This window comes from Bradyrhizobium sp. IAR9, from assembly GCF_013408065.1.
Taxonomy (GTDB): domain Bacteria; phylum Pseudomonadota; class Alphaproteobacteria; order Rhizobiales; family Xanthobacteraceae; genus Bradyrhizobium.
On the sequence record NZ_JACBZW010000003.1, the window covers coordinates 620,125 to 677,795 of the forward strand.

Below are 57,671 nucleotides of genomic sequence, written 5' to 3' on the forward strand. Positions count from 1 at the left end.
CGGCCATGGCATCGAGGTCGACGGTGTGAACTACGTCATTCCCGTCGACGCGAAGCTGTCCCGTGATTTCGACATCGAGGACGAGGCCATTTCTCTTGATCGCATTCTGAAATCGATAGAGCCGACCAGGCGACTTCGCCTCGTCATCCTCGATGCGTGCCGGGATAATCCGTTCCTGAAGACCATGAAGCGAACCATAGCCTCCCGATCGATCGGTCGCGGTCTGGCGAAGGTCGAGCCCGCGGTGTCCGATACGCTGATTGCCTTCGCGGCCAAGGCCGGATCGGTCGCGCTGGACGGCGATGCGAAAAACAGTCCCTTCACGTCCGCGCTTCTGCACAACATTGCTTCTCCCGGCTTGGACTTGCGGATTGCGTTCGGTCGGGTTCGTGACGAAGTGCTGAAGGTCACCAATCGTCACCAGGAGCCGTTCGTCTACGGATCATTGGGCGGCTCCATTGTCTCGATCGTCGATGCACCGAAACTGCCGCCTCCGCCGACGACGGATGATATCGTCTGGAATGCCGTGAGGGATTCGACCTATCCAGGCGTGTTCGAGGAGTTTATCGCGAAGTTTCCGACCACCCCGCATCTGAAGGCGGCCGAGGCGCGGCGCGACGAACTGAGGCAGGCGCAAGCTGCTGCAGCCGCGCGCATACCCCCGCCGCCGACCGCCGACGAAATTGTCTGGGCGGCGATCAGGGATTCAACCTATCCCGCGATCTTCGATGATTTCCTCAGCAAGTTCCCCGCTAGCAAGCATCGAGCCGAAGCGCAATCGCGTGCCAACGAACTGCAAAAGCAGATTACGGCCGCCGCCGCCCGCATTCCGCCGCCGCCGACGGCCGATGAGGTTGTCTGGGATGCCATCAAGGGCTCGACATATCCGGCAATCTTCGATGATTTCGCCAGCAAGTTTCCCGCAAGCCCGCATCTGGCGGACGCACGGACGCGCCGGGATGAGCTTAAAAAGCAGATTGCCGCCTCGCAGGCTCCGCCGCCTCCTGCCGCAGAGGACATCGTCTGGGCCGCAATCAGGGGCTCGCGTGATCCCGCGATCTTCGATGAGTTCGTGAGCAAATATGCGGCGAGCTCGCACGTCGCGGACGCACGACAGCGCAGGGATGACCTCAGGAAGGAGATCGCTGCCGCTCAAGCGCCGCCTCCACCGCCTGCGCACGAGATCGTCTGGAACGCGATAAAGGAGTCGCACGACCCCGCGATCTTCGAGGAGTTTGCCGCAAAATATTCGAACAGTTCGCACCTCTCTGCCGCGTTGTCACGTCGCGACGAATTGAAGAAAGAAAGAGTAGCGGCGGCAGTACCACCGCCCCCGCCCGCGACCGATGAAATCGTCTGGAACGCGATCAAGGACGGCCGTTCGCCGGCCATGTTCGAAGAGTTCCTCAGCAAATTTCCGGAAAGCTCGCGATCGGCGGAGGTGCGCGAACGTCTCAGGGCACTACAAGGGACGCAGTTGGCCTCCACCAACGCGACGCTCCCCGCCGACACCGCCCCGCCGCGCGAGGGATTGAGTGCGCTCGGCATCAAGGCGCTGTCCGATTCGGAAGAGGGCGCCCTGAAGCAGAAGGCCAGCTTCAAGGAATGCGAGAAGTGCCCGGAGATGGTCGTGGTCGCGCCGGGTACCTTCATGATGGGTTCGTCGGACAGCGTATCCAAACGCTCCACGGAATCGTCTCGCCACAAGGTCACGTTCGCGCGTTCGTTCGCAGTTGGGCGCTACGCTGTCACATTCGACGAATGGGATGCCTGCGTCGCGGATGGTGGATGCAACGGATATAAGCCCTGGGACAACGGCTGGGGCCGCGGAAGGCGGCCGGCGATCAACATTTCCTGGTCGGATGCCAAGAGCTACGTGGCCTGGCTGTCGGCTCGCACCGGCAAGGCCTATCGCCTGTTGAGCGAAGCCGAGCGAGAATATGTGACGCGGGCGGGGACGACGACGTCGTTCTGGTGGGGCGCCTCGGTCTCTCGGGGGCGGGCTAACTACGATGACAAGACCGGACAGGACAAAAACGCAAAAGGGGGCTCTGGGCAAAAGACGGCCCCGGTCGATTCCTTTCAGCCGAATCCGTGGGGCCTTTATCAGGTGCACGGCAATATCTGGGAATGGGTCGAGGATTGCGTCAACGACACTTATGAGGGCGCGCCTACTGACGGCAGCCCCTGGACGAAAGGCCGCTGTGAGCAGCGTGTCCTGAGGGGAGGCTCCTGGGTCAGCAAGGCGGATGCAGTCGAAGCGGGGAGCCGATATGGCGTGCAGTCCGAAGGACGCGTCAGCAACGTTGGATTTCGTGTCGCGAGGACATTGAGATAGCCAGGTCCGAATGCATCGGCCTCGCCAGCCGGAACGACCTCAAACAATAGCACTAGTATTTTCATTGGAGACATATGACATGACAACTTACCCGGTACGCCTGCCGACGGCTCTTTTGATCAAAATCACGGCGGGGCTCGTCCTGTTCTTCGGAATCCTCTGTGGCGCCCATGCGGGCGGGTCGAACATGTCGCTCGTCGTAAAATCGGGCGAGGCAAAGGAAGTCTGCAAATGCGGGGGACACTGGCGAGTCGACAGCAGTGGCAAGGTCTGGCCCGTGAGCATTGAAGTCGTGTCTCCGCCGAAGAGTGGCGCCGTGACGACGCGAGTGAGCACCGGGCAACGCAAATTGAGAAACGGAGAGGCCAAGACCGTGCGGCTGACCAGCGTGGTGTACCAATCCAAGAAGGGCTACGTCGGTGAAGACTCCTTCACCTATCGGCGCGTGACGGCGGATCCCACCGACCCGGATAATGGCAAGGTATACACAGTCGCCGTCACGGTCAGGTAATTGCGACGGGGCGGACCGAAGCTAATGACTCGCCTCGTCGGTCCGCGAGAAGGACGGCGGGTCAGGCTTCGCTGACCCGTCCTCGTACCGCCCCGTTGTTCTTGCGTTGACGTTCTCTCACTCTCGCGCCAATCTTCCCGAAAATATTCGGGAGGATCAGCCATGCTCCGCGCCGAGGACAACAAATTCCTGACCGAGTCGGGTGCAGGTACCGGCATGGGCGAATTGCTGCGCCGGTTCTGGATTCCCGTCCTGCTGTCCGAAGAACTCCCCGAACCGGACGGCGAGCCGAAGAAGATCACCGTGCTCGGCGAGGAACTGCTTGCCTTCCGCGACACGCGCGGCGTCGTCGGCGTCATCGACCAATATTGCCCGCATCGCGGCGCCAATCTCTGGCTGGGGCGAAACGAGGAATGCGGCATCCGCTGCGTCTATCACGGCTGGAAGTTCAACACCGACGGCCGCTGCGTCGACATGCCGACCTCCTATCCCGATCTCAACGCCAAGGATCTGATCCGCATCAAGTCCTATCCAGTGCGCGAATGGGGCGAGATGATCTGGGCCTATATGGGTCCGATCGAGGCCATGCCCGAGCTGCCCGATCTCGAAATGGCGCTGCTGCCGGCCTCGCACCGCTACGTCAGCAAGAAATGGCAGGACTGCAACTGGGTGCAGGCGCTGGAAGGCTCGATCGACACCGCACATTTCACCTTTGCCCATCTCTCCTTCGACAAGGAGGAGAACGAGATCCTGGACATCAAGAAGCATTTCGTGAATCCGATCGCGCGGATGTCGAGCGATCACATGCGCTGGATCGCGGAAGACCCGCGGCCGGTGATCAAGATCAGCTCGCACGAGGCCGGACTGACCATTGCCGGTGGCCGGCTCACCGGCGGCGACAGCATCTACTGGCGCATCGCGCAATTCCTGATGCCATTCCACGCCTACGCGCCGAGCGCGATGCCGGGCGAGAGCATTTTTGGCCAGACCTTCGTGCCTGTGACCGACACCAATTGCTGGATCTACACCTATGCCTGGAATCCGGAACGGCCGTTGTCGCAAGCGGAGCGCGATGCCTACGACCGCGGCAACGGCGTGATCGCGGAGGTCGACGACAATTACGTGCCGCTGCGCCATAAGGGCAACGACTATCTGATCGATCGCAAGCTGCAGAAGACCAGGAGCTACACCGGCATCAAGGGTGTCTCCGAGCAGGACGCCGCCGTGCAGGACAGCCAGGGGCCGATCGCCGACCGCACCCGCGAGCATCTCGGGCCGACCGATCTCGGCATCATGCATTTTCGTAAAGTGGTGATGGATCTGGCGCGGGCGCTGCAGCAGGGTGAGCCGCCCCCGCAGGCGGCGCATCAGGATCGCTATGCGGTGCGCTCCGGCGCCTGCGTCACCAGCAAGTCGAAGGATCTACCCGCGGTCATGCTCGAACGATTCGGCGATGTCGCGGGCTTCGTCGGCCGGCCACGCATCGCGGCAGCGGAGTAGGATTTGTCGTCAGGGCGGGACATCGTCGCAATTCTCCTGGTGTCGCTGGTCGCGTTATTGCTTCCGTCCATCGATGCGGGGCAGGCTGCCCCGGCCCGAAAGGTCGCGAAAGCAAGGCTCAAGCCTTCGCCCGCGCCGGCCAAATGTGAGATGCCGAAATTCCGGATCGTCGTGGATGTCGGGCATACGCCGGACTCCTACGGCGCGTTGAGCGCGCGCAACGATCCGGAGTTCGGCTTCAACTTCCGTCTCGCAAGACTCATCACGGCGAAACTCAAGTCCGAAGGCTTTGCCGCAACACGCCTGCTCGTCACGGACGGCAAGGCTAGGCCCAGCCTGTTTAAACGTGTCGGCAGCGCCAATGGGTCGCACGCCGATCTCTTCCTGTCGATCCATCATGATTCGGTGCCGGACAAGCTGCTCGAGACCTGGGAATTCGATGGTGCGAAGAGCTATTTCAGCGATCGCTTTTCGGGCCACTCGCTGTTCGTGTCGCAGCGGAATTCGCACTTCGCCACCAGCCTGATGCTGGCCCGGATGATCGGCAGGCAGTTGAAGGAGCAAGGCCTGCACTATGCCAGCCAATACACTTTGCCGCTGATGGGCCGTTACCGGCGCCAGTTGCTCGACAAGGACGTCGGCGTCTACCGCTATGACGGGCTCGTCGTCCTGTCGCGGACCAGCAGTGCCGCAGTGCTGCTCGAGGCCGGCTCCATCATCAACCGCGACGAGGAAATGGCGATGAACGCACCCGAGCGGCATGAAACGATTGCGGCGGCCGTGGCGTCCGCCATAGCGGAGTTTTGCGCAAGGCGGTAATTGCTCCCGCCGTCATTGCGAGCCAACGGGTCCGCGCCTAGCGCGGCCCGAGGACAGGCTCCGCGAAGCAATCCAGAGTCTTTCCGTGGAGGCGGTCTGGATTGCTTCGTCGCAACGGCTCCTCGCAATGACGGGAGGCTACAGCGGCGTCCGCCGATACTCCCGGTTCGCCAGGCTCGCTTCCTCCAGATCCAGGTCGCGCTCGATTCGCCGCCGCGTCTCGTCGGTGATCTGGCCGTCGCGCAGCAGGTTGTGAATGAATTTGCGTTCGGCGGCGATCAGGTCGCGGGTCAGCGCGGTACCGGCGGCGGAGACATCGTGGTGGGTGGGATCGAGTGAATCAGGCAGCTGGTTGACGCGGATGTCGTGGCGGGCACGCAGGAGCCGCATCACTTCGTCGGACACCTCCTTCTCCTCGGTCAGCGCGTCGAGCGATTTCAGCGCTGCATCCAGCGCCTGGCGGCGCGCGGCGATCTCGGCTTCGTGCTCGGCGGCATGCTCGTTACGGCCGGCCTCGGCGACGCCGAGCCATCTCACCACCGGCGGCAGCGTCAGCCCGACGCCGATCAGCGTGACGAAGATGACGCCGAAGGCCACGAACAGGATCAGGTCGCGATACGGAAATGCATCGCCATCCGGCAGCGTGAACGGCAGTGCCAGCGCGGCCGCCAGCGACACCGCGCCGCGCACGCCGGTGAAGGCGAGCACGAACGGCCATTGCCAGGGTGGCGACGGATCGCGCTGGCGCAGCGATTTGCTGAGCATGCGCGGCAGATAGGTTGCAGGATAGAGCCAGGCGAAGCGCGCGACCACGACGATCACCAGGACCACGGCAGTTGCGATCAGGATGTCGTCGAGCGGGAACGCCTTCGATTTCTCGTAGAGCGCGCGCATCTGGAATCCGGTGAGCAGGAACAGCACGCCCTCGATCAGGTAGATCACGAGGTCCCAGAAGAAGATGCCCTGCAGGCGCGTTGCCGACGAGATCAGCAGCGGGCCGTTCCAGCTCACATAGAGGCCGCAGGCCACCGTCGCGATCACCCCGGAGCCACCGATATGCTCGGGCAGCCAGTAGGAGACGTAGGGGGTGATCAGCGACAGCGTCAGCTCGACCTGCGGATCTCCGGACCATTTGCGGAAGCGAAGGGAGAGCCAACCGACGCCGATGCCGAAGGCGATCTCGCTGGCGACAATGAGGAGGAATTCGCCGGCGGCGAGCGGCAGCGAGAAATGTCCGACCATGATGGCGGCCAGCGCGAAGCGGTAGAGGATCAGCGCGGTGGCATCATTGGCGAGCCCTTCACCCTCGAGGATGACGAGGAGCCGCCGCGGCATGTTGAGCCGGCGCGCGATCGCGAGCGGTGCCACCACGTCGGGCGGCGCGACGATGGCGCCGAGCAGGAAGCCGATGGTCCAGGGCAGGCCGATCATGTAGTGCGTGGCGGCCGCCACCATCGCTGCGGTGAAGATCACCGCGCCAACCGCGAGCAGCACGATCGGGCGCAAATTGTTCTTGAACTCACGCCAGCTCATGGCGACGCTCGCCGAGTAGATCAGCGGCGGCAGCACCATCAGCAGCACCAGCTCGGGAGGCAATTCCACCGGGGGCATGCCAGGCACGAAGGCGAGGCCGACGCCGGCCAGCATCAGCAGGATGGCGGGGGCGACGTTGAAGCGGCGTGCGGCCAGCGCCACGCCTGCCAGCACGGCGAGCAGGATGAGAAAGGTCTGAAACTTCGCTTCCATGATAGTCTGTCTTGACCCGGAAGCGACGGCTACGTCAATGTGCGCGGCTTACGCCAGCCGCTCGGCCACCATCCGCCCGATGCGTGCAAAGGCGGCTTCGATCTGCGTCGGATTCGGCGTGCCGCCCTGGGTATAGACCGCGATCAGGATCGGCGTCCCGGGCTTGGGCCAGGCGACCGCGATATCACCCGAAGCGTCCTTGCCGTTGTTGCCGGTCTTGTCGCCGATGGTCCAGCTTGCGGGCAGGCCGCCGCGCAGCCGGTTCGCGCCAGTCTTGCAGTTCACCATCCAGTCGGTGAGCAGGGCCCGCGAGGCTGGCGACAGCGCTTCGCCCACCACCAGGCGCTGCAAATTTCCCGCCATTGCTGACGGCGTCGTGGTGTCGTGGGGATTGCCCGGCGGCGAGCGGTTGAGTTCTGGCTCGTTGTGGTCGAGCCGGGAGGTGGTGTCGCCGAGCGATCGCCAGAAGGCGGTGAGGGCGGCGGGTCCGCCGATCCGCGCCAGCAGCAGATTGGCGCAGGTATTGTCGCTGAGCTCGACGATCGCCTTGCACATGTCGCTGACCGACATCGCGCCGGCCGCAAGATTCTGTTTGGCGACCGGCGCGTAGTCCAAGAGGTCGGGCTTGCCGTAAGCGATCATGGCCGCAAGCTGGTCCTCGCCGCGGTCGACCCGGGCCAGCATGCAAGCCGCAAGCGAGGCCTTGAAGGTCGAGCACATGACGAAGCGCTCGTCGGCGCGCCAGGCGAGCTTTTTGCCGGTCGCAAGGTTCTCTGCATAGACCCCGATCCGTCCTCCGCTCTCGCGTTCATAGGTTTCGAGCTCAGGCGGTGCCTCAGCGGCCAACGCAGGAGAGGCGGCGATCCAGCAGAGAGAGGCGAGCAGGGAACGGCGATCGAGCGGCATGGGGAGCTTTCATGAGAAGAGATGGAAGAGATTACGCACGCGTCATCCGCGCCGTCATTGCGAGCGCAGCGAAGCAATCCAGAATCTCTCCGCGGAGAGATTCCGGATTGCTTCGTCGCAAGAGCTCCTCGCGCGCCGAGAGTTGTGCTTGCAATGGTGCAGAATGGAGGGCGAGCGCGTCCGAATTCAGGCAGCGGGACGTCAGGCCCTCCTCACTCCCTCAGGTCATACCGATACGATTTCGACACGATCTGCCAGCCGTCGGCGAGCTTCATCGCCACCAGATAATCGGTGAAGAAACGTGGCGGCAGCTGGCAACGGACCTTGATGAAGGCGGTCTTGTCGTCCGAACGGTCGATGGTGACGATGAAATCCTCGCGCGGCTTGCCTTCGGCCTTGGCGGAGGCGCGCTTGCGGACGCGGTCGAGCCAGTCGGGTACGGTCAGGACCTGGAGCTCGCCCTTCTCGACCCAGCGCAAGTCAGCGGAGGGATGGAAGATGGTGCCGAGCTTCTCGGCGTCGCCCTCGTAAAGCCCGTCGAAATAGGATTGCACGACGGCTTCGACACTCGAACGGTTCTGGTTCATAGGTCATCCTTTTGCATGATGGCTCGGGCGGAACTTAGTCGTACACATCGAAATGCGCTATGGGTGTCTCTTGCCAATCGCGCAAGGACGCTGGAATGACCGGATCAGAAACTTCGAACGCTCGTATCCTGATCGGCGAATGCTACTGCCGCGCCGTGCGGTTTGAGGTGGCCGACGCGTTCTCCTATGCGATGAACTGCCACTGTTCGAACTGCCGTCGCACCACCGGCTCCGCCTTCAAGCCCTTCGCCGGCATCGCGCAGGACAAGCTCCGCATTGTCCGGGGAGGGGACCAGCGGATGATTTTCGGCGACGACACCACCCATGACGCCCATTGCTCCCGGTGCGGCTCGCTGCTTTATTCCCGGGTACGTGAAGGACAATGGGTCCATGTCGCCATGGGAACCCTGGTTGATGCCCCCTCGATCCGGCCGAGCGCCCACATCTTCGTGGCCTCGAAGGCGCCCTGGCACGAAATTACGGACAATCTGCCGCAATATCGGGGGCATATCGGCGATCCCTAGGGGAATTCGGTCTGCTTGCCTGTTTGGCAGCGAACCGTGACCGCGCTGGCGCGACAAACAAAGGGGGTCCTTCGGGCTGTCGCCGGCGCGGCCTTGGTGACCTCCACCACAAGCGCCGGCACCGGATCCTGCTAAAGCGGTCCCAAGGGGGACCGAAACGTCCCGAACTTCGGAAGTCGTGTCATGCGCAACCTGCTCAGACTCTGCCCGCTTCTCCTCGCCGCCGTGCTGTTGTTCGGCACGGATCCCGCTTTTGCCGGCAACCGCGTCGCGCTGGTGATCGCCAATTCGGCCTATCAGCACGCGCCGTCGCTCACCAATCCCGTCAATGACGGTGCGGTGATGGCGAAGACGCTGAAGGAGGCCGGCTTCAACAGCGTCGATTTCCGGCACGACCTGTCGGCCCTGGATACGCGGCGCGTGCTGCGCGATTTTGCCGATGCGACCCGCAATGCCGACATCGCCGTGGTCTACTATGCCGGTCACGGCATCGAGGTCGAGGGTTCGAATTATCTGATACCGGTCGACGCCAAGCTTGAGCGCGACACCGACGTCTATGACGAGGCGCTCTCGCTCGACCGCGTCCTGGTCGCCGTCGAACCGGCCAAACAGCTTCGGCTGGTGATCCTGGATGCCTGCCGCGACAATCCGTTCGGCAAGACCATGAAGCGCACGGTGGCCGCGCGCGGTATCGGCCGGGGCCTCGCCCAGGTCGAGCCGACCAGCCCCAATACGCTGATCGCCTATTCGGCGAAGGCCGGCTTCACCGCTCAGGACGGCGACGGCGCCAACAGCCCCTTTACGGTCGCGCTGTCGAAGCATCTGACGACGCCGGGCCTCGACGTCCGCCGTGCCTTCGGCTTCGTGCGCGACGACGTGCTCAAGTCGACAGGTAACAAGCAGGAGCCGTTCGTCTACGGCTCGCTCGGTGGCGAGGACGTGCCGCTGGTTCCGGTCAAGGTGACGGCCGCAGCAACGGTTGCGCCCGCGCCGAACCCGCAGGCCGACATCCGCCGCGATTACGAGCTCGCGCTCCAGGTCGGCAACAAGGCGGCGTGGGCTGCTTTCCTCGCCCAGCATCCCGATGGCTTCTATGCGAGCCTCGCCAAGCTTCAGGTCGAGAAAATTGGTGCCGAGCAGGCCCATGCGGCTGCCACCGAGAAGGCGAAACAGGCCGAGGCAGAACGCGATCGTCTTGCCGCGCTCGGCGCACAGAGGGATGCGCAGGCCAAAGCCGCAGCCGATGCGAAGGCCGCCGAGCAGGCGCAGCTCGCTGCGCAGAAGGCCAAGGAGCAGGCGCAACAGCAGGCAGCTGCCGCCGAGCAGCAGCGCGTCAATCTCGCCGCTGCGGCCCCGAGCGCGGCGCCGGCCAGCACGGCGAGCCCCGCCGGCACCAACGTTGCCTCTCTGACGCCGGCGACCGCGCCGGCGGATCTCAGCCGTTCGGTGCAGACCGAGCTCGGCCGCGTCGGCTGCTTCTCGGGCACTGCCGACGGCAATTGGAGCACATCCTCGCAGCGCTCGCTGTCGCAGTTCAACCGCTATGCCGGCACCAAGCTCGACGTGAAGGTGGCGAGCACGGACGCGCTGGATGCGGTCAAGGCCAAGCCGTCACGCGTCTGCCCGCTGGTCTGCGAGCACGGCTTCAAGGCCGATGGCGACAAGTGCACCAAGATCGTCTGCCGTGAGGGCTATGCGGTCAACGACGACAATGAGTGCGAGAGGAAGCGCGCCGCCAAGCCGGCCAAGCCTGCAACGGCGAAGCGCGATGATGGCGACGAACGTCCCGCCCGGCAGCGTCCTCAGGCCGGCGGCGCGGCGGGCGGCTATGGTGCCGCGGCCGGCATTGCGGCCGCTGCCGGCGCCGGTCGCGCCGCAGGTGGCGGGCAAGTCATCTGCAATAGCACTGGCTGCCGCCCGGTCAGCCGCGGTTGCCACCTCGAATATCGCGGCGGCGGCGGCCCCGGCAACGATGCCAATGCCGAGGTGTGTCGTTAGGGTTGTGTCGTCCCTGCCTAGTGCGCAATGGCGCACGGGCGCAGGGACCCATAACCACAGGAAGCAGTTTGGCGAGGACTTCCAGTTAAGAAGTCTTCGCTCGGTACTGCTCTCGTCTTCCAGTGATAGATCACGCGGTATGGGTCCCTGCGTCCGCAGGGACGACGTCAGGTCGCAATCGCGCTCGCCGCGATGTTGACCGTCAGTGCCAGCAAGGCCGTGTTGTAGATGAACGATACGATCCCGTGCGCCGTGGCCGTGCGGCGGATCGTCTTGTCGGTGATGCCGACGTCGGAGACCTGCGCGGTCATGCCGATCACGAACGAGAAATAGACGAAGTCCCAGTAGTCGGCGTGGTCTTCCTTGTCGCCGCTCGGGAACTGAAGGCCGCCCGGCTTGGCGTTCCGATAATAATCATGCGCGTAGTGCAATGCGAAGGTCGTGTGCACGGCGGCCCATGACATGGCGATGGTGCTGATTGCGATGGTCAGCTCCAACACGCCCCGATGCGGTGTGCCGAGTTCTGAGACGATCGCGGCGATGCTGGCGAAGGCGCCGGTCGCCGTCACCAGCAGGATTACGAAACGGCCGTCGTCCTGCATCGCGGCGGCGCGCCGGATATGGTGATGGTCGTTGCAAAGCATCATTGCGTAGACCAGCACGAGATAGACCGCGATCAGCGCATCCCAGCCGAACAGGAGCCGTGTCACCAGCCGGTGCGAGCCCGGCAGCAGCAGACAGACCAGGACGCCAGCCGCGAGCGCGATGAAGGTCCGCGGCCGCGCGTAAAGCAGCCGCATCGGCCGCGACATCTGGCGGAAGCGGACGAGGACGGGATCTTCTTTGCCCTCGGCCGCCATCGATGCGTGTCAGCTCTTCCGCTCGGCGACAAACCGCGCGGCGGCCTGCAGCACGGCGGCGCGCTCACCGAAGATCGAGACCGCGCTGTCGGCCCGGGCGAGCAGGTCGCGCACGCGCTGCTTGGCGCCTTCGATGCCGAGCTGGGTGACGAAGGTGGTCTTGCCGAGCGCGGCATCGGCGCCGGCCGGCTTGCCGAGGGCCGCCGCATCGCCCTCGACATCGAGCAGATCATCGGCGATCTGGAAGGCTTCGCCGAGCGCGCGGCCGTAATCGTCGAGTGCCTGATATTCTTTCTGCGAGGCCTGGCCGAGGATCGCGCCGGCGATGCAGCCGTAACGCAAGAGCGCGCCGGTCTTCATCTGCTGAATGCGGGCGACATCGATCGGCTCGTTGCCGCCAAAGCGGCCTTCGCCGGCGAGGTCGAGGATCTGGCCGCCGACCATGCCGCCGATGCCGGCGCAGCGCGCCAGCGCGCGCGTCAGCAGCAGCCGCACATTGGCGTCGCGATGGATTTCGTCACGGGTGACGATGTCGAAGGCCAGCGTCAGCAGACCGTCGCCGGCGAGGATCGCGGTCGCGTCATCGGTCTGCTTGTGCAGGGTGGGGCGGCCGCGGCGCAGGTCCGAATTGTCCATGGCGGGCAGATCGTCGTGGATCAGCGAATAGCAGTGGATGCATTCGAGCGCGGCGCCGACCAGCAACGCGGCTTCACGGGGAACGCCGAACACGGCCGCGCTCTCGACCACCAGGAACGGGCGCAGACGCTTGCCGCCGTTCAGGCTCGAGTAGCGCATTGCGTCCATCAGTCGCTTGGGCCGGGCGATCTCATCGTGCAGGATGTCGTCCGACAACAGGCGCCCGAGCAGGGCCTCGGTGTCATCAGCGGTCTTGTCCAGACGCTTGGCGAAATCGGACGGGGACGTGCCGGTCATCAAGAAGGGCTCCAGAACTAAAATTCGGCGGGACAATCCTTTATGCGCCCGCCCCAGTCAATCGTTTGGAAGGCCTAAAAAGTGCTGGAAAAGGCCCGAATTATCACAGACTTAATGGGGAGAGCCGTGGCCGCGTTTCGTTCCATGCCGGAAAGGTCGATTTGCGCATCGTCAAAATCCTGCTGGTAGCGCTCGCGGTCGTCATTCTCGCGCCCTATGTGATCGCGCCGTTCTACCGAACCGGCCATCCGGGTTCGACACTGATGGCGTGGCGTTCGCTTCGCGGCGCGCCAATGCAGCGGGAATGGATCGATCTGGCGGCGATGTCGCCCTATCTGCCGCGCGCGGTGGTGGCGGCTGAGGACGCACATTTCTGCAAGCATCACGGCATCGATTGGGGGGCGCTGCGCGAGGCGATCGATGACGCGCAAGAGGACGGCACGCCGTTCCGGGGCGCCTCCACCATTACCCAGCAGGTCGCAAAAAACCTGTTCCTCTGGCAGGGGCGGGATTTCGTCCGCAAGGCGCTGGAATTCCCGCTGGCGCTCTGGATCGATCTCGTCCTGCCCAAGCCGCGGATCCTGGAGATTTATCTCAACATCGCCGAGCTCGGCCCGCAGGGCCAGTTCGGGGTGGGGGCGGCCAGCGCCTATGCCTTCGGCAAATCGGCCGCCGCCCTCTCTCCGCGTGAGGCGGCCCTTCTGGCCTCGATCCTGCCGAATCCGGTCAAACGCAGCGCCAAAACCCCCGGTCCGGGCGTCCGGCGGCTGGCAGGGACCTATGTGGCAAGGGCGCAGGCCTCTTCGCTTGCGACCTGCTGGCGGGAAAATCGCTGATTTTGGGCCCTTTTCGGGCGCATTTTCCGGCCCAAGAGCCTAGCTTTGCAGCCAGCCTTCCTCTATAAGCGCGACCTTGATCGGCATTCAGCTCGCCTCGGATTGCGGGTGCTGAGCCGTCCCTCGCGGACGATGCCCTGATAACACCAATCCCTAGAGGATATTGAAATGGCCGTTCCGAGAAGAAAAACCTCGCCGTCGCGCCGTGGCATGCGCCGCTCGGCAGACGCCATCAAGAAGCCGACCTATGTGGAAGACAAGGACTCCGGCGAGCTGCGTCGTCCGCACCATCTCGACCTCAAGACCGGCATGTACAAGGGCCGTCAGGTCCTGAAGAAGAAAGAGTCCTGAGTTAAGGACCTTTCTCCAGGCGGGATGATTGCACCTGCCTGATTTCGGCCAACCCATGAGATATGACAGTGGCGGCGGCGGAGCTAATGCTTCGCCGCCGCATTGTCCTGTCTGGATATCTTGATCGAGAAGGCATTTCGCCGATGGTCGGTTTCCCGCTGCTTCTGATTCCGCTCGCGGTCTACAACATCATCGCCTTCCTGATGCCGACCGTGTCCTTCACGGATGTGCTGTTCAAGGTGCCGATGGTGTCGGGCGAGACCTGGCCGGTCACGCTCGCCGACGTGATGCTGGCGCTCGGTATCGTGCTGCTGCTGCTCGAAGTGGTGAAGGGCGCGCGGCCGGGCTCGAAATTCCTGATGGATCATCTGCTGTCACTGATCCTGTTTGGCGCGGCCGCGGCCGAATTCGTGATGTGGCCCAAATTCGGCAACTCGACCTATTTCCTGCTGGTGTTGCTCGCGATGGCCGATTTCCTCGGCGGTATTGCCCAGCGCACGCGCCGCCGCGTCACTTATGTCGCCGAGACAACGGTGCCGGCGTCACGCAAGGCCAAGCGCCAGGTGGAAGCTCCGGATGCCGTGGCCGAGCCCAAGTTCGAACCGGTGTCCGCGCCGATCGCAGCACCGGCGGCACCGCCCGCGCCCTCGGCACAGTCGGTCGCCGAATCCGTGCTGATGGATCCTCCCGCGCCGAAGCCGGTGCAGAGCACGCCCTCGCCGGAAGTCCCCTCGCCGCATTTGCAGCCGGGCGACGGCACGTCTCCGTCCCCCGACACGCCGCCGCGCTGACCGATCTCAAGCCACCTGCCGCGTGCGGGCGCTGACGCTTTGCAGCGGGCGCTTGTCGCCATAGGCCGTCTGCGCATCTTCGGAAGAGGCGCGGCGCAGCCGGCTCGCCTGGGGCAGATGTTCGGCATTGGCGATCAGCTGGGCGACGAAGCTGGGATCGGGGCGCGGCAACGGCGTCTTGTGGACCCATTGCAAAATCGGCAGTACCGGCACCAGGGCCGTGCCTGTGCCGCTATCCGCCGCGTCCGATCGATCGGTACTCAACATCGCTATCACCGTTGATCCGGCAGAGCCTGTCGCGTTTCGGGACGCTGGTGCCGGGTGCGTGTCAGTACTCGCAAGGCCTATGCCGGACGGGCCGGTTTGGTTCCCCCGGCCTGTAGAAACGTGGTTTCCAAATTGTTTATCAACTTTGCCTAGGGTTGGGGGCGAATCTAGCTCTATCCTGTGTCAGCTCAGGACTTTCCCGCTGTCCCGAAACGAGGCGATTTTGATACCCGCATTACCGCAAGCCTCCGACATCCTGGCCGCCCTCGGCCAGGCCGTGTTTGCCTGGGACATTGGCAGTGATGCGATCGTCTGGGGTGACCAGGTCGGCAGCGTCTTTCCCGGCATTCCCGCCGAGCGGCTGGCGACGGGAGCCGAATTTGCCAAGCTGATCGAGCCCTCGCCAACGCTGCGGAGCGCCGCGCTGGCGCAAGCCTATGCCGTGCATGGTGCCGACGGCACGCCCTACCGGGTCGAGTACGGGGTGCGCATGAGCGCCGCCGATCCCGTGATCTGGATCGAGGAGACCGGCCGCTGGTTCGCCGGCCCCGACGGCCGCCCGGTGCGCGCGATCGGCTCGGTCCGAATCAACAATGAACGCCACGCCCGCGACGAGGAGCTGACCAAGCTGGCCCGGCTCGATCCGCTGACCGGCGAGCTCAACCGCTCTCATCTGATTGCCGCGCTGGCCGAGGCGATCGAGGAGACGACCCGCTTCCGCTCGACCGCGGCCTTCATGCTGGTCGGTATCGACCATCTTGCCCGCGTCAACGACGCCTTCGGCTTCGACGTTGCCGACGCCGTGATCCTCGACATCGCCAAGCGCATCCGCTCGCGCCTGCGTGGCGGCGACGTGCTCGGCCGCTTTTCCGGCAACAAGTTCGGCCTGATCCTGAAGAACTGCACCGTCGACGACATGAATGTCGCCGCCGAGCGCTTCCTCGCCGGCATTCGCGACGAGGTGGTGCCGACCAAATCCGGTCCGGTCTCGGTCACCGCCTCGATCGGTGCGGTCAGCGTACCGCGCTATGCCCGCAACACCGACGAGGCCGTCAACCGCGCCCATGAGACGCTGGATGCCGCCAAGCGCCGCCGCGTCGGCTCGTTCGCGGCATGGCGTCCGGATGCCACACGCGACGCGCAGCGCCGCGTCAACATCCGCGTCACCGACGAGATAGTCACCGCGCTGAACGAGCGCCGCATCAAGCTCGCCTATGAGCCGGTGGTCTCGGCCGTCTCCCGCGAGCGCGCATTCCATGAATGCCTGGTGCGGATGGACCAGGGCGACGGCCAGGTGCTGCTCGCGCCCGACATCGTGCCGGTCGCCGAACGGCTCGGCCTGATCCGCCTGGTCGATCACCGTGTGCTCGAGCTCGTGGTGGCCGAGCTCGCCGCCGCGCCCGACATCTGCCTCAGCCTCAACATCTCGCCTGATACGACCATGGATCCGGACTGGTGGGCGGGCATCGAATCGCTGATGCAGGCCCATCCCGGCGTTGCCGAGCGGCTGATCGTCGAGATCACCGAGACGGTCGCGATCCAGGACATCGATGACGTCCGCGCCTTCGTTGGCCGCCTCAAGCATTTCGGCAGCCGCATCGCCATCGACGATTTCGGCGCCGGCTACACCTCGTTCCGAAACTTGCGCAAGCTCGGCGTGGATATCGTGAAGATCGATGGCGCGTTCGTGCAGAACATCACTCATTCCGCCGACGACCGCGCCTTCGTGCAGACCCTGATCGATCTCGCCCGCCGCCTCGACATCAAGACCGTCGCCGAATGGGTGCAGGACGAGGAAGCCGCAAGCATGCTGCGCGATTGGGGCTGCGACTACATCCAGGGCCGCCTGATCGGGCTTGCGTCTGGCGAGCGTCCGTGGGGGACTTCAACGGATAGTGCGCTTCCTGCTGCATGCTGAGGTCTCGTAGGGCGGGCAAAGGCGCACTTGCGCCGTGCCCACCATTCCTCCGTGATGGATATAGATCGTGGGTACGCTTCCGCCTTCGCTCTTCGAGCTACGGCGGACAAGTCGCTTTGCCCACCCTGCGAAACTTCACGCCCCCTCATCCAGCGCCACCAGCTCGCGCTTCTTGCGCAGCGACGGCAATAGCGGCGCGATCAGCAGCACCAGGGCAAACACGAGACAGACCCCCGAGATCGGCCGCTGTACGAAGGTCCAGAGATCGCCCTGCGACAGGATCAGTGACTTGCGCAGATTGTTCTCCATCATCGGTCCCAGCACGAAAGCCAGCACAAGCGGCGCTGGCTCGTAGCCGAGCTTGCGCATGAAATAGCCGATGATCCCGAACGCGATCATCACATAGACGTCGAACACGTTGTTGCTGGAGCAGTAGACGCCCAGGATCGTGAACAGGATGATCAGGGGGAACAGGATGTTGTACGGCAGCTTGAGCAGCTGCACCCACATGCCGATCATCGGCAGGTTCAGGATCAGCAGCATGACGTTGCCGATATACATGCTGGCGACGATGCCCCAGAACAGGCCGGGGTTCTGCGTGATCAGCAGCGGTCCCGGCTGCAGGCCGTGGATGACGAAGGCGCCGAGCAGCAGCGCCATCACCACGTTCGGCGGAATGCCGAGCGTCATCAGCGGAATGAAGGCGCCGCCCGCCGCGGCGTTGTTCGCCGATTCCGGTCCGGCAACGCCTTCGATCGCGCCATGGCCGAAGCGCTCCGGCGTCTTCGACAGCCGCTTCTCCAGCGCGTAGGAGGCAAAGGACGCCACCACCGCGCCGCCGCCCGGCAGGATGCCGAGGAAGAAGCCGAGGATGGTGCCGCGGCCGACCGGACCTGCGCTCGCCTTCCAGTCCTCCCTGGTGGGCAGCAGATGGGTGATCTTGGTGTTGATGATGTCGCGCTTGATCGCCTGCTCGGTGTTGAGCAGCACCTCCGCAACGCCGAACAGGCCCATCACGACGGGCACCAGCCCGATGCCGTCGATCAGCTCCATGCGGCCGAAGGTCAGACGCGGCTGCGCCGTGATGCTGTCGAGCCCGATCAGTCCGAGCACGACGCCGATGCACGCCATCAGCAATGCCTTCGGCATCGAACCCTGGGTCAGGAAGGTGAGCACCACGAGGCCGAGCACCATCAGGCTGAAATATTCGGCCGGGCCGAACGCGATGGCGACGCTGGCGAGCTTCGGCGCCACCAGCATCAAGGCGATCAGCGCGAACGTGCCGGCAATGAAGGAGCCGAAGGCGGAAATGCCGAGTGCAGGGCCAGCGCGTCCCTGCTTCGCCATCTGGTGGCCGTCGATGCAGGTGACGACGGAGGCCGCCTCGCCGGGGATGTTGACCAGGATCGAGGTGGTCGAGCCGCCATACATCGAGCCGTAATAGATCCCGGCCATCATGATGATGCCGGATTCCGGCGTGCCCGACAGCGTCACGGGCAGAAGCAGCGACATCGCCGAGATCGGCCCGATGCCCGGCAGCACGCCGACCAGGGTGCCGATGAAGACGCCGATGAAGCAGTAGAGCAGGTTGACTGGCAGCAGCGCGACGCCGAACCCATGCGCGACATTGAATAGCGTATCCATAGGGTCAGCCGATCCCGAACAGGCCCGAGGGCAGCTGGATCAGCAGCAGCCGCTTGAGCACCCACCACATGCCTGATGGCACCAGGACGGCGATCGGGATCGCCAGCGTCCAGCGGACGGGATCGATCAGCCGCAACAGCAGCAGCACCAGGGGGATCGACGACAGCAGGAAGCCGAGTGGTTCCAGCGCAATGGAGAATGCCACGAGACAGGCAATCAGCAGGAGCGGCTTGCTCCAGCGCACATTCTCCCAGCGCGAGGCCAGCGTCGGCGCGCCCTCGGTGACCGCCGAGACGATGATGGCGCCTGCGAACACGCACATCAGGATGCCCGTGTAGAACAGCACGTAGCCGGAGCCGGGATCGTTGATGGTGCCGAGCTTGAGCTTCATGCCGGACCAGATCACGAATCCGCCCAGCGCGAGCCCGATCAGCCCGCCCCAGAGCTCGGAGTTGCTGAGGCGGAGTTTGACGTTGGTGTCGTTGTTCATGTGAAGCGCCTTGAGATCACCGTCGTCCTGAGGTGGCGGAGCGCAGCGTAGCCCTCGAAGGGCGACGGTGCCCCGATCCATCCTTCGAGGCGAGCCGCAAGCGCGGCTCGCACCTCAGGATGAGGTCAGCATGTGTGATGGGACAAGCTACTTCTTCGCGAGCCCGAGCGTATCGATCACCTTGCGCTCGGACTCCGTGACCTCGACGACGAACTTCTTGTAGTCCTCGGTGTTCTTGTAGTTCGGCACCATGTCGTATTTGGCGAGCGTCGCGACCACCGCGGGATCCTCGACCGCCTTCTTGAAGGCATCGTGCAGCTTGGCGACGATCTTTGGATCCATGCCTTTCGGGCCGGCGATGCCGAAGGGGGAATCATAGACCATGGGATAGCCGAGCTCCTTCAGCGTCGGCGCATCGGGATAGTTCGGCGAGCGTGCGCCGGTCCACACCATCAGCAGCCGCAGCTTGCCGGCGTCGACCAGCGGCCGCCATCCCGTGGAGTCCGCCTGAAGCATCGTGTGCTGCCCCAGCACCGCGGCGTTGGTCTCCGCGCCGCCCTTGAAAGGAACTTGCGTCAGCTTGATGCCGGACATTCCGGCGATCTGCTCCATGCCGATATGCAGTGAGGTGCCGGCGCCCGGCGTGGCATAGGTCACCTTGCCCGGATTCGCCTTGGCGAACTCCACGACGTCCTTCCAGCTCTTGAACTGCGACTCCGCGCTGGTGGTCACGCCGAAGGTGTAGCCGGTGAGATGGATGATGTAGGTGAAGTCCTTGGCCGGATCCCACGACACTTCCTGCATCAAGGGCAGGCGGAACACTGTGATCGGAATCTGCGAGATGGTGTAGCCGTCCGGCTTCGCGGCTGCCGCCATGGTCGCAGGTCCCACCGTGCCGCCGCCGCCGGCCTTGTTGTCGATCACGATCGGCTGCCCCAGCACCTTCGAGGCGCTGTCGGCGATGGCGCGCATCGAGATATCGGTCGATCCGCCGGCCGGCCATGGCACGATCAGCGTGATCGGCTTGCTGGGATAGTCCTGCGCGCTGGCGGCAGTCGAGAGCAATGCGCCCATAACAGCATGCATCGCGGCAAATGCGATCGTCTTCAGCCCGTATCGCGGCATCGAAACTCCTCCCCTCGCGGCGGCCTCTTTGCGGGCCGCCGTTTCTCGTTCTTGCGAAGGCGATTGTTCCTGAAATCGAGGGAGAAGAAAAGCGCATTGCGCGGATCGCGGGCGCCGGGCGGTGCGGCAATCCCGGTCGAGGCGGCACATGCGACAATTCGTCGTTTTTTCGTGTGCCGAGAGACGGAATTTGAGGGAGCAGAATGCCGCTACGCCACGCGCCGGACCGAACTCAGCGTCTCGATGGTGCGGCCGACCTCCGATGCGGGGCACGGCCTGCCGAAATAATAGCCCTGTACGGCGGTGCAGCCGCATTCGCGGACGAAGTCGAGTTGCTCCTCGGTCTCCACACCCTCCGCCGTTGTCTCGACGCCGAGCACGGAACCGAGGCTTGCGATGGTGCGGACGATGGCAACGCTCTCCGGACTTTCGCCGAGCGTGCCGACGAAGGAACGATCGATCTTGATGCGATCGAACGGAAACTTGCGTAAATAGCTCAGCGAGGAATAGCCGACGCCGAAATCGTCGAGGCTGACGCGCACGCCTAACGCGCGAAGCTGGTGCAGGATCTCGATCGTCGCCTCGCTGTCGTCGAGCAGCGCCGTCTCGGTGACCTCGAGCTCGAGCCGTTGCGGCGGCAGGCCGGCTTCGGCAAGTGCGCTCGTGACCATCGCCACCAGCCCGCGCGAACGGAACTGCACCGGCGACAGATTTACCGCGACGGTGACATCGGGCCAGGACGCGGCGGTCGCACAGGCGCTGCGCAGCACCCATTCGCCGATCGGAACGATCAGCCCGGTCTCTTCAGCGATCGGAATGAACTCGGCCGGCGAGACGAAGCCGCGCGAGGGATGTTTCCAGCGCAGGAGTGCCTCGAACCCGGTGAGCTCGGTCGAATCGAGCCGCAGCTGCGGCTGGAATACCAGATGGAATTGACGCGCCTCGAGCGCGCCGCGTAGATCGTGCTCCAGCGCGTGCCGACTGCGCGCCTCTTCCTCCATCTCGGGCTCGAACAGCTGATAGGCGCCGCGCCCCTTGGCCTTGGCCTGGTACAGCGCGAGATCTGCGCATTTCATCAGTTCGTCGGCATCGAGCCCGTGGTCGGGTGCGATCGCGATGCCGACGGAGGCGCCGACATGGATCGACTGGTTTTCCAGTGGCGGCGGATGACCGAGAACCTCGACCAGACGCCGGGCCAGCTTTTCCGCCGCTTGCGGCTGCGGTCCGCGCTGGAGCACGGCGAACTCGTCGCCGCCGAGCCGCGCGACGGTATCGTGCTCGCCGACATTCTCCTTCAGCCGCGCCGCGACCCAGCGCAGCAGCCGGTCGCCGGCGGCGTGGCCGAGGCGGTCGTTGACGGTCTTGAAATTGTCGAGGTCGAAGCACAGCACGGCCATGGCGCCGCCGGCGATCGCGACCTGGTTCAGTCCCTCGCCCATCTTTTCGCGGAACAGCGTGCGGTTGGGCAGGTCGGTCAACGAATCGTGCCGCGCCATATGCGCGACGCGCGCCTGGGCCTTGTGGCGCTCGGTGACGTCCTCGTAGGTGACGACCCAGCCGCCATGCTCCATCCGCTTGTGATTGAGCTTGATGATGCGGCCGTCGCTCAAATGGCGATGCAGCGTATGCTCGCCCTCGCGCAGCCGCTCGACGTAATCGGCATAGAGCCGCGCGGCTGTGGTGTTCTGATGGATGCCGAGCTCGCAGCTATGCTCCATGATCTCGCGCATCGAGACGCCGGGCTTCACAATGTCAGGCGACAGGCCGTACATCTCGATGTAGCGGCGATTGCACACGATGACGCGCAGGCTCGCGTCGAGCATGCACAGGCCCTGGCTCATGTTGTTCAGCGCCGCGTCGAAGCGGCGATACTGCTCGCTCAGCTCCTCGATCGCGTGCTCGCGTTCGGTGATGTCCTCGTAAGTGGCGACGAAGCCGCCCTCGGGCAGCGCGCAATAGCGCACCGAGATCACGGTATCGTTCGACATGCGCCGGCGCATCGGCGAGGAATCGCGGTTCGCGATCCTGGCGCTGGCGGCTTCCAAGAGCTGCCGGGGGCTGTACTCGGACGAGAACGCGCCGTTCGCCATCGAGCGCTCGATCAGCTCGGCGAGATGCGTGCCGGGCCTGGTCTCCTCCGGCGACAGCAGGTAGATCTTGCGGTAGGTGGTGTTGCAGACGCGAAGGCGCATGTCGCTGTCATAGAAGGCGAGCCCGTGCGCCATGTTCTCCATCGCGGCATCGAGAATAAAATTCTGTTGCCGCAGCGTCTCTTCATATTGCAGCCGCTCCGTGACGTCCTCATGCACGGTCACCCAGCCGCCGTCGGGCAGGAAGCGCGAGACCGTCTGCACCATGCGTCCGTCATAACGCATCACCAGCAGGGACTTCGCCTTTCTGGTGCGCACGTCCTCCAGCCTGGATTTATGGAATTCGTCTGTCGGCATGCCCGGCAAATTGCCGCGCGATACCCAATGATCGAGCACCTCGCGATGCGAGGCGCCCGGCCTTACGATGCTGGGATCGAGGTTGTAGAGGTTCAGGAAACGTTCGTTGCAGACGACGACGCAACTGTCGGCATCATACATGATGAGGCCGTGCGACATGTTGGCGAGCGCGTGCTGGCTGCGCTCGGTCTGCACGCGCAATTCCGCCTCGAGCCGGGCGAGGCGGGTGACATCGTCGCAGATCGTCATCCAGCCGCCGCCGGGAAGCGGCTTCAGCTCGAGCGACATGACGAGGCCGCTCGCCAGCTGCTGCTCGGTCCGGAACGGCTTTCCCCCAGCGATCTGCGCGATCCGCGCCGAATACAGCGTGTCGAGCTGGTCCTGGGGAAAGTTGCCGCGCATCGCACTATGCGCAAGTACCTCGCGGTAGCTCGTGCCCACGCGCACGATGTCGGCCGACATATCGAACAGCGACAAGTAACGCTGGTTGACCAGCACGATCCGGTTGTCGGCATCGTAGACGCAGACGCCCTGTTCCATGTGGTCGAGCGCAAGCTGGCTCAGCGCGACCAGGGCCTCCGGGCCCTGCTCGCGGCGTGCACCAAGCTCGTTGTCGCGGGTCGACGTCATGGGATCGGCGGGATCTCGGCGAGCAATAGACTTAACGCAACCTAATTCAGCCGCCGAGGGTAGCGAAGAGGCCGGAAAATTCCCTTAAGCGCAGTAGTTTACGGAGGGTGACTGGCGATGGAGAGCGCGTCGGAAATGCGGAGGTGCGCGCGAGAGTTGGGCGGGAGGGCGCGTCAAATGAAGTGTCGTCCCTGCGAAAGCAGGGACCCATAACCACAGGGAAAGGTTTGACGAAGATTGGAAGTGAAGGGGCCTTCCCGTGATACCAGCATTGCGGCTTAGAGACAGATCACGCGGTATGGGTCCCTGCGTTCGCAGGGACGACAGCGGTGGTCTGGTCCGACGGCCTCCCTCACGGCCCGTACAACACCAGTTCCGTATCGGTGAGATCGCCGAGCTGCGGCCGATCCGGGCCCTTGAAGTATTTGCGACCGCGCCGCTCGGTATAAATACCGACCAGGCCGGGAAGCGGTCCATTGGAATCGATCGCCACCGCGATCTTGCCGAGCCGAAGCAGCAGCCGGCCGATGCGGCCTGCGCAGGCGGCATATTCCGCGGCGCTACGGCAGTAGATCAGCTTCATCGCAGGAGGCGCAATGAAGCCGCGGCGGATGCGCACCGGCTGCAGGATGAAGGGGAATGTTCCCTTCGGCGTGCGGCAGACGAGGCTGAGGCAATTGTAGCGCGCATGCCGCGTCAAGAGCTCGGTTTCGGCTTCGGATAGCCCCTCGATCGTTTTGGCGTGAGGCGAGATGACCTCGATCTCGCTCCAGCGCGGAGGTCGCGCCAGGGCAGGAACCGAGAAGAATATGCCGCGGCAATAGGCACGAAAGCCCTGCGTCTCGATGATCGGCCAGGTCCACGGGGCCGGGCTGATGTTGAAATAGGTCACGTCCTTGTGCCGCTGCGCGATCTTGGTCAGCAGCGGGGCATAGTTGCGGTAGGCCGGATCGACATACCAGCTCGACAGATTGCACTGGATGGCGGTCTCTTCGCCGTTCTTCCGCGCCGTGTAGATCAGCAGCAGCACACCGACCGGCGTGCCGTCACTCTCGAGCATGTAGCCGAAGCGCGGATAGCCCTCCGGCACGGACCGGAAGGCCTGCCGGCGCAGACCCTGGATCCAATAGTTCCGCGAGCGGCCGACGAAGCCGCGCGTCAGCAGGTCCGCGACCGCTTCGGCGTCGGACTCGGTGATCTCGCGGCATCGCACCTTGGTGTGAATCACGCTCGTCTTACCCGTGGAAATGACAGGCCTCGTTTGGTCTATTGTTTCAGCATGATCTTGTCGGAAGACCGCTTTGCACTTTTCGCTGACGCGGTCCTTCGGATCCGGATCATGCTGCTAGCGCCAGCCTTCGACATGGGCGTCGGCCGTGACCCGCGGCTGCAGGCCCAGGACGTCCCGCACCTTGGCGGGCCAGGCGGAAAGGTCCGTGCCGTGGGTGTGGAACATGGCGACCGCCAGCCGGTCCATGCCGAAGGCGACGCAGCCGGTGTGGGCTGGCTCGCCGCCGGCATCCTGAATTCCCCAGGTCGTGCCGAAATGCTCGCGGTGATAGTTGAAGCTCATGCAGGCCGTCGGCTGCTCTTCCGAGCGCAGCGGAATGAGCAGCTCGAACTTGAGCTGCTGTTGCTTCTGGCTGACCGCCTTCATCTGGCCGACACGACCGAAGAAGGGATCGCTGGCATAATCGACGCGGAAGGTGAGGCCGAGGTCGGTCGCGATCTTCTGCGCGCGCACCATCCAGCGCTCGCGGAAATCGGCGACGTCGTCGGGGCTGCCGATGCAGACATATTCACGCATCCGGAACGATTGCAGCCGGTCGAGATGCTTCGACGGCTCGCGGCGGAAGCAATCAGCGGCAACGTCGAAGCGCAGGCCGCCCTTCGGCAAGGGGCCGCGGCTCGCCGCGATCGGATAGACCGGATAGCAGGCGGCGGGCGACAGCACGAGATCGGCGGGAGACAGTGAGGTGGTCCAGTCGCCGCCGGCATCGAAGCGGCTCACCGCGGCGTTGATCTCGCGCTCGGTCCCGTGCAGACCGCAAACGCAGCCGAGCAGGTTCGGAAAGCTCTTGAGATAGCCGGATTTTTCCAGCTGGGCCCGGCTCATCACCGGCGGGAAACGCATCACCTCGGTGCCGCTCTCGCGATGGCTGGTGATCAGCGCGGCGAGCTTCTCGACGACGCCTTCATAGAGCGCGGTGCGGGCGTAGACGCCATCGGCGCCCATGCGGTGGAACAGCTTGTCGGCGAGATGATCGAGCGGATCGATCATCTGCGGCGCGGTCGCGGGCGAGTCGGGAAGGATGGCAATGTTCATGGCGCGATGTCCTGCTATCTCAAAATTGTTGTTGTTGATTCAGTCGTGAAGGCTTGTCGGCACGCCGCTCATCAGCGTCGAAGTCGCGGCATTGGCCAGAATACGGTCGTTGTTGATCATGATCGGGGACGACAGCACGTCGCGGAGGTGCCGGCCCATAGTGAACTCGCCGTCGTTGCGGTAGCCGGAGAGGCCGGCGGTGCGCATCGCATGCATCACGGTCTCGACCGCGAGCTCGGAGGCCTGCACCTTCAGCAGCGTGATCGAGGACTGGAAGTCGAGCGAGCCGAGCGCGCGCTCGTCATGCTCGGCGCGGGCAAAGGCATCGATATTGGCCGACAGCAGCGCGCGCAGTTTCGCCAGCGACATCTTGGCGGCGGTGAAATGCGCCGCGGCCGGCGGCATCTGGCCGCCGGAGGTGCGGGCCGCCTTGCGGATGAAGGCCTGCGCGCGGGTCACGGCTGCGGCGGCGATGCCGGCCCAGGCCGACGACCAGCACAGATGCGCGAACGGCGTCATGGTCTGGGCGTGGATCTTGTCATAGGATTCCGGGAAGACGCGGTCAGCGGGACAATCGACCTTCAGCTCGAAGCCGGTCGAGCAGGTGCCGCGCATGCCGAGCGTTTCCCAGCCCAGCGTCCGCTTCAGCGAATAATCGTCCCTGGCGAGCGCCAGCAGCACCTGGTCGGAGGCGGCGGCCTCGGTAGCGCGGCGGGCGATGGTGACGAGGCCGTCGGCTTCGGCGCCGTAGGAGATCACGGTGGCGTCGCGCACCAGCGAGACGGTATCGCCGGCGTGATCGACGGCGGCGGCGCTGGCCCGGATGTTGCCACCGTTCTGGCCTTCGGTGGTGGAGGAGGCGAGCAGCCACTGGTCGCGGGCGACCCGGCGCATCATGGTTTCCATCCAGGGGATGCCGTGGCCGTGCCTGACGACGCAGGCGACCTTGGTCTGGTGCATCGCATAGATCATCGCGGTCGAGGCGCAGGCGCGTCCGAGCGTGTAGCAGATGTCGGTGACGTCGTAGATGGAGGCACCGAAGCCGCCAAATTCGACCGGGATCATGACGCCGAGCAGCTTCTGCTCGCGCGCGACCTCGAAAGCCTTGTGCGGGAAACGGGCGTCGCGATCGACCCCGTCGGCGTCGGCCGCGGCAGCTGCGGCGGTCCGGGCGGCGCGCTCGGTCAGGGAGGGACCCTGCTCGAGGAAGCCCGTCTGCGTTTCGTCGACAGTGAGGACTGCTTCACGCACGTTCATACTCGTCCGCCTCCGGTTTGCCGTTCGAGATCGCCGGCATCATTCGCGATGCGCGTAAGCGATCCTCCGGCCATCTTTGCTTGTGAGACGAGGCTACGGATTTAATTCAAATTCGTCGATGAAATAGAGGGTAAACAAAGCCCAATTCCGAACGAACAGTTAAGGTCCGGTTGTTTGCATCACCCGTTTTTCCAGCATCGCGTTAGGACTCTGGAAGAAGCCTGAATTTCAGACAATCTGAGTCATCGTTTACTAAGAAACGCGAAGTATTGGTGTCGCCCATTGCGGGACCGGCAGGCCGTGCCCATCGTAGCGGCAAGCCGGTTCGACCTTTGACACAGACGGGAATTTGCCGATGCAATCCTTTGATACCGACGTACGCAATCGCATCATCAAGCTGGTGAAGGGCATCCTCGAGCAGAATTCGCTCATGGCCGATGTCACGCCGCCTGCCAAGCTGGTCGATGTCGGCCTGACCTCGATGGACATGGTCAATCTGATGCTCGCCGTCGAAGCCGAGTTCGACTTCACCATCCCGCAAGCCGAGATCACGCCGGAGAATTTCCAGTCCGTCGAGACGCTGGAGCGGATGGTGGCGACCCAGCTTCAGCTGGCGAACGCGGCTTAAGCCGCGCGCCGACCTCTCTCCGGGTCGTCCCTGCGAACGCAGGGACCCATTACCCCCAGGGAGAGGTTTTGCGAAGGCTGGTCGTTCTGGATTGCGACCAAGCACCTCGAAAGAATCCGCGGTATGGGTCCCTGCGTGCGCAGGGACGACCTCGAGTGAGAGGCGAGCGCGCCCGCGCCCCTCACACCACCGACATCGCCCCACCACCCCGTTCCAAAACCGCCGCAAAACTGGCATAGCTTAACCATGTCGCACGTGGCGAACAGGGTGGAGCAGGCATGACGCAGGCGGTATTGGGCATCATCGGCGGCTCGGGCATCTATGATTTGCCGGGCCTCGAGGGTGCGCGCGAAGAGGTGATCGAGAGCCCCTGGGGCGAGCCGTCGGCGCCCGTGCGCCGCGGCACCATCGCAGGGTTGCCGATCGTATTCCTGCCGCGGCACGACAAGGGGCACCGCCTGTCGCCCTCCGACATCAACTACCGCGCCAATATCGACGTCTTGAAGCGGGCCGGCGTCACCGATCTGATCTCGCTGTCGGCCTGCGGTTCCTTCAGGGAGGAGCTGCCGCCGGGCACCTTCGTTCTCGTCGATCAGTTCGTCGACCGCACCCACAAACGCGAAAGCTCGTTCTTCGGCCGGGGCTGTGTCGCGCATGTGTCGATGGCGCATCCGGTCTCTCCACGTTTGCGTATCCATCTTGCCGCGGCCGCTGAAGCCGAGAGCATCGCGATCGCGCGTGGCGGCACTTACGTCTGCATGGAGGGGCCGCAATTCTCCACCTATGCGGAGAGCATGACCTACAAGACGCTGGGCTATTCCGTGATCGGCATGACCAACATGCCGGAGGCGAAGCTCGCGCGTGAGGCGGAAATCTGTTACGCCACGGTGGCGATGGTGACGGATTTCGACTGCTGGCATCCCGATCACGATGCCGTCACCGTGCAGGACATCATCCGCGTGCTGACCTCGAACGCCGACAAGGCGAAGGCGCTGGTGGCGCGGCTGGCAATGGACTTTCCGCGCGAGCATGAGTCGTGTCCGATCGGTTCGGACCGCGCGCTCGACACCGCGCTGATTACGGCGCCCGAGGCGCGCGATCCCGAGCTTCTGAAGAAGCTCGATGCGGTGGCCGGGCGCATCCTGCGAGTATGAGAAAGGCAGAATGCCATGAAGGTCGACGGCAAGCATTTCCGCAGCATCTGGCGCGAGCCTGACGGCTGGTCAATCGGCGCGATCGACCAGCGCCGGCTGCCGCATGAGTTCGTCGTCGCGAAGCTGACATCCTGCGACGATGCAGCCGTCGCCATCCGCGACATGCTGGTGCGAGGCGCGCCGCTGATCGGTGCCACCGCTGCCTACGGCATGGCGCTCGCCATGCGCGAGGACGCTTCCGACGCCGGCCTGAAGCGCGCTTACGACACGCTCGTGGTGGCGCGGCCGACGGCGATCAATCTGAAATGGGCGCTGGACGAGATGCGCACGGCGCTCGCGCCGATCGATCCGCTGGAGCGCGCCGAGGCAGCCTATGCGCGTGCCGACGAAATCGTCGAGCAGGATGTCGAGATCAACCGCGGCATCGCCGGCAACGGCTTGAAGCTGATCGAGGCAATCGCAGCGAAGAAGCGGGGCGAGACCGTCAACGTGTTGACGCATTGCAACGCCGGTTGGCTCGCCACGGTCGACTGGGGCACGGCGACGGCGCCGATCTATCTTGCGCATGAACGCGGCATCAAGATCCATGTCTGGGTCGACGAGACACGTCCGCGCAACCAGGGCGCCTCGCTCACGGCCTGGGAGCTCGGTCATCACGGCGTACCGCACACGGTGATCCCCGACAACACCGGCGGGCACCTGATGCAGCACGGCATGGTCGACCTCGCCATCGTCGGTACCGACCGCGTCGCCGCCAATGGCGATGTCTGCAACAAGATCGGCACCTATCTGAAGGCGCTCGCCGCCCACGACAACGGCGTGCCGTTCTATGTCGCGCTGCCGTCGCCGACGATCGATTTTGCCGTCCATGACGGCATCCGCGACATTCCGATCGAGCAGCGCAGCGGCACTGAGGTCACCGACATGACCGGCCGCACCGCCGATGGAAGGCTGGAGACGGTGCGCATCGTGCCGGAGGGATCGCCGGTCGCGAATTACGCCTTCGACGTGACGCCGGCGCGGCTCGTGACCGGCCTCATCACCGAGCGCGGCGTGCTGAAGCCGGATCGCGACGAGCTGGCGGCAGCGTTTCCGGAACGGATCGCGGCGGCGGAGTAGGCTCCGCCCTCATTGCGAGCTCTCGTAGGGTGGGCAAAGGCGCGGAAGCGCCGTGCCCACCATCTGATTGTGGTGGGCGCGCTTTCGCTTTGCCCACCCTGCGGCATTTGCGAATTAAGTCAGCTTCAGCCCAGTTGCTTTCTCAAGCTCGGCGATCGCCTGCGCGCCGCTCGTCACCTTGATCGTGGTCATGCCCATCTCGCGCGCGGGCTTCAGATTGACGCCGAGATCGTCGAGATAGACGCAATTGTTCGGATCGACCTTCAGCGTCTCGACCATCAGCCGGTAGATGCGCGGATCAGGCTTGCGCAGGCCGATCTTGGCGGACTCGATCACGTGGTCGAACAGCACCATGACTTCAGCGATGTAGAGCGAGCGCCCGGTCATGCTGCCGATCGCATTGGCCGGCAGGTTGTTGGTGATGCAGCCGGTCTTGAATTGCGCCTTGATGCGCTTCAGCGCCTCGACCATCTCGGGGCGCAGATCGCCCTGCAGCAGCGGCAGCACGTCGCGGCCGCGCACCTCCGCGCCGAGTGCGAGCGATTCCGTGGCGAACAATTCGTCGAAGGTGTCGATATCGACCTCGGCCCGCTCGAACTTGGCCCAGGCGTTCTCCAGGTGGTTGGCGGCGTTGGTCCGCCGGATGATGTCGACGGGCAGGCCGCGCTCGGTCTCGAACCGCGCGAATGCCTCGAACGGTGAGCTCGTCAGCACGCCGCCAAAATCAAAGATCACAGCCTCGACCGCCACTATCCCTGCCCTCGTCAATTCCTTTCCAAGAGGGCTAGCATGCGCTATCGGCAAGGACCAGTCCGAAGCAATCTGCCGCCGCCAATACCGAAGCGTGTTCCCATGAAGAAGCTTGCCACGTTCATCACGACTGCGCTGCTGCTCGCCACACCCGCCCATGCCATCGTCGGCGGTGGCACGCCGCAGGCCGATGGCGTGGCGCGCGCCGTCGTCACCATCGTCGGCTCGCGCGGCAATTCCTGCACCGGCACTCTGATCGCGCCGAAGATCGTATTGACCGGCGCTCACTGCGTGCCGCCGGGCGCGGACTACAAGATCGTCGATCGCAGCGGTGGCGCACCGCAATTGCTGAACGTGCGCACCATCGCGATCCATCCGGGCTACAAAGCGCAGGTGCATCGCGCCGGCGCAGACGTGGCGCTGTTGCAACTGGAAATTCCACTCAAGGGAAAATCGGCGGTGCCGGTCGGCGCGCCGAATATTCCGATCCAGGTCGGTAGCCGTTTCGTCATTGCCGGTACCGGTGTCACCGTGCGCGGTGATGGCAGGAGCGGCGGGGCCACGCGCGTCGCGGGCCTTGTCGTCACGGGCCAGCCCGGCACGCTCCAGATCCGCCTGGTCGATCCCGTAACCAACGGTGTTCGCGACGGAATTGGCGCTTGTACCGGCGATTCCGGTGGTCCTGTGTTCGAGGACAAGCCGAACGGCGCCGTGCTTGTCGGTGTCATCAGCTGGGCGACGGGACCGAACGCCGGCGATGGCTGTGGCGGGTTGACCGGCGTCACGCCGCTCACGCTCTACCGCGACTGGATCTTGCTGACCGCGCGGAGCTGGGGTGCGGCGCTGTGATTTGACCGCGGCTCGATCTATGTCATTTTGAAGCGGAAGCGCGGCGGGTGATCATGCCGGCCGCGGAGGAAACGCGTCGTCCGTCAAGGGCGGCCACAAAAACAAGCAAGGCATAGAAGCAACAATGAATGTCGCTGTTCGCAGTCACGCCACCGCCAAACAGGCTTCTGAACATTTCGACGTGCTGATCGTCGGCGCCGGCATCTCCGGCATCGGCAGCGCCTATCACATCGAGAAGCAGCTTCCGGGCACGAGCTATGTCATCCTGGAGACGCAGGCGACGTTCGGCGGCACTTGGAGCACGCATCGTTATCCCGGCATCCGCTCGGACAGTGATCTCCATACGTTCGGCTATAGCTTCAAGCCCTGGGTCGGGCCGCCGATCGCGACCGCCGAAGAAATCCTCACCTATATGAAAGAGGTGATCGACGACAACGGTATCGCCAAGCACATCCGCTACAAGCACAAGATCAATTCCGCCAGCTGGTCGAGCGAGCAGAATCTCTGGACTATTGAGGCGGTGACGACCGACACCGGCGAGCCGAGGACGTTCACGGCGAACTTCCTCTGGATGTGCCAGGGCTATTACCGTCATTCGGAAGGCTACACGCCGGAATGGAAGGGCACCGATCGCTTCAAAGGCCGCATCGTCCATCCGCAGACATGGCCCGATGACGTCGACCTCACGAACAAGAAGGTCGTTGTGATCGGCTCGGGCGCCACAGCGGCGACGCTGGTGCCGAACATCGCTGACCAATGTGCGCATGTCACCATGCTGCAGCGTTCGCCGACTTATTTTCGCCTCGGCCGCAACGCCATCGAGATCGCGGAAGAGCTGCGCCGGCTTCAGGTCGATGAGGCCTGGATCCACGAGATCGTTCGGCGCAAGATCCTGTTCGAGCAGGATGCCTTCACGAAACTCTGCGTGTCCAAGCCAGAACAGGTCAAGAAGGACCTGATCGGCCAGATCAGCGCGGTGCTCGGTCCCGACTACGACGTCGGGACGCATTTCACGCCGACTTACCGGCCGTGGCGGCAGCGCATCGCCTTCGTGCCCGATGCCGATCTGTTCAAGGGCATCGCCAGCGGCAAGGCCTCCGTCGTGACCGACGAGATCGAATGCTTCGTCGAGAACGGCATTCAGCTCAAGTCCGGCAAGCTGCTGGAAGCCGATGTCATCGTCACCGCGACCGGCTTCAATCTCGCCGCGCTCGGCGACATCGCCTTCGAGATCGACGGCAAGCCGCTCGCCTTCGGCGATACCGTCACCTATCGCGGCATGATGTTCACGGGCGTTCCGAACATGGTCTGGGTGTTCGGCTATTTCCGCGCCAGCTGGACGCTGCGCGTCGATCTCGTCGCCGACTTCGTCTGCCGGCTGCTTGGTCACATGAAGGACAAGGGTGCGAAGAAGGTCGAGGTACGCTTGCGCGCCGAAGACCACAACATGCCGATCCTGCCCTGGATCGATCCGGAAAACTTCAACCCCGGCTACATGATGCGCAACATGGATCTGTTGCCCAAGCGCGGCGACAAGCCGGAATGGCAGCACAGCCAGGATTACTGGACGGAGAAGGACGAGATCCCGAAGACGGATCTGGATGACAAGGCGTTTGTGTACGGGTGAGGGCGCTCGGGGGTGTAAGGGGCGGTAACGATTGCCACATCCTCCACTGTCGTCTCCGCGAAGGCGGGGACCCGTAACCACAGGGAGTAGTTATGGAGCGAGCTGCTAACTCCGAGCCTTCGCCAAACATCGGCTGTGGCTACGGGTCCCGGATCTGCGCTTCGCTTGTCCGGGACGACAGCGGTTGTTGCGTGAACAGCCTCCCAACTCACCCCAGCAGCTCTACGAATTCCTTCGCGTCGCATTCGCCGCAATCGCCGCCGCGGCGGTCCGGTTCTCCACGCCGAGTTTTGCGTAGATCTGCTCGAGATGCTTGTCGACCGTGCGCGGGCTGAGTCCCAGGATTTGCGCGATGTCGCGATTGGTCTTGCCCTTGCTGAGCCAGGCCAGCACCTCGCCCTCGCGGGTGGTGAGGCCGAGTTCGCTGGTGAATTCTGGCGGCAGCGCGGTGCCGGACTCCCTGGAGAGCCGCAACAGGAATTCGTTCGGCGCGGTTTCGCCCATGTAATAGAGCCGCAGCTGCGGATTGTCGGGCAAGCAAGCCGCTTGGGATTTCGAGCTGCCCTTGGCTTTGGCCTGCTCCAGCCATAGCAGCAGCGATGGCGGCAGGACGAAATCGTCGGCCTGTGCGCCGTGATGATCGGACAGCAGCTTCTGCGCCTGCGGTGTTGCCCACAGCAGATTGCCATGGCGGTCGACCGCGAACAGGACGCGGCCGGAGACGTCGAGCGCGGCGCGCGCACTCTGGGTCAGCCGGGCATTGCCGAGATGGACGCGGATGCGCGCCAGCATCTCCTCGATCACGATCGGCTTTGTCACGTAATCGACGCCGCCGGCCTTGAGCCCGCGCACGATATGCTCGGTTTCGGCGAGGCCTGTCATGAAGATCACGGGGACATTGGCAAGACCCGCATCGCGCTTGAGCCGACGGCAGGTCTCGAAGCCGTCGATGCCGGGCATCACGGCATCGAGCAGAACGATATCGGGCGTGATCTGGTCGATGATGCGTATCGCGGCCGCGCCGTCGAGCGCCACCATCACCGTCATGCCGGCGCCGTCGAGCGCGTCGGTGAGCAGCCGCAGCGTCTCGGGAGAGTCATCCACGACCAGCGCGACGTCGCGCTTTTTCGACTCAATGTTCATGCGCATGCAACGTCTTCAATGTGGCCATGTACTGCTCGAGATCGAAGCGGTCGACCAGCGACCGCATCTGCGCGACGAAGTCGGCGTGCTCCGGATGCTCGCTGCCGATCTCGTCCAGCTTCAATTGGATGCCCCTGACGTAGCCGATCTGGCCGAGCCCGATCAGCGCCTCGATGTGCCGCGCCGGCGGCCTCGATCCGCTTTCGGGGCGCCAGAACGGCACCGCGATCTCGTCCGAGCCGTATTGCCATTCGATCTTGAGGAGCTGGCGGATCGTCTCCAGGAGCCTCGGGATGTCGATCGGCTTCATCAAATAGCCGTCATGGAAGGGCTGCGCCAGCGGCGCGCCGTGGGCCTCGATCGCGCTGGCCGACACCATCAGGATGCGGGCCTGGTGATGGCCGCTCGCGCGCAAGGCCTCCGCGACGGCCCAGCCGTCCATGGCGGGCATCGAGATGTCGAGCAGGAACAGATCGGGCCGGCAATGCTGCGCCAATGCGAGGCAGCCGGGGCCATCCGGTGCGCTGAGCAGGATGAAGCCGAGCGGGGTCAGCACCTCGCGCAGGAGGTCGCGATGCACGGGGTCGTCGTCGGTGATGAGGATGGTCTTGCGCGCGCCGTGATAGCCGGAGACCGGGGCCTCCACCGGCGCGATGAGCTGCGGATTGGTGACCTCCGAGAGCAGGATCTTGACCTTGAACGTTGAGCCGGTGCCGACCGTGCTCATGACCTTGATATCGCCGCCCATTACGCCGGCGAGCAGACGGCTGATGGTCAGGCCGAGGCCGGTGCCGGTTTGCGGCTGCGAGACGCCGAGCGCACCGCGCTCGAACGGCGCGAAGATGCGTTCGAGATCGTCGCCCTGGATGCCGGGACCGGTGTCGATCACTTCGAACTCGGCAACGGGGCTGCGATAGTGCACCACGAACTGCACGCTGCCGGTCTGGGTGAACTTGATGGCGTTCGAGAGCAAATTGATCAACACCTGGCGCAGCCGTTTCTCGTCGGCATAGACCACCAGCGGTAAATACGCCGGCCGCCTGAACACGAAATCGATGCCCTTGGCAGCGGCCTGAAGGCGGAACATGCCGACCAGCTGATCGAGGAACTCGCTGAAGCGCACCTCGTCGCGCGACAGATACAGCCGTCCCGCCTCGATCTTGGAGATGTCCAGAATGCCGTCGATCAGGCCGGAGAGGTGGTCGGCACTGCGGCGGACGACGCGGAGCTGGTCGCGCGGCTTGGTGTTGAGCGTCGTGTCCTGCTCCAGGAGCTGGGCATAGCCGCTGATCGCGTTCAGCGGTGAACGCAGCTCGTGGCTCAGGCCCACCACGTAGCGGCTCTTGGCGAGGTTGGCGGATTCGGCGACTTCCTTGGCGCGCTGCAGCTCGGCGTCGGTGCGCTTGTGCGCGTCGATCTCCTGGATCAGCAGCGCGGTCTGCCGTCGCGTCTCGGCTTCCGCCGCGCGGCGGCTCTGCTGCGCCAGGACGAACAGCCACGCCACCACGCCGATGATGATGCTGAGCGAGAAGAAAACCTTCCAGAGCACGTCGGAGACGAGCGCGTTCTCGCCATGCACGCTTGCCGAGGTCTGCAGATAGATCAGGCCCAGCACCAGCGCGACGAGGCCGGCGGAGACCACGAACACGCCGACATAGTGGCCGAGTTGCGAGTTGATGCGCGCGTAGATCGGCTGTGGCATCAGCTTGCCCAGCGTCTCCGATACCTGCGCCTGGATCCGCGCGTGCGGCTTGCAGAGATCGTGGCAGCGGGCATCCAGCGAGCAGCACAGAGAGCAGATCGGGCCGGCATAAGCGGGGCAAGAGGCCATGTCCTCCGGCTCGAACGCGTGCTCGCAGATGCAGCACTGGATCGCCTCGATGTCCTGCCAGCTCCGTTTCGGCTTGCGCGCGATGTAGTATTTGCCGTCCGTGGCCCAGGCAATCAACGGTGCGGTGAGGAAGGCAACCGCCAGCGCTATGAAGGCCGACAGCGCCTTCGCGGTCGGCCCGAACAGGCCGTAAAAGGCGCTGATCGAGACAATGGTCGCGATCGTCATCGCACCGACGCCGACCGGATTGACGTCGTAGAGATGCGCGCGTTTGAATTCGATCTGCTGTGGCCGCAATCCAAGCGGCTTGTTGACGATGAGATCCGCGACCAGCGCACCGACCCAGGCGATCGCGACGTTCGAATAGAGCGCGAGCGTCTGCTCCAGCGCCTTGTAGACGCCGATCTCCATCAACAGCAGCGCCACGATGACGTTGAAGATCAGCCAGACGACGCGGCCGGGATGGCTGTGGGTCAGGCGCGAGAAGAAGTTCGACCAGGCGATCGAGCCGGCATAGGCGTTGGTGACGTTGATCTTCACCTGGGACAGGATCACGAACGTGCCGGTCAACGCCAGCGCGAGGTCAGGCTGGGACAGCACATAGCGGAACGCTTCGAGATACATATGGGCGGGCTCGGCGGCCTCCTCGGGCGGCACCCCGTGGCTGAGCGCGAAGAACGCGAGGAACGAACCCGCCAGGAGCTTCAGCGCGCCCAGCACGATCCAGCCCGGTCCCGCGCTCATCAGCGCCACCCACCAGGACGCCCTGGAGGCGCGGCGGTCGCGCGGCAAAAATCGCAGGAAGTCGACCTGCTCGCCGATCTGCGCCACCAGCGAAAACACCACGGAAGCCGCAACCCCGAACAGCAGCAGGTCAAAATGCCCGTTGAGGTCGCCGTGCTCGCCCGAGAACTTTCGCCACTCCGTGAAAGAGTGCGGGTTGTGCCAGGCGATCGCCGCGAACGGAATGATGTGGAGCACGATCCACAGCGGCTGCGTCCACAATTGGAAGCGGCTGATCAGCGTGATGCCGTACGCCACCAGCGGGATGATGACGACGGCGCTGATGAGATAGCCGATCGGCCGCGGAATCCCGAAGCACATTTCGAGGGCGGACGCGAGGATCACGGCTTCGATCGCAAAGAAGATGAAGGTGAAGGACGCGTAGATCAGCGAGGTGACGGTGGAGCCGATGTAGCCGAAGCCGGCGCCGCGCGTGAGCAGGTCGATGTCGATGCCGCATTTGGCGGCATAATAGGCGATCGGTACGCCACAGCAGAAGATGATGAGGGAGACCACGAGGATGGCGGCGGTCGCATTGGTGACGCCATAGTTCAGCGTGATGGTGCCGCCGATCGCCTCCATCGCCAGGAACGAGATCGCGCCCAGCGCCGTGTTGGCGACCCGGGCGGCGGACCAGCGGCGCGCGCTCTTCGCCGTGAAGCGCAGCGCATAGTCCTCCAGGGTCTGGTTGGCGACCCATTGGTTGTACTGGCGCCTGACGCGGTCTATTCGCTGCCGCCCTGCCACGCTTTACCCCACTCCTGATACGGACCCGGAGCCCTCGCAAATTCCGTACCAAAAGCCTACGTCGGCATTTTGCGGTGCAGTATACGCGATCTTGCGTATGCTGGCACTGCATCAATCCGAGCCATCCTCACGGCACCAATCGCGTGTCCTCGAACAAAAGTGGGGTGCTCATGTCAGACGAACCAAACAAGGGCCTTTTGTCGCCGCTCCGGCGCAAACTATTGATGGGAATGGCCGCCGTGCCCGCCATCACGATGCTGCCGCGGGCGTCCTTTGCGCAGGCTCCCGCGACCTCGGCGGTCAACACCACCGGCCTTGCGGTCACCGACACCGAGGTCACGGTCGGCATCCTGCACTCGGCGACCGGCACCATGGCCATCTCCGAGACCGGGTCGATCGAGGCCGAAAAGCTCGCCATCGAGCAGATCAATGCCGCCGGCGGCGTGCTCGGCCGCAAGATCAAGTTCATCCAGGAAGACGGCGCCAGCGACTGGCCGACCTTCGCGGAAAAGGCCAAGAAGCTGCTGGTCAACGACAAGGTCGCGGCGATCATGGGCTGCTGGACCTCGGCCTCGCGCAAGGCGGTGCTGCCGGTCATGGAGCAGTATAACGGCATGCTCTATTACCCGACCTTCTACGAAGGCCTCGAGCAGTCCAAGAACGTCATCTACACCGGTCAGGAAGCGACCCAGCAGATTCTCGCCGGCCTGAACTGGATCGCCAAGGAAAAGGGCGCGAAGTCGTTCTTCTTCATCGGCTCCGACTACATCTGGCCGCGCACCTCGAACAAGATCGCGCGCAAGCACGTCGAGAACGTGCTGAAGGGCAAGGTGGTCGGCGAGGAGTACTATCCGCTCGGCAACACCCAGTTCAACTCGGTCATCAACAAGATCAAGCTGACCAAGCCCGACGTGATCTTCACCGACGTCGTGGGCGGCTCCAACGTCGCCTTCTACAAGCAGCTCAAGGCCGCCGGCATCGACCTCTCCAAGCAGGCGCTGCTGACGATCTCGGTGACCGAAGACGAGATCGACGGCATCGGCGGCGAGAACATCGCGGGTGCCTATGCCTGCATGAAGTACTTCCAGTCGCTCGACAATCCGAACAACAAGGCGTTCGTGCCGGCGTTCAAGAAGGCCTGGGGCGAGAAGACCGTGATTGGCGACGTCACCCAGGCTGCGTATCTCGGCCCGTGGCTGTGGAAGTTGACGGTGGAGAAGGCGGGCTCCTTCGACGTCGACAAGATCGCGGCGGCCTCGCCCGGCGTCGAGTTCAAGGGCGCGCCGGAAGGCTATGTGCGCATCCACGAGAACCATCATCTCTGGTCGAAGACCCGGGTGGGGCGCGCCAAGCTCGATGGCCAGTTCGAGCTGATCTACGAGACCGCCGATCTCGTCGAGCCCGATCCGTTCCCCAAGGGCTACCAATAAAGAAGCGCGCCCAGTCGCGCTTTCTTCCAACCACCAAGCCTCTCCCTGGCGTGGACCGCAAATCCACGCCCAAGACCCCCGCGTCGCGAACCTGCATCGCGACGCGGGACCCTTATCCCCGACGGAGGACATCGATGTTCGGCGACTACTCGCTTGGTGACCTTGGCTCCATCTTCGTCATGCAGGGCTTTGCAGGACTGATCCTGTTCTCGGTCTACGTCCTGATGGCGCTCGGGCTTGCCATCATCTTCGGCCAGATGGGCGTCATCAACATGGCCCATGGCGAGTTCATGATCCTCGGCGCCTACGTCACCTGGATGACCTCGAATGTCTTCCAGTCCTATTTGCCGGGCTTGTTCAGCGGCTATTTCTTCCTTGCGATGATCCTGGCCTTTGTCGCGTCCGGCGCATTGGGGATGCTGGTGGAGTGGGTGCTGATCCGGCATCTCTACAAGCGCCCGCTGGATACGCTGCTTGCCACCTGGGGCCTCAGCCTGATGCTGCAGCAGGCCTATCGCTCCGTGTTCGGCGCGCGTGAGGTCGGCGTCGAGCTGCCGCAATGGATGCTGGGCTCGCTGCACGTAACCGACAGCATCGAAGTGCCGATCAACGGCGTCTTCGTGATGTGTCTCACCGTGTTGATCACTCTCTCGGTCGCGTACGTCATGTACATGTCGCGCTGGGGCCGCCAGGTCCGTGCGGTGGTGCAGAACCGCATCATGGCCGGAGCGGTCGGCATCAACACCGAGAAGGTCGACCGCTACACCTTCGGGCTTGGTTGCGGCATTGCCGGAATCGCCGGAAGCGCCTTCACCATGATCGGCTCGACCGGGCCGACCTCCGGACAGCTCTACATCGTCGACACGTTCCTGGTCGTCGTATTCGGCGGCGCGGCCAGCCTGCTCGGCACCATCGCCTCCGCGTTCTCGATCTCGCAGACGCAATCGACGCTCGAATTCTTCATGTCGGGCTCGATGGCCAAGGTCCTGACGCTGCTCGCTGTCGTCGGCATCCTGATGCTGCGGCCGCAGGGTCTCTTCGCCCTCAAAGTTCGCAAGTAAGGAGAAGCAGGCAAGTCATGATCATCAACTCACGCTTCTTCAATCGCTCCGAGCTCATCGGCTTCATCGTCCTGGCGGCCGTGCTGTTCGTGATCCTGCCGCTCTCGCTGGATGTGTTCCGCCTCAACCTGGTCGCGAAATACCTCACCTACGCCTTTGTCGCGCTCGGCCTCGTGCTGTGCTGGGGCTATGGCGGCATCTTGAGCCTCGGCCAGGGCGTGTTCTTCGGTCTCGGCGGCTACTGCATGGCGATGTTCCTCAAGCTCGAGGCTTCCAGCGTCGAGAACACGAAGATCCAGTCGACGCCCGGCATCCCCGATTTCATGGACTGGAATCAGATCACGTCGCTGCCGTTGTTCTGGCAACCATTCCACAGCCTCACCTTCACCATCCTCGCCATCATCCTGGTCCCCGGCCTGTTCGCGCTGATCATCGGCACCGCGATGTTCAAGCGCCGTGTCGGCGGCACCTATTTCGCGATCATCACCCAGGCCGTCGCCGCCATCCTCACCATCCTGATCGTCGGGCAGCAGGGCTACACCGGCGGCATCAACGGCATGACCGACCTGCGCACCCTCAAGGGCTGGGACATCCGGCCCGACCACGCCAAGGTCATCCTGTACTTCGTCGAGGTGGTGCTGCTTTTCGCCTGCATCGGCATCGCGCAGTTCATCCGCCTGACCAAGCTCGGCCGCATCCTGGTGGCGATGCGCGAACAGGAGGATCGCGTCCGCTTCTCCGGCTACAGCGTCGCCAACTTCAAGATCTTCGCCTTCTGCATGGCCGCGGTCTTCGCCGCGATCGGTGGCGCAATGTTCGCGCTCAATGTCGGTTTCATGTCGCCGTCCTTTGTCGGCATCGTGCCGTCGATCGAGATGGTGATCTACACCGCGGTCGGCGGACGCATGTCGATCTTCGGCGCGATCTGGGGCGCCATCCTGGTGAATTTCGCCAAGACCAGCCTGTCGGAATCCTTCCCGCAACTCTGGCTGTTCGGCCTCGGCGCGCTGTTCATCGCCGTCGTGCTCGCCTTCCCGAACGGTTTGTCCGGGCTCTGGGCCGATTACGTGCAGCCGAGGATTGATCGGCTGTTCGCCTCGCGCAAGCGGAAGCCGGGCTGGAACGACAATTCGGTCGCCGACGGCGCACCGGCAGAGTGAGGAGGCCATCATGCTCGTTGGACACCAGCCCAAGGATTTCCTGCTCGCGGTCTCCGGACTGACCGTCTCGTTCGACGGGTTCAAGGCGGTCAATGATCTCTCCTTTTACGTCGAGGAGAACGAGATCCGCGTCATCATCGGTCCCAACGGCGCCGGCAAGACCACGGTGCTCGATCTGATCTGCGGCAAGACCAAGGCGACCTCGGGCTCGATTCAGTTTCGTGGCAAGGAGCTCACGAAGATGAAGGAAAACGAGATCGTGCAGACCGGCGTCGGGCGCAAATTCCAGACGCCGTCGGTGTTCGAGGATCTCACCGTGTTCGAGAACCTCGAGATCTCGTTTCCACGCGGCCGCACCGTGTTTGGCTCGCTGACCTTTCAGCGCGACCAGCTGGTGAAGGACCGGGTCGAGGAGGTCGCCGAGATGATCTTCCTCAAGGACAAGCTCAACACCTATGCCGACGAGCTCAGCCATGGCCAGAAGCAATGGCTCGAGATCGGCATGCTACTGATCCAGGACCCGGACCTCCTGATGCTCGACGAGCCGGTCGCCGGCATGAGCGTGTCCGAGCGCGCCAAGACGGCCGAGCTCCTCAACCGCATCATCAAGAACCGCTCGGTGCTGGTGATCGAGCACGACATGAAGTTCGTCGAGGATATCGCCCACAAGGTCACCGTGCTGCACCAGGGCCAGATCCTCTCCGAGGGGACCATGGAGAAGGTCAAGAACGATCCCAAGGTCATCGAAGTCTATCTGGGGCACTGACGATGGCGAAAACCAATGAATCCGTCGCGGCATCGACGGTGCACCTCTCCCCTTGTGGGAGAAGTCGGATCGCATCGTCAGATGCGATCCGGGTGAGGGGTATCTCTCCGCGCGTCGAACGGCCTGTCGCATCCGCGGATGCAAACCCCTCATCCGTCGCGGACTTCGTCCGCGCCACCTTCTCCCACAAGGGGAGAAGGAAGGCATACCGAGTCTAGGAGCACGCTGATGCTGGCAATTTCCGATCTTCACGTCGCCTACGGCCAGAGCGAGGTGCTGCACGGGCTCAACGTCAAGGTCGCGCCCAACGAGATCGTGGCGATCATGGGCCGCAACGGCATGGGCAAGACCACGCTGATGAAGTCGCTGATGGGCATCCTGCCGGCCAGGAGCGGCTCGGTGATCATGGACGGCGCCGAGCTCGGCAACCTCAAGAGCTACGAGCGCGTCGCCAAGGGCCTCGCCTATGTGCCGCAGGGCCGCATGATCTTCTCCACCATGACGGTGAAGGAGAACATCGAGACCGGCCTCGTCGTTGCGGGCGAATCCGAGGTACCCGGCGACATCTACGAATTGTTTCCGGTCCTGCTGGAGATGAAGGGCCGCCGCGGCGGCAATCTCTCCGGCGGCCAGCAGCAGCAGCTCGCCATTGCGCGTGCGCTCGCGACCAAGCCGAAGGTCCTGCTGCTGGACGAGCCGACCGAAGGCATCCAGCCTTCCATCATCAAGGAGATGGCGCGGACCCTGAAGCGCATCCGCGACGAGAAGGGGCTCTCGATCGTCGTGTCCGAGCAGGTCCTGAGCTTCGCGCTCGACATCGCCGACCGCGTGCTGGTGATCGAGAACGGCGAGATCGTGCGCGACGATCCGCGCCACGCCGTCGATGCCGCGCAGGTCTCGAAATATCTGTCCGTCTAACCAACCGTGTAAAAGGGGAGCATCTCGATGCCAGAGACACTGATCAAGGTCGATCTGACCAAGTCGGCTTACGAAAATGACATGGTGCACAACCGCTGGCACCCCGACATCCCGATCGTGGCCTGGGTCAATCCCGGTGACGATTTCATCATCGAGACCTATGACTGGACCGGTGGCTTCATCAAGAACAACGATTCCGCCGATGACGTGCGCGACATCGACCTGTCGATCGTGCACTTTCTGTCGGGTCCGATCGGCGTCAAGGGCGCCGAGCCCGGCGATCTCCTCGTCGTCGATCTGCTCGACGTCGGCCCGATGAAAGAGAGCCTGTGGGGCTTCAACGGCTTCTTCTCCAAGCAGAACGGCGGCGGCTTCCTCACCGACCATTTCCCGCTGGCGCAGAAGTCGATCTGGGACATCAAGGGCCTCTACACCTCGTCCCGCCACGTGCCCGGCGTGAACTTCGCCGGCCTGATCCATCCTGGCCTGATCGGCTGTCTGCCCGATCCGAAGATGCTGGAGACCTGGAACAAGCGTGAGGCCGAGTTGATCTCGACCAATCCGACCCGCGTGCCGGGCCTTGCCAATCCGCCGTTCGCGGCGACCGCCCATGGCGGCCGCGCCAAGGGCGACGTGAAAGCCAAGATCGGCGCCGAGGGCGCGCGCACGGTGCCGCCGCGCGAGCACGGCGGCAATTGCGACATCAAGGATCTCTCGCGCGGCTCGAAGATCTACTTCCCGGTCTATGTGCCGGGCGCGGGTCTTTCGATGGGCGATCTGCACTTCAGCCAGGGTGACGGCGAGATCACCTTCTGCGGCGCCATCGAGATGGCGGGATGGCTGCATCTGAAGGTCGAGGTGATCAAGGACGGCATGTCGAAGTACGGCGTCAAGAACCCGATCTTCAAGCCGTCCCCGATCACGCCGAACTACAAGGACTATCTGATCTTCGAAGGCATCTCGGTGGATGAAGCCGGCAAGCAGCACTATCTCGATGTTCACATCGCCTATCGCCAGGCCTGTCTCAACGCCATCGAATACCTGAAGAAGTTCGGCTACTCCGGCGCACAGGCCTATTCGATCCTCGGCACCGCGCCATGTCAGGGCCACATCTCCGGCGTGGTCGACGTGCCCAACGCCTGCGCCACGCTGTGGCTGCCGACCGAGATCTTCGACTTCGACGTGATGCCGTCGGCGGCAGGTCCCATCAAGCACATCACCGGCGATATCCAGATGCCGATCTCGCCGGACAAGTAGTCGGTGCGCGACGGGATGCGGAGCGGCGTCTCTCTGCCGCCCCGCATCCGCCGCCGGATCATTTCTGAACAGGCAAGAGCGTGGGAATAATGCGATGCCGGTCTACGAATATCTCTGTGACGACTGCGGACCTTTTACGGATCTGCGCCCGATGGCCGAGTGCGACGATCCACAAAGCTGCCCGCATTGCGAGACCATTGCGCCGCGCGTCATTCTGACCGCGCCGAATTTCTTCTGCATGCCGTCAGACAAGCGCAAGGCGCATGCCGTCAACGAGCGCAGCTCGCACGCGCCGCAGACGCTCGCGCAATACAAGGCCTCGCACGGTCCCGGCTGCGGCTGCTGCTCTTCGGGCAAGACCGTGAAGGACAAGAACGCGATCGACAAGAAGAAGCCGGCGCGGCTGGTGACCAAGACGAAGAGCGGCGCCAAGGGCTTTCCGACTGCGCGGCCGTGGATGATCAGCCACTAACGCACCTCAAACCAATAAACGACAGGAGCGCACAACATGCTTCACGGTGACATTTCCAGCAGCAACGATACCGTCGGCGTCGCCGTGGTGAACTACAAGATGCCCCGCCTGCACACCAAGGCCGAGGTGCTCGATAACGCCCGCAAGATCGCCGACATGGTGGTGGGCATGAAGACCGGCCTGCCCGGCATGGACCTCGTGATCTTCCCGGAATATTCCACGCAAGGCATCATGTACGACTCCAAGGAGATGTACGAGACGGCGTGCGCGGTGCCGGGTGAAGAGACAGCGATCTTCGCCGAGGCCTGCCGCAGGGCCAAGGTGTGGGGCGTGTTCTCGCTGACCGGCGAACGCCACGAGGAGCATCCGCACAAGGCGCCCTACAACACCCTGATCCTGATGAACGACAAGGGCGAGATCGTGCAGAAGTATCGCAAGATCATGCCCTGGGTGCCGATCGAGGGCTGGTATCCCGGCAATTGCACCTATGTCTCCGACGGCCCGAAGGGGATGAAGGTCAGCCTGATCATCTGCGACGACGGCAACTTTCCGGAGATCTGGCGTGATTGTGCCATGAAGGGCGCCGAGTTGATCGTGCGCTGCCAGGGCTACATGTATCCGGCCAAGGAGCAGCAGGTCCTTATTTCCAAGGCGATGGCGTGGGCCAACAACGTCTATGTCGCGGTCGCCAATGCCGCCGGTTTCGACGGCGTCTACTCCTATTTCGGCCACTCCGCGATCATCGGCTTCGACGGCCGTACGCTCGGCGAGTGCGGCGAGGAGGATTACGGCATCCAGTACGCCCAGCTGTCGAAACATCTGATCCGTGACGCGCGCCGCAACGGCCAGTCGCAGAACCATCTCTACAAGCTGGTCCACCGCGGCTACACCGGCATGATCAATTCCGGCGAAAGCCCGCGCGGCGTTGCGGCGTGCCCCTATGACTTCTACAAGAACTGGATCAAGGATCCCGAAGGCACGCGTGACATGGTCGAGGCGATGACCCGCTCGACCCCCGGCACGGACGAATGTCCGATCGACGGCATCCCGAATGGGTCGTCGCCGAGCAATTACTGAGCCCTTGCCGGCACCATGAGTTGGACGGTCACCCCTTGATGTGAACGGCCGTCCACAAATGCGGACGTTCTGATGCGTCCGTAGGTGCGCGGAATGGGAATGGCGCCCGGCAAAACCGTGGCGCGGTTACAACATGGACTGTTGAATCTGCCCGAGTTGGGGGGCAGTTGGGCGGATTCTCGATGCCCCGTAGTTCTACCGCCCATCCTCTTCGCCTAAGTTCCCCGCGGCGCCGCTGGGGAGCGCCGCGGGGTGGGGAACGAGCGTGGGGGCTTGGTTGCGATCGAGCGGGGGGAGTTGCCCGCGCCGGAGTGCTGCGGCAAAGCGCGCGGCATTCGGGGCCGGCCTCGTCGTGGCCGCGATCGCTATGGCGAGCCCGGTCGGGGCCCAGCAGGTTTTCAACGGATCACAGACCACGCCGAACGGCACCGTCAACGGCGGGGGCGGCGTCTGGGACAACACGACGACCAACTGGACCGACGTCTTTGGCGCGACCAGCACCGCCTATGATCCCGCGTCAGCCGGCACGCTGTTCGGAAGCAGCGCTCCCTCGACGCCGGCGACGGGCGGCACGGTGACGGTTACGCCGGGCGGCGTGCAGCTCACCAGCCTCGTGGGCTTCGACCTGACCGCCGACGGCTCGATCTATACCATTCAGGGCGGCGACCTCAGGCTGGCTGCGGGCGGCACCACGTTCGTCACCAACGATGTGACCGGCACCAGCGATCCCTCGGCCGCGATCGTTTCGCGCATCGTCGGCAGCGACGGCATCAATGTTCAGGGACCAGGTACCCTGGCGCTGCTCGGCGCGAACTCCTATACCGGCGGCACCTTCATCTGCAATTGCGGATCCCTGCAGCTCGGTGACGCGACCCACACCGCGAGCATGGTCGGCGCGGTCACCAACGAGGGCCTCTTCAGCATCGTCAATGCCGACACGTCGGGAATCACGTCGATCCTGAACGCCTTCTCCGGCACCACGATGTTTCTCAACGCAAGCTCCGCCAGCTCGATCGTGATCACCAACAACGGCCAGGTGTATTTCGGCGATCCGCTCGGGGGTGGAGCCGATACTGCGACGGCCGGTCGGGCCACCATCATCAATGACAGCGGTCTGATCGGCTTCTTCGGACGGACTAATGCAGGCGCCGCCAACATCACCAACCAGAATGGCGGCGGCACGATATTCATCGAGCAATCTTCGGCGGGCTCGGCGACGATCGTGAACAAGGATTTTGGCGGGACCGTGTTCGGGACGTTCGCCGGCTCCGACACGGCGACCGCCGGCAATGCAACCATCGTCAATGAAGCCGACGGTCTCACCAATTTCGGCGCGTTCACGACGGCCGGCAATGCCACGATTATCACCAAGGACGGCGGCAGGACCGAATTCTTCGACAACTCCACCGGCGGCAACGCACGCTTCATCACCACCGGGACCGGCGTCGTCGATTTCGGTGGAGGCGCCGGTCCGGCCGGCGATGGTCGCATCACCGCAGGATCGATCGAAGGCAGCGGCTTCTACTACATCGGCGGCGGCAATACCCTCGTCGTCGGCGGTAACAACCTCTCGACCGAGGTCAGCGGCGTCATCGGTGATACCTGCGGTTGCGGTCCCGCCGGCCCCGGCTCGCTGGAAAAGGTCGGCAACGGCACGTTGATCCTCTCGGGCGCGAATACCTACACCGGCACGACCACGGTGAACGGCGGCATCCTGCGGGTCGATGGTGACATCTCGCAGTCGAGCCTGACCACCGTGAATGCCGGTGGTGCGTTGTTCGGCGCCGGAATCGTTGGCAATACCCTCATCGCCAACGGCGGCATCTATGCGCCCGGCGACGGCGGCCCGGGCTCGAGCATGCAGGTTCAGGGCGATCTTACCCTTCAGTCCGGCTCGGTCTATGTGGTGCAGGTCGGTAGCGGATCCAGCACGAGCCACGCGCTCGTCACGGGCAATGTCGCGCTGGACGGCACTGTCGGCGTCGCGCTGTATCCGGGCGCCGCGGTGGTGAAGCACTATTCGATCATGAACTTCTTCGGCACCTCCGTCGGGAATTTTTCGGGCGTTGCCTCGCCGGGTGGCCTCATTGGCACGACGAGCGTCGGATCGAACGAGGTCTTCCTCGATTTCACGCTGAACTACGGCGCGAAATACGCGCTCAACGTCAACCAGCAGAACGTCGCGACGACCCTTCAGAACTTCTTCAACACCAACGGCTTCCTGCAGGCCGAACTCGCGGGCCTTGGTCCCGCGGGCCTGACGCAGGCCTCGGGTGAATCCGCAACGGGATCGCAGCAGACGACGTTCAATGCGATGAACCTGTTCATGAGCCTGTTGACCGACGTCTTCAGCTCTGGACGCAGCGGCACCCCTGGCGCCTCGCCATTTGCCGCGGACGCAAATGCGCGCGACAAGAGCGCGCGCGACGCCTTCGCCTCGATTTACCGCAAGGCACCAGGTGCAACGTTCGAGCAGCGCTGGGATGTGTGGACGGCCGGCTACGGCGGCTCGCAGACCACGGACGGCAATTCCGGCCTCGGCTCGAACAACACGAGCAGCAGTGTCTACGGCACTGCCGTGGGCCTCGATTACCGCTTCTCGCCGTCGACGATTGCGGGCTTTGCACTCGCAGGCGGCGGGACCGCCTTCAACGTCAACGGGCTCGGCTGGGGTCGCACCGACCTGTTCCAGGCCGGTGCCTTCGTGCGTCATACGGCCGGACCGGCCTACATCACAGCGGCGCTCGCCTATGGCTGGCAGGACGTCACGACCAACCGGGTCGTAACGGCTGCCGGTTATGACCAGCTGCGTGCGCAGTTCAACGCCAACGCGTTCTCGGGCCGCATCGAGGGCGGCTATCGCTATGCCATGCAGTGGGCCGGCCTCACGCCCTATGCCGCGCTCCAGGCCACCTTGTTCAGCCTTCCGAGCTATGCAGAGGCTGCCGTGGTCGGCAGCAACGTCTTCGCTCTCAACTATGCCGCCAAGGACGTCACCAGCACGCGCACCGAACTCGGCCTGCGCGCGGACAGATCGTTTGCCGCGGCCGGTGGCCTGGTGACCCTGCGCGGCCGCCTCGCCTGGGCGCATGATTACAATCCGGATCGCACCGTCGGCGCGGTGTTCCAGACCCTGCCAGGATCGGCTTTCGTCGTGAACGGTGCCGCCCAGGCGCGCGATTCGGCTCTGACCACGGCATCAGCGCAGATGAACTGGATGAACGGCTGGTCTGCGTCGGCGACCTTCGAGGGAGAGTTCTCGAACCTCACCCGCTCCTACGCCGGCAAGGGCGTCGTGCGCTACGCGTGGTGAGGCATCGTCGCCTCCCTTGGGGAGGATAGGGGAGGCGTCACTGCTTCTTCTGCGGCGGCTTGCGCGGCGGGCGCGGGGCGGCAGTGGGGGGCGGCGTCCCGCTCATCTTGTTGGCGGCTTCGCTGACGTCGAGCAGCGAGCGACGGATGTCCTCGAGGTAGCCGGCCGATTTTTTTCTCATGATGTCGGCGAGCTCGTGCAGCCCCTGTATCTTTTCGAACAGCTCGTCGGCCTTGCCGTCGACGAAGCCGGGCACCACGCCCTCGATCTTCGTGACCGCCTTGTCGAAGCCCGCGAAGGCGGTGTCGACCTTGGCCATGACGGAGTCGATTTCGCCACCCTTGCTCCGGAGGTCGGCGGTGTAGTCCTCGAACGTGCGCAGGCCCTCCTTGATCGCGGGGGCGTTGCTGACGATGGTGCGGTCGACACTGTGCAGGGTGTCGACGATGGACTCGGCGTCGCTGAGATCGGCGGTCAGCACGGGGATGCCGTCCGAGTCCAGCGGCACCGGCGGCGCGGAGGGCGCGCCCCCGATCAGCGAGATCGCGGCGACGCCGGTGAGGCCCAGGAACTCGATGCCCGCCACGGTGTCCTTGCGGATCGGCGCGGTGTTGTCGAGCATCACCAGCGCCACGATCCTGCGCGGATTGTCCAGCTTGATCGACAGGATCTGGCCGGCGGGCACGCCGTCGAAATTGACCGGTCCGCCGCGGCGCAGGCCGCTGGCCGAGCCGCCTTCGAACACCACGCGCAACTGGCTGCGGCTCTGGATGGTGCGCCATTTCTGCACGCCGAGCAGGCCGCCGAACGCCACGGCAATCACCGCCAGCGTCGCCGTTCCGATCACCAGATTACTCGCGCGTGCCATCAGGCGATTCTACGGCCAAAGCGGGGAAGTTGGAAGAAGCCCCAATGGTACGTAGGGCGGGTTAGCGAAGCGTAACCCGCCGTTTTCGCCTCAGCAGTCGTGTAGATTGGCGGATTACGCTGGCGCTAATCCGCCCTACGGCCTCAATGCCCGGCAACCCGCCTGGCAGCAGCATTGTTCAGCACGATCAGGGCGTCGACCGCTACGCCCGTCCTGGTGTTGATCAGGAACGGGTTGATGTCGATCGAGGCGATCCGGTCGCCGGCATCCGCGATCAAATTGGACAGGCCGACCAGCGCCTTCACCGCGGAGGCCTCGTGCAGGGCCGGCTTGCCGCGATAGCCGCGCAGCTTGATCCCAGCCTTGGTGCGGCCGATCAGGAGCCGCGCCTCGGCCTCGTCCAGCGGCGCGCCGGCAAGCGCGACGTCTTTCATCAGCTCGATGTCGATGCCGCCGGTGCCGAACAGCACGACAGGTCCCATCTCGGCATCGAGCGAGGCGCCGACGACGAGCTCGAGCTCGGCCTTGACCTGCTGCGCGATCAGGATGCCGTCCAGCTTCGGCTTGCCCTTCAGCTTCGCGACCCGTGCGGTGATGTCGGCGAACGCCTTCTTCACCTCGGCCGCGCTGTTCAGGTTCAACACCACGCCGCCGATGTCGGATTTGTGCAGGATCTCGGCGCTGACGAGTTTTGCCACGACCGGAAAGCCGATCTGCTTGGCGATCTTCACCGCCTCGGCTGCGGTCTGTGCGATCGCCTCCTTCGAGATCGGAATGCCATAGGCCTTCAGGAGCTTCTTCGAGGCGACCTCGTCGAGCGCGGCGCCGCTCGCCGATTTCAGCGCCTTCTCCAGCACGGCGCGCGCGGCAGGTTTTGAGCTCGGGACGATATCGGGCACCTCCTTGCGCAGCCTGGCGTAGTCGAGCAGCGACTTGATCGCGGTCACCGCCCGGTCCATGCCCTGCATGACCGCGAGATGCGGCAGCGATTTGCGCAAGGTCTTGGTGAACTCGGTGAAGCCGATCGACATCGCGCTGATATAGATCACGGGCTTGCCGCCCTGGCGCGCCATGTCGTCGACGATACGCAAATTGCGCTCGCGAAGCTCGTGCGGGGCTTTCGGCAGCTCGGCATCGACGATGACGATGTCGATATCGGGGTCGTCGATCATCAGCTTGATCGACTTCATGTAGACGGAGGGATCGACCACCGCGGCAAAGCCGGCGTCGAGCGGGTTACCAACGATCGACCCCGGCCCGAGCATCTTTGCCAGCTCGGAGCCGACGTGCGGGCTGAGCGGCGCAAAGTTCAGGCCCTCGGCATAGAAGGCATCCAGCAGCATGCCGCGCTTGCCGCCGGACAGCGTGACCGCCGCGAGCCGGTCGCCTTTGGGCACGCCGCAATGAACGAAGCATTCGGTGGTCTCGATCAGTTCGTCGAGCCCGCCGACGCGGATGACGCCTTCGCGCGTTGCAATGGCGTCGAACGTCTCGATCGAGCCTGCAAGCGCACCCGTATGTGCCATCGCCGCGGCGCGGCCACCCTCGGACGAACCGAGCTTGAGTGCGATCACGGGTTTGCTGGCAGCGCGCGCTGCCTTGCAGGCCTCGCGGAACGCCTTGGTGTTGCGTACGCCTTCGAGGTAGACGACGATCACCTTGATGCTCGGATCCTCGGCGAAATAGCGCATCAGGTCCGGCGTCTCGAGCCCGGCCTCATTGCCTGATGTCACCATGTAGCCGACGCCGACACCTCGATCCTCCAGCGCTTGGCGGATCGCCATGACGATCGCGCCGGACTGTCCTGCGATCGCCACCGCGCCCTGTTCCAGGGTGACGATGCGGTCGTCGATGTTGGTGAAAAGCTTCTCGCCGGCGCTCAGATTGCCGAGGCAGTTCGGGCCGGTGACGGCAAGTCCCGTCTCGCGTATCGCCGCCTGCAATTCGGCGGCGAGCTTCTGGCTTTCCTCGTCCTGCAACTCGCTGAAGCCCGAGGTGACGATGGTGGCCGACCGTGCGCCGGCGGCCGCGGCATTGCGGATCACCTGGACGGCAAAGCGCGCCGGCACCAGCACCAGAACGTGATCCGGCTTTTCCGGGAGGCTCGCAAAATCCTTGTAGCAGGGGACGCCCCAGATGGTTTCCCGCTTGGCGTTGACCGGATAGAGGCCGCCCTCGTAACCGTACTTGATCAGGTTATTCCAGATGCGTTCGGCATAGTTGCCGGGCTTGTCGGTCGCGCCCACCAGCACGATGTTGTGCGGGTGCAGCATGGCGTGGATGCCCTTGACGATCTCTCCGGCATCGGGCGATGGAGACCATGGGCGCGGAGAAACCGATGCGGCGGGCACTTGAGCTTCCATGCGCTTCCCTCACTTCTTGTTCTTGTTGCAACGCGCGCCCGCGCGCCGGCTTCGGGGGCTGATCGTGGCCGCTCCATGCCGCGAGACGGAATGGGCAGGATCTGACGATAAGGCTAGCATCACGAGACTTTTGGCGAAAGTGCGAACGGTCCGGCAAGATGCTAGGAAACCGTGACCCTCATTCTCGCAAATGGTGATCATGCCGCTGCTGTCCATCGTGGTGCCGACCCTCGATCGTCCCGACACGCTTCGCCACGCGCTCGCGACCATGGCGTGCCAGCCTGCGGATGCAGATTGCGAGTTCATCGTTCAGAACAATGGCGGCAATCCCGAGATTGCGAAGATCGTCGCAGACCTCAGGGACGATCGCTTCAGGCATTTTGCCAGCGAGACCGTTCTGACCATGTCCGACAATTGGGAGGCGGCGCTCGGCCACGCCTCGGGCGAGTACGTTGCCTTCATCGGCGACGACGACGGGCTGATGCCCTATGCATGCGCCGCGGCATCGGAGATGCTCTCCGGCCGAAACATCGATCTCCTGAGCTGGAGCGCCTACACCTATCACTGGCCGAGCTACTACCATCCGGCCTTCCGCAACCGGCTGCTCGCCGAGATCGACCTGACCTCGTCCGCACAGCGAGTTTCGTCGCGCGACGAACTGAGGCGCATCTTCGGTTTCCAGGCGAACTATGCGCATCTGCCGATGATCTACAATTCGTTCGTCCGCCGCAGCGTCATCGATCGAATGCGTGCGATCGGCGGCCGCTATTTCATCGGTCTATCGCCCGATGTGGCATCCGGCATCGCCAACGCTGCGCTGACCGACAGTTTCATCCGGCTGTCGCGGCCGCTGAGCATGGCCGGATTCTCGCAGCACAGCACCGGTCACGCGCTGTTCTTCGAGACCACTGATCTGCTCGAGACGCCGCGAGGAGCGCGCGATTTCGGACCTATTGACGAGGATCCCCAACTTCCCGATCTCAACGCGCTCCAGCTCTTCATCGCCAAGGACATGCTTGTCCTCAAGCGTCTGCTGCTGGCGGATCACGACGAGGTGCGGCTCGACTTCAAGGCGCTGGCACAGGCGCTCGCGACCGACATCAACCATCGGCCGCCCCTGTATGATCGGACCGTGCAGACCATCGGCGAACTCGCGCGCACGCATGGGTTCGACGTCGCCGACATCATCATTCCTGCCCGCCTTGCGGACCGGCCGCCACCCGGCCGGGGTGTTAGCGTGACCGGACCGAACCGTGTGGCTTACGAGCTGGATGGTTCTGCGCTTGGGCTCAATTCGATTGCGGATGCAGTGCGCGTGATCGCGCAGTTCGTTCCGGATCAGGGGCCGTTCGATCCGGCCGCTCTGAAGGCTCCCGTGTCCTCGCCGATCCTCGGCGCAAAGCAGCTCGAATTCGCGCATGGCGGAGCGGGCGTCGCCGCGTTGATCGAGGGATGGAGCGAGCCGGAGCAATGGGGCACCTGGTCCATTGCCAGGAATTGCGTGCTCCGGTTCGAGGTCCATCCCATTCCGTCACGGCCGGTTGAGCTTGTGCTGGCGTGCCGGGCCTTCGTTTCCGAGAGGAATCCGCAATTGCAGGCGGCATGCCGCGTCGGCAATGGAGCGCCGCAGCAACTGACATTCTCGAGAGAGGCGTTCGCGGGCTTGCGCAGGTTGATGCTCGATCCCGCCGCGATTGCCGCCGACGGGACGCTGACCATCAGCCTGTCGCTATCCGATCCACGCTCGCCCGCGGATCTCGGACTGAGCCCCGACGCGCGACCTCTCGGCATCGGGCTCGAGCGGATCTGGCTCGATCACGATGTCCATGCGGCACGAGGTGGGTGATCGCCGCCCGCTCAGTATCCCAGCAGGCTCAGCTTGTGGGCGTAGTGAAAGATGACCTGCCTCGCAAGATAGGGGGCGATGGCGCGGCGAATCTGAATCTGTGTCGGATCGAAGCCGAGAGCGCGGCGCCGCAGGATGCCCATCTCCCGGACGCCGATCGCGTAGGTCGATGCCGTCTTCTGGGCATCATGGATTCGGAAGCAGGCGAGAAATCGCGGCAGGCGCACGAATTTGAATCCCGCGGCCTGCGCCCGCAGGATGAAGTCCCAATCCATCGCGTAGTGGAAGCTCTCGTCGATCGGACCGATCCTGTCCCATACGCGCCTGCGCCAGAACATCGTCTCCTGCGGGATATAGTCGGCATATTGCAGCGCGCGCCCGTCATGGGGCGGCAGCACGGCACGGCCCACCTCGAGTCCCTCGCGATCGACGAAGACGCGATGGCCATAGACGATGTCGACATGCGGATGCGACGTGAAGTAGTTGGCGACATAGGCCAGCGTCCCCGGCAGCAGCATGTCGTCGCTGTTGAGATAGGCCATGATCTCGCTGTCGACGCCGGCGAAGCCGAGATTGATGGCGTTCGATTGCCCGCTGTCAGGTTCGCTCTTCCAGCTGATGCTCTCGCCGCGGCCCTTCAGGAGATCAGCCGTGCCGTCGATCGAGGCGCCGTCCTGCACGTGGTAATACAGGTTCGGATAGTTCTGGCTCACGATGCTGTCGATCGTGGCTCCGAGATATTGCGCGTGGTTGTAGCTCGGCGTGACCATCGCGATCCGCGGTGCATTCTCATGGATCGAGGGTGCTGGCGGGAAAGCCCTCAGGTTGAGCAGGCGCGGTGGATATTGCTCGAAGGTCCACATCGGCGGACGCCGCCAGAGGCTCCGAAGCGAGGATCTTCTTTGCCCGGCGGCGATGAGATCCTGATTCCTTTCGAGCAGCGCGACGCGATTTTCGAGCTGCTCCAATCGCTGTTCGAGGCGCTGCCTGAACTCGTCGTCCATCTATCGAGCTTTCGCAAATTACAACGTCCAAAACAATGGAATCTTCTTACAGGTCTCTGGTCGACGGCGCCAGTTCACGGTCGCGTCAAACGCGATGGACCCGGCGTGTCCGGCGCGGTTTGAGAAGGCTCGATCGTTCCCGGATGGGTCGATTGCGAACCGCTATTCACGCGTTTCGATCAAGGTGGCATGCAGGACGTAGCGCTCCGGGCCGGACGTAACGGCGTCGAACGGCCAGCAGGTCGCGAGCACGAGTTCCACGCCCTGCGTCGAGGGGGCGATGCCCGACGCGTCGAAACGGACAACGGCCGAAGAATCCGCCCGATAGCGAAAATGCTTGCCGTCGCGGCGGGTGACCTCAATGACGTCTCCGACGGCAACATTTCGCAAGAAACGGAAATGGGTGTCACGATGCGCGGCGTATACGGCAACTCCCCGCTCGCCGGCATCAACCGTTTGGTGGATATGGCCCGGTCCGAAGGCGAGCGCCTGGCCGCTCGTACCTTCCAGCACGATCGCGCTGGCGCCTATGCGTTTCACCTCGATCCGCGCGACCGGCCAGGTATCGGCCCATGCCCATGGTTTGATCGCCTCGCCCGTCGCAAGGCTCTTGTCGAACGCGCGCTCCAGCAGCACCTGCGCCAGCCACGCTTTGGCATGGATGTAGGCGCCGTCGCCGAACAGGATGAGTCCGATCAGTGCCAGAACCAGGGGAGATAAGAGGCGGAGCATGACATCTACTCTCATCACTTCGCTCTTCACAATGACAGAGAAAAAGGCGCGCGCGGCCGTTGGTATGGGACGGGCAGCCGCGCGCGCTAACAGAGGAGCTCGGGGAGGCTCCTCTCTCAAGCGGCGTCGGTGAGCAAGAGCCGACGCCGGTTGAACACGAACAGGATCAGGGCGAGCACGATCAGGACCAGGCCTGCGATCATCTTCAGCTCGGCTGAAGTTGCTGTCTTGGGCAGACGGATCGCGTCAGGCCCTGCGGGTGTCGGACGCCGCGCGGCCGGTGAGGTGCGCGCATCGGCGTGGCGTTCACGCAAGTGTGCCGGGACCTGCGGCCGTTCGCCGAACACCTTCTCGAACTCCCAGCCGGCGGGCAGGTTGATCGGCAATTCGCTGAGCTTGAGCGGCGCGCCTTCGGGCCGACTTGGCGTCTTGTCGACGGCGACAAGGCTGGTCAGGCGCGTGACGATCTGATGGTCGAGCGCCAGCGCCAGGATCGCCTTGTCGGCCTCCTCGGGCGCGAGCTCCCGCATGGCGCGCGCCACTTCGGCATCACCGATCTTGCGCCTGGCCCAGAGTTTCGACAGGCCGTTGCCTTCGGCGGCATTTTGCAGCGGCAGGGTTACCGACCATGGACGGTCGCCGACGCGGCCCCTGATCTCGAGCGAGCCCGCGAGCTTGTCGAGCTTTGCCGCCAGCACCAGCGGCTCGTCGCGATAGACGTCGGGGATGATCGCCGGGGTGATGTCGGCGTTGGCCTCGGAGAATTTCGCGGTAAGGCCGGTTACGGCCGGGTTTTCCAGCTTGGCGAACAAGCCGCGCATGCGCTCCTCCACCTGCTCGACGGAACCGATATGGGTGAAGGCACCACGGCCGAGCTCGGCGGCGCGTGTCATGAGATAGGTGTTGGGCGCCGACCCGATGCCGACCATGAAGACGCGCGAGCGGCCGCGCATCGCCGTGATCGTTTCGAACAATTGCTGTTCGTTGCCGATTGCGCCGTCGGTCAGGAAGACGACCTGGCGAACCATGCCGGTGTCGCCGAGCTTGTCGGCCAGCGCGGCGCGCATTGCCGGCACCATCTGGGTGCCGCCGCGCGCCTGCAGCGCGCTCACGAACGAGGTGGCATCACCGACATGGGCCGCGTCTGCCGGCACGGAGGCGGGAAACAGCATGTCCATGGTATCGTCAAAGCGAATGACGTTGAAGCGGTCGGTCGGCTGGAGCCGCGACAGAGCGTAGGCGAGGCTCGCCTTGGCCTGGACGATCGACGTGCCGCCCATCGAACCCGAATTGTCGATCACGAACACGACCTCACGCGGCAATGGCTTTTGTGTCGTCTGTTCTGCGCTGGGCGGAGTGACGAAGGCGAGCAGGTAGTCGGCGTCGCCGACATGTTCGCGGAACAGGCCGACCGACGGCGCCTTCTCGGCGGCGGGCTTCCAGGTCAGCTCGAAGTCGCGGTCGGCGGGGACCGCACCGTCGGCGAGCGTAATGACGCGATCCGTGTTGTCCGGATTTTCGACCTTGACCTTATGGTGGTGGCTCTTGACCTCGCCGAGCGCGAAGCCGGCCTTCAGGCGCACCGTGATGCTGGTCGGATTGACCGGTGCATTCCTGGCGGGATCCAGCACAGGCGGCGAGATGCGGTCACGGTCCGGGACCGGGTCCGAGGTCGTCGCGCCCCAGCCCGATCCGTCCTTGCGGAAGTCGACGCTCTGGATGATCGGCGCCGTATTGTAGCGCGGTCCGACCACCAGCGGCAGGCGCAGCGAATATTCGTTGCCGGATTGATGCACGGGTTCCTGATATTCGATCTGCACCAGCACGGTCTCGCCGGGGCCGATATTGGCAACCGAATTGGTGAAGATGTTCGGCCGCTCCTGCTCGGTGAGCGCAGCTCTCTGACCGGTGCGGCGCGCCTCTTCGTAGATCACGCGGGCCTGCTGCCGCTCCTTGATGTCTCCGACGA

At 64.1% G+C, this 57,671-nt stretch carries 47 protein-coding genes (2 of these 47 only partly in view); 26 read left to right on the forward strand and 21 right to left on the reverse strand.

The window, feature by feature from the left end; translation table 11 throughout:
- The 4 genes from GGD67_RS11945 to GGD67_RS11960 form a co-directional block, all read left to right on the forward strand.
- Window positions 1-2,338 carry the 3' portion of an SUMF1/EgtB/PvdO family nonheme iron enzyme gene (locus GGD67_RS11945; RefSeq protein ID WP_179732903.1) on the forward strand. 287 nt of this gene lie to the left of the window's left edge, so 2,338 of the gene's 2,625 nt are visible here — the last part of the coding sequence; its start codon lies beyond the left edge, outside the window; the stop codon is at window positions 2,336-2,338.
- Window positions 2,339-2,417: 79 nt separating this feature from the next.
- Window positions 2,418-2,849, forward strand: coding sequence for a hypothetical protein (locus GGD67_RS11950; protein WP_179732905.1), 432 nt, complete (start codon window positions 2,418-2,420; stop codon window positions 2,847-2,849).
- Between the two features lie 162 nt (window positions 2,850-3,011).
- Entirely contained in the window at window positions 3,012-4,349 is a 1,338-nt protein-coding gene (locus tag GGD67_RS11955; RefSeq protein ID WP_179732912.1) for a Rieske 2Fe-2S domain-containing protein, read from the forward strand.
- A gap of 3 nt (window positions 4,350-4,352) precedes the next feature.
- Window positions 4,353-5,168 (forward strand): N-acetylmuramoyl-L-alanine amidase, encoded by an 816-nt coding sequence (locus GGD67_RS11960; protein WP_018316746.1) that lies wholly within the window; start codon window positions 4,353-4,355, stop codon window positions 5,166-5,168.
- A 138-nt stretch (window positions 5,169-5,306) separates the two neighbouring features.
- Here GGD67_RS11960 and GGD67_RS11965 read toward each other — a convergent pair whose 3' ends face one another.
- From GGD67_RS11965 to GGD67_RS11975, 3 genes are all read right to left on the reverse strand, one after another.
- Window positions 5,307-6,914: a Na+/H+ antiporter gene (locus GGD67_RS11965; protein ID WP_018316747.1), complete on the reverse strand. Its 1,608-nt coding sequence runs from the start codon at window positions 6,912-6,914 to the stop codon at window positions 5,307-5,309.
- Between the two features lie 48 nt (window positions 6,915-6,962).
- The gene (bla, locus tag GGD67_RS11970) at window positions 6,963-7,820 is read right to left on the reverse strand and encodes a class A beta-lactamase (RefSeq protein ID WP_179732914.1); all 858 of its coding nucleotides are present in this window, start codon (window positions 7,818-7,820) and stop codon (window positions 6,963-6,965) included.
- A 212-nt stretch (window positions 7,821-8,032) separates the two neighbouring features.
- Window positions 8,033-8,407, reverse strand: a complete 375-nt coding sequence (locus GGD67_RS11975; protein WP_018316749.1) for a nuclear transport factor 2 family protein — start codon at window positions 8,405-8,407, stop codon at window positions 8,033-8,035.
- A 95-nt stretch (window positions 8,408-8,502) separates the two neighbouring features.
- Here GGD67_RS11975 and GGD67_RS11980 point away from each other — a divergent pair, with 95 nt between their 5' ends.
- Both GGD67_RS11980 and GGD67_RS11985 read left to right on the forward strand, forming a co-directional pair.
- Window positions 8,503-8,931: a GFA family protein gene (locus GGD67_RS11980; protein WP_179732916.1), complete on the forward strand. Its 429-nt coding sequence runs from the start codon at window positions 8,503-8,505 to the stop codon at window positions 8,929-8,931.
- Window positions 8,932-9,114: 183 nt separating this feature from the next.
- On the forward strand, window positions 9,115-10,929 hold the full coding sequence (locus GGD67_RS11985; protein ID WP_179732918.1) for a caspase family protein: 1,815 nt from the start codon (window positions 9,115-9,117) through the stop codon (window positions 10,927-10,929).
- Between the two features lie 167 nt (window positions 10,930-11,096).
- Here GGD67_RS11985 and GGD67_RS11990 read toward each other — a convergent pair whose 3' ends face one another.
- Together GGD67_RS11990 and GGD67_RS11995 are read right to left on the reverse strand one after the other, a co-directional pair.
- Window positions 11,097-11,789: a DUF1345 domain-containing protein gene (locus tag GGD67_RS11990; protein WP_018316752.1), complete on the reverse strand. Its 693-nt coding sequence runs from the start codon at window positions 11,787-11,789 to the stop codon at window positions 11,097-11,099.
- A 9-nt stretch (window positions 11,790-11,798) separates the two neighbouring features.
- Window positions 11,799-12,722, reverse strand: coding sequence for a polyprenyl synthetase family protein (locus tag GGD67_RS11995; RefSeq protein WP_092251589.1), 924 nt, complete (start codon window positions 12,720-12,722; stop codon window positions 11,799-11,801).
- Window positions 12,723-12,883: 161 nt separating this feature from the next.
- On the opposite strand from GGD67_RS11995, the gene mtgA reads away from it, so the two are divergent.
- The 3 genes from mtgA (at window position 12,884) to GGD67_RS12010 (ending at window position 14,700) form a co-directional block, all read left to right on the forward strand.
- Window positions 12,884-13,558, forward strand: coding sequence for a monofunctional biosynthetic peptidoglycan transglycosylase (gene mtgA / locus GGD67_RS12000; protein WP_179732920.1), 675 nt, complete (start codon window positions 12,884-12,886; stop codon window positions 13,556-13,558).
- 168 nt (window positions 13,559-13,726) lie between these two features.
- Complete coding sequence (rpmF, locus tag GGD67_RS12005) at window positions 13,727-13,909, forward strand: 50S ribosomal protein L32 (RefSeq protein WP_007598106.1); 183 nt, start codon at window positions 13,727-13,729, stop codon at window positions 13,907-13,909.
- Between the two features lie 143 nt (window positions 13,910-14,052).
- A complete protein-coding gene (locus tag GGD67_RS12010; RefSeq protein WP_177236852.1) occupies window positions 14,053-14,700 on the forward strand; it encodes a hypothetical protein in 648 nt (215 codons plus the stop codon).
- 6 nt (window positions 14,701-14,706) lie between these two features.
- Here GGD67_RS12010 and GGD67_RS12015 read toward each other — a convergent pair whose 3' ends face one another.
- The gene (locus tag GGD67_RS12015) at window positions 14,707-14,967 is read right to left on the reverse strand and encodes a hypothetical protein (protein ID WP_018316756.1); all 261 of its coding nucleotides are present in this window, start codon (window positions 14,965-14,967) and stop codon (window positions 14,707-14,709) included.
- A 223-nt stretch (window positions 14,968-15,190) separates the two neighbouring features.
- Between GGD67_RS12015 and GGD67_RS12020 the strand changes: the two genes are divergently transcribed.
- Window positions 15,191-16,885, forward strand: coding sequence for a bifunctional diguanylate cyclase/phosphodiesterase (locus GGD67_RS12020; protein ID WP_179732922.1), 1,695 nt, complete (start codon window positions 15,191-15,193; stop codon window positions 16,883-16,885).
- A gap of 135 nt (window positions 16,886-17,020) precedes the next feature.
- Here the strand turns inward: GGD67_RS12020 and GGD67_RS12025 are convergent, their stop codons facing one another.
- From GGD67_RS12025 to GGD67_RS12055, 7 genes are all read right to left on the reverse strand, one after another.
- The gene (locus GGD67_RS12025; protein WP_018316758.1) at window positions 17,021-18,529 is read right to left on the reverse strand and encodes a tripartite tricarboxylate transporter permease; all 1,509 of its coding nucleotides are present in this window, start codon (window positions 18,527-18,529) and stop codon (window positions 17,021-17,023) included.
- Between the two features lie 4 nt (window positions 18,530-18,533).
- On the reverse strand, window positions 18,534-19,019 hold the full coding sequence (locus GGD67_RS12030) for a tripartite tricarboxylate transporter TctB family protein (RefSeq protein WP_092251594.1): 486 nt from the start codon (window positions 19,017-19,019) through the stop codon (window positions 18,534-18,536).
- Between the two features lie 147 nt (window positions 19,020-19,166).
- On the reverse strand, window positions 19,167-20,144 hold the full coding sequence (locus GGD67_RS12035) for a tripartite tricarboxylate transporter substrate binding protein (RefSeq protein WP_018316760.1): 978 nt from the start codon (window positions 20,142-20,144) through the stop codon (window positions 19,167-19,169).
- A 209-nt stretch (window positions 20,145-20,353) separates the two neighbouring features.
- Window positions 20,354-23,221, reverse strand: coding sequence for a PAS-domain containing protein (locus tag GGD67_RS12040; RefSeq protein ID WP_179732930.1), 2,868 nt, complete (start codon window positions 23,219-23,221; stop codon window positions 20,354-20,356).
- 352 nt (window positions 23,222-23,573) lie between these two features.
- Complete coding sequence (locus GGD67_RS12045; RefSeq protein WP_018316762.1) at window positions 23,574-24,449, reverse strand: hypothetical protein; 876 nt, start codon at window positions 24,447-24,449, stop codon at window positions 23,574-23,576.
- A 117-nt stretch (window positions 24,450-24,566) separates the two neighbouring features.
- Window positions 24,567-25,547 (reverse strand): amino acid--[acyl-carrier-protein] ligase, encoded by a 981-nt coding sequence (locus GGD67_RS12050; RefSeq protein ID WP_018316763.1) that lies wholly within the window; start codon window positions 25,545-25,547, stop codon window positions 24,567-24,569.
- 39 nt (window positions 25,548-25,586) lie between these two features.
- Window positions 25,587-26,804: an acyl-CoA dehydrogenase family protein gene (locus tag GGD67_RS12055; protein ID WP_179732932.1), complete on the reverse strand. Its 1,218-nt coding sequence runs from the start codon at window positions 26,802-26,804 to the stop codon at window positions 25,587-25,589.
- Window positions 26,805-27,159: 355 nt separating this feature from the next.
- Here GGD67_RS12055 and GGD67_RS12060 point away from each other — a divergent pair, with 355 nt between their 5' ends.
- The 3 genes from GGD67_RS12060 to mtnA all read left to right on the forward strand — a co-directional run bounded on the left by GGD67_RS12060 (window position 27,160) and on the right by mtnA (window position 29,705).
- Window positions 27,160-27,432, forward strand: a complete 273-nt coding sequence (locus tag GGD67_RS12060) for a phosphopantetheine-binding protein (protein ID WP_179732934.1) — start codon at window positions 27,160-27,162, stop codon at window positions 27,430-27,432.
- 278 nt (window positions 27,433-27,710) lie between these two features.
- Window positions 27,711-28,586, forward strand: a complete 876-nt coding sequence (locus GGD67_RS12065) for an S-methyl-5'-thioadenosine phosphorylase (protein WP_179732935.1) — start codon at window positions 27,711-27,713, stop codon at window positions 28,584-28,586.
- 15 nt (window positions 28,587-28,601) lie between these two features.
- Window positions 28,602-29,705: an S-methyl-5-thioribose-1-phosphate isomerase gene (gene mtnA / locus GGD67_RS12070; RefSeq protein ID WP_179732937.1), complete on the forward strand. Its 1,104-nt coding sequence runs from the start codon at window positions 28,602-28,604 to the stop codon at window positions 29,703-29,705.
- Window positions 29,706-29,819: 114 nt separating this feature from the next.
- On the opposite strand, the gene GGD67_RS12075 is transcribed toward mtnA, so the two are convergent.
- On the reverse strand, window positions 29,820-30,455 hold the full coding sequence (locus tag GGD67_RS12075) for an HAD-IA family hydrolase (RefSeq protein ID WP_179732939.1): 636 nt from the start codon (window positions 30,453-30,455) through the stop codon (window positions 29,820-29,822).
- A gap of 102 nt (window positions 30,456-30,557) precedes the next feature.
- On the opposite strand from GGD67_RS12075, the gene GGD67_RS12080 reads away from it, so the two are divergent.
- Both GGD67_RS12080 and GGD67_RS12085 read left to right on the forward strand, forming a co-directional pair.
- A complete protein-coding gene (locus GGD67_RS12080) occupies window positions 30,558-31,304 on the forward strand; it encodes a trypsin-like serine protease (RefSeq protein WP_179732941.1) in 747 nt (248 codons plus the stop codon).
- Between the two features lie 124 nt (window positions 31,305-31,428).
- A complete protein-coding gene (locus GGD67_RS12085; RefSeq protein ID WP_179732942.1) occupies window positions 31,429-32,931 on the forward strand; it encodes an NAD(P)/FAD-dependent oxidoreductase in 1,503 nt (500 codons plus the stop codon).
- Window positions 32,932-33,153: 222 nt separating this feature from the next.
- Here the strand turns inward: GGD67_RS12085 and GGD67_RS12090 are convergent, their stop codons facing one another.
- Both GGD67_RS12090 and GGD67_RS12095 read right to left on the reverse strand, forming a co-directional pair.
- A complete protein-coding gene (locus tag GGD67_RS12090; RefSeq protein WP_179732944.1) occupies window positions 33,154-34,080 on the reverse strand; it encodes a response regulator in 927 nt (308 codons plus the stop codon).
- The gene (locus tag GGD67_RS12095; RefSeq protein ID WP_179732946.1) at window positions 34,064-37,435 is read right to left on the reverse strand and encodes an ATP-binding protein; all 3,372 of its coding nucleotides are present in this window, start codon (window positions 37,433-37,435) and stop codon (window positions 34,064-34,066) included. The genes GGD67_RS12090 and GGD67_RS12095 overlap by 17 nt, the downstream gene beginning before the upstream one ends.
- 170 nt (window positions 37,436-37,605) lie before the next feature.
- Between GGD67_RS12095 and urtA the strand changes: the two genes are divergently transcribed.
- From urtA to GGD67_RS12140, 9 genes are all read left to right on the forward strand, one after another.
- Complete coding sequence (urtA, locus tag GGD67_RS12100) at window positions 37,606-38,865, forward strand: urea ABC transporter substrate-binding protein (RefSeq protein ID WP_026201734.1); 1,260 nt, start codon at window positions 37,606-37,608, stop codon at window positions 38,863-38,865.
- Between the two features lie 134 nt (window positions 38,866-38,999).
- Window positions 39,000-39,926 carry an urea ABC transporter permease subunit UrtB gene (gene urtB, locus GGD67_RS12105; protein WP_018316774.1) on the forward strand — a complete coding sequence of 309 codons (927 nt, stop codon included), beginning with the start codon at window positions 39,000-39,002 and terminating at the stop codon, window positions 39,924-39,926.
- A 17-nt stretch (window positions 39,927-39,943) separates the two neighbouring features.
- Complete coding sequence (urtC, locus tag GGD67_RS12110) at window positions 39,944-41,086, forward strand: urea ABC transporter permease subunit UrtC (RefSeq protein ID WP_038949523.1); 1,143 nt, start codon at window positions 39,944-39,946, stop codon at window positions 41,084-41,086.
- A gap of 10 nt (window positions 41,087-41,096) precedes the next feature.
- Window positions 41,097-41,852: an urea ABC transporter ATP-binding protein UrtD gene (gene urtD / locus GGD67_RS12115; protein ID WP_026201736.1), complete on the forward strand. Its 756-nt coding sequence runs from the start codon at window positions 41,097-41,099 to the stop codon at window positions 41,850-41,852.
- Between the two features lie 228 nt (window positions 41,853-42,080).
- Window positions 42,081-42,770: an urea ABC transporter ATP-binding subunit UrtE gene (urtE, locus tag GGD67_RS12120; protein WP_179732948.1), complete on the forward strand. Its 690-nt coding sequence runs from the start codon at window positions 42,081-42,083 to the stop codon at window positions 42,768-42,770.
- Between the two features lie 27 nt (window positions 42,771-42,797).
- Complete coding sequence (gene fmdA / locus GGD67_RS12125) at window positions 42,798-44,027, forward strand: formamidase (RefSeq protein ID WP_179732950.1); 1,230 nt, start codon at window positions 42,798-42,800, stop codon at window positions 44,025-44,027.
- Window positions 44,028-44,121: 94 nt separating this feature from the next.
- Window positions 44,122-44,499, forward strand: coding sequence for a zinc ribbon domain-containing protein (locus GGD67_RS12130; protein ID WP_179732952.1), 378 nt, complete (start codon window positions 44,122-44,124; stop codon window positions 44,497-44,499).
- A gap of 36 nt (window positions 44,500-44,535) precedes the next feature.
- Window positions 44,536-45,576 (forward strand): aliphatic amidase, encoded by a 1,041-nt coding sequence (locus GGD67_RS12135; protein WP_018316780.1) that lies wholly within the window; start codon window positions 44,536-44,538, stop codon window positions 45,574-45,576.
- A gap of 352 nt (window positions 45,577-45,928) precedes the next feature.
- Window positions 45,929-48,889, forward strand: a complete 2,961-nt coding sequence (locus GGD67_RS12140; RefSeq protein WP_179732960.1) for an autotransporter domain-containing protein — start codon at window positions 45,929-45,931, stop codon at window positions 48,887-48,889.
- Window positions 48,890-48,926: 37 nt separating this feature from the next.
- Here GGD67_RS12140 and GGD67_RS12145 read toward each other — a convergent pair whose 3' ends face one another.
- Window positions 48,927-49,757 (reverse strand): MlaD family protein, encoded by an 831-nt coding sequence (locus tag GGD67_RS12145; RefSeq protein WP_179732967.1) that lies wholly within the window; start codon window positions 49,755-49,757, stop codon window positions 48,927-48,929.
- Between the two features lie 143 nt (window positions 49,758-49,900).
- Window positions 49,901-52,120, reverse strand: a complete 2,220-nt coding sequence (locus GGD67_RS12150; protein ID WP_179732969.1) for an acetate--CoA ligase family protein — start codon at window positions 52,118-52,120, stop codon at window positions 49,901-49,903.
- A 199-nt stretch (window positions 52,121-52,319) separates the two neighbouring features.
- Between GGD67_RS12150 and GGD67_RS12155 the strand changes: the two genes are divergently transcribed.
- Entirely contained in the window at window positions 52,320-53,966 is a 1,647-nt protein-coding gene (locus GGD67_RS12155; protein ID WP_246784271.1) for a glycosyltransferase, read from the forward strand.
- Between the two features lie 11 nt (window positions 53,967-53,977).
- Here GGD67_RS12155 and GGD67_RS12160 read toward each other — a convergent pair whose 3' ends face one another.
- On the reverse strand, window positions 53,978-54,970 hold the full coding sequence (locus tag GGD67_RS12160; protein ID WP_018316785.1) for a glycosyltransferase: 993 nt from the start codon (window positions 54,968-54,970) through the stop codon (window positions 53,978-53,980).
- Between GGD67_RS12160 and GGD67_RS12165 the strand changes: the two genes are divergently transcribed.
- A complete protein-coding gene (locus GGD67_RS12165; RefSeq protein ID WP_179732273.1) occupies window positions 54,869-55,093 on the forward strand; it encodes a hypothetical protein in 225 nt (74 codons plus the stop codon). The genes GGD67_RS12160 and GGD67_RS12165 overlap by 102 nt on opposite strands.
- 39 nt (window positions 55,094-55,132) lie before the next feature.
- Here the strand turns inward: GGD67_RS12165 and GGD67_RS12170 are convergent, their stop codons facing one another.
- Both GGD67_RS12170 and GGD67_RS12175 read right to left on the reverse strand, forming a co-directional pair.
- Window positions 55,133-55,702, reverse strand: coding sequence for a class GN sortase (locus tag GGD67_RS12170; RefSeq protein WP_179732973.1), 570 nt, complete (start codon window positions 55,700-55,702; stop codon window positions 55,133-55,135).
- A gap of 116 nt (window positions 55,703-55,818) precedes the next feature.
- Window positions 55,819-57,671, reverse strand: the 3' portion of a protein-coding gene (locus tag GGD67_RS12175; protein ID WP_179732975.1) for a marine proteobacterial sortase target protein. The gene runs 409 nt beyond the window's last position; 1,853 of the gene's 2,262 nt are visible here — the last part of the coding sequence; its start codon lies off the right edge, out of view; its stop codon occupies window positions 55,819-55,821.

Excerpts from the sequence above, each read along its gene's own strand:
- GGD67_RS11950 (WP_179732905.1), top strand. The coding sequence starts at position 2,418 with ATGACAACTTACCCGGTACGCCTGCCGACGGCTCTTTTGATCAAAATC.
- GGD67_RS11955 (WP_179732912.1), top strand. The coding sequence starts at position 3,012 with ATGCTCCGCGCCGAGGACAACAAATTCCTGACCGAGTCGGGTGCAGGT.
- GGD67_RS11965 (WP_018316747.1), bottom strand. The coding sequence starts at position 6,914 with ATGGAAGCGAAGTTTCAGACCTTTCTCATCCTGCTCGCCGTGCTGGCA.
- bla (WP_179732914.1), bottom strand. The coding sequence starts at position 7,820 with ATGCCGCTCGATCGCCGTTCCCTGCTCGCCTCTCTCTGCTGGATCGCC.
- GGD67_RS11975 (WP_018316749.1), bottom strand. The coding sequence starts at position 8,407 with ATGAACCAGAACCGTTCGAGTGTCGAAGCCGTCGTGCAATCCTATTTC.
- GGD67_RS11980 (WP_179732916.1), top strand. The coding sequence starts at position 8,503 with ATGACCGGATCAGAAACTTCGAACGCTCGTATCCTGATCGGCGAATGC.
- GGD67_RS11985 (WP_179732918.1), top strand. The coding sequence starts at position 9,115 with ATGCGCAACCTGCTCAGACTCTGCCCGCTTCTCCTCGCCGCCGTGCTG.
- GGD67_RS11990 (WP_018316752.1), bottom strand. The coding sequence starts at position 11,789 with ATGGCGGCCGAGGGCAAAGAAGATCCCGTCCTCGTCCGCTTCCGCCAG.
- GGD67_RS11995 (WP_092251589.1), bottom strand. The coding sequence starts at position 12,722 with ATGACCGGCACGTCCCCGTCCGATTTCGCCAAGCGTCTGGACAAGACC.
- rpmF (WP_007598106.1), top strand. The coding sequence starts at position 13,727 with ATGGCCGTTCCGAGAAGAAAAACCTCGCCGTCGCGCCGTGGCATGCGC.
- GGD67_RS12010 (WP_177236852.1), top strand. The coding sequence starts at position 14,053 with ATGGTCGGTTTCCCGCTGCTTCTGATTCCGCTCGCGGTCTACAACATC.
- GGD67_RS12015 (WP_018316756.1), bottom strand. The coding sequence starts at position 14,967 with ATGTTGAGTACCGATCGATCGGACGCGGCGGATAGCGGCACAGGCACG.
- GGD67_RS12025 (WP_018316758.1), bottom strand. The coding sequence starts at position 18,529 with ATGGATACGCTATTCAATGTCGCGCATGGGTTCGGCGTCGCGCTGCTG.
- GGD67_RS12030 (WP_092251594.1), bottom strand. The coding sequence starts at position 19,019 with ATGAACAACGACACCAACGTCAAACTCCGCCTCAGCAACTCCGAGCTC.
- GGD67_RS12035 (WP_018316760.1), bottom strand. The coding sequence starts at position 20,144 with ATGCCGCGATACGGGCTGAAGACGATCGCATTTGCCGCGATGCATGCT.
- GGD67_RS12040 (WP_179732930.1), bottom strand. The coding sequence starts at position 23,221 with ATGACGTCGACCCGCGACAACGAGCTTGGTGCACGCCGCGAGCAGGGC.
- GGD67_RS12050 (WP_018316763.1), bottom strand. The coding sequence starts at position 25,547 with ATGAACATTGCCATCCTTCCCGACTCGCCCGCGACCGCGCCGCAGATG.
- GGD67_RS12055 (WP_179732932.1), bottom strand. The coding sequence starts at position 26,804 with ATGAACGTGCGTGAAGCAGTCCTCACTGTCGACGAAACGCAGACGGGC.
- GGD67_RS12060 (WP_179732934.1), top strand. The coding sequence starts at position 27,160 with ATGCAATCCTTTGATACCGACGTACGCAATCGCATCATCAAGCTGGTG.
- GGD67_RS12065 (WP_179732935.1), top strand. The coding sequence starts at position 27,711 with ATGACGCAGGCGGTATTGGGCATCATCGGCGGCTCGGGCATCTATGAT.
- mtnA (WP_179732937.1), top strand. The coding sequence starts at position 28,602 with ATGAAGGTCGACGGCAAGCATTTCCGCAGCATCTGGCGCGAGCCTGAC.
- GGD67_RS12080 (WP_179732941.1), top strand. The coding sequence starts at position 30,558 with ATGAAGAAGCTTGCCACGTTCATCACGACTGCGCTGCTGCTCGCCACA.
- GGD67_RS12085 (WP_179732942.1), top strand. The coding sequence starts at position 31,429 with ATGAATGTCGCTGTTCGCAGTCACGCCACCGCCAAACAGGCTTCTGAA.
- GGD67_RS12090 (WP_179732944.1), bottom strand. The coding sequence starts at position 34,080 with ATGCGCATGAACATTGAGTCGAAAAAGCGCGACGTCGCGCTGGTCGTG.
- urtA (WP_026201734.1), top strand. The coding sequence starts at position 37,606 with ATGTCAGACGAACCAAACAAGGGCCTTTTGTCGCCGCTCCGGCGCAAA.
- urtB (WP_018316774.1), top strand. The coding sequence starts at position 39,000 with ATGTTCGGCGACTACTCGCTTGGTGACCTTGGCTCCATCTTCGTCATG.
- urtC (WP_038949523.1), top strand. The coding sequence starts at position 39,944 with ATGATCATCAACTCACGCTTCTTCAATCGCTCCGAGCTCATCGGCTTC.
- urtD (WP_026201736.1), top strand. The coding sequence starts at position 41,097 with ATGCTCGTTGGACACCAGCCCAAGGATTTCCTGCTCGCGGTCTCCGGA.
- urtE (WP_179732948.1), top strand. The coding sequence starts at position 42,081 with ATGCTGGCAATTTCCGATCTTCACGTCGCCTACGGCCAGAGCGAGGTG.
- fmdA (WP_179732950.1), top strand. The coding sequence starts at position 42,798 with ATGCCAGAGACACTGATCAAGGTCGATCTGACCAAGTCGGCTTACGAA.
- GGD67_RS12130 (WP_179732952.1), top strand. The coding sequence starts at position 44,122 with ATGCCGGTCTACGAATATCTCTGTGACGACTGCGGACCTTTTACGGAT.
- GGD67_RS12135 (WP_018316780.1), top strand. The coding sequence starts at position 44,536 with ATGCTTCACGGTGACATTTCCAGCAGCAACGATACCGTCGGCGTCGCC.
- GGD67_RS12145 (WP_179732967.1), bottom strand. The coding sequence starts at position 49,757 with ATGGCACGCGCGAGTAATCTGGTGATCGGAACGGCGACGCTGGCGGTG.
- GGD67_RS12150 (WP_179732969.1), bottom strand. The coding sequence starts at position 52,120 with ATGGAAGCTCAAGTGCCCGCCGCATCGGTTTCTCCGCGCCCATGGTCT.
- GGD67_RS12155 (WP_246784271.1), top strand. The coding sequence starts at position 52,320 with ATGCCGCTGCTGTCCATCGTGGTGCCGACCCTCGATCGTCCCGACACG.
- GGD67_RS12160 (WP_018316785.1), bottom strand. The coding sequence starts at position 54,970 with ATGGACGACGAGTTCAGGCAGCGCCTCGAACAGCGATTGGAGCAGCTC.
- GGD67_RS12170 (WP_179732973.1), bottom strand. The coding sequence starts at position 55,702 with ATGCTCCGCCTCTTATCTCCCCTGGTTCTGGCACTGATCGGACTCATC.